Consider the following 57,671-nt stretch of genomic DNA (forward strand, 5'->3'; position numbering starts at 1 on the left):
TTTCTTTTGGAACTATTAAATCATACAACGAAGAATACTCGCTGAATTGTATTGTTTGTTGTTGTACTAACATCTAAAAAACACTTATAATTAGATTTAAATATAAGAAAAAAGGAGTAGAAATCCATAGATATCTACTCCTTTTTATGTGTCAATTTATTAGAAAGACTTTTTCAGTGCCCTCCGCAAACTGCTTAGCCATTTTTTTTTTTGTGGGCACGCCCAAAATATTATTTTACATTCTAGCCGGTACACTGATACCTAATAACTTGAAAGTATCTGCGATTGTATCGGCCACTCGTTTTGAAAGCTGAACTCTGAAGGCTTTTTTGTTTGCATCGGCCTCTCCCAAAATAGGCACGGCTTGGTAGAATGAGTTGTACTCACGAACCAAGTCATAGGTGAAATTGGCTATCAATGCTGGACTGTGATTGTTGGCAGCGTTTTGAATCACCTCTGGAAACAACTCCAATTGCTTGATTAATTCTTTTTCTTTTTCGTGCAATTCAACCACTGATGCATCTTGTGAATAGTCAAATGTTGCTTTGCGAATGATCGACTGTATACGTGCGTAGGTGTACTGTATGAAAGGCCCCGTGTTTCCTGCAAAATCTACTGATTCTTCGGGATTGAAGAGGATTCTTTTCTTTGGATCTACCTTTAAGATGTAATATTTTAAGGCACCTAAACCGATGGTTTGATACAAATTGGCTTTTTCTTCTTTCGAATACTCTTCTAATTTACCTAAATCTTCGGCGATTTTTTGAGCTGTAGCGGTCATTTCTTCCATCAAATCATCGGCATCTACAACTGTACCTTCACGAGATTTCATTTTTCCTGATGGCAAATCTACCATTCCGTATGACAAATGAAACAGATTTGCAGCCCAGTCAAATCCTAATTTTTTCAAAATTAAGAACAATACTTTAAAGTGATAATCTTGCTCATTACCTACGGTGTAGACCATTCCGCCTACGTCTGGCATGTCTTTTACACGCTGAATGGCGGTACCAATATCTTGGGTCATGTACACGGCTGTACCGTCTGAACGCAAGACAATTTTACGGTCCAAACCTTCGTCGGTCAAATCAATCCAAACCGATCCGTCTGGATCTTTTTCAAATATGCCTTTGTCTAATCCAATTTGAACTACGTCTTTACCCAACAAATAGGTATTGCTTTCGTAGTAAAAACTATCAAAGTCTACACCCATTGTTTTGTATGTGGTTGCAAAACCGTCATAAACCCATTGGTTCATTTTTTTCCAAAGTGCGATCACTGCTTCATCGCCCGCTTCCCATTTTAAAAGCATTTCTTGTGCTTCTAGAATAATTGGCGCTTGTTTTTTTGCTTCGTCTTCGGTTTTTCCTGCTGCCATTAGCTGGCTTATTTCTTCTTTGTAGGCTTTGTCAAACGCTACATAAAAATTACCAACTAGTTTGTCTCCTTTTAATCCTGTAGATTCTGGAGTAGACTCATTACCAAATTTTTGCCAAGCCAACATGGATTTGCAAATATGGATTCCTCTATCGTTGATGATTTGTGTTTTGTATACTTTTTTACCCGATGCTTTGATAATCTCTGCAACTGAGTATCCTAATAAATTGTTACGTACGTGTCCAAGATGCAAGGGTTTGTTGGTGTTTGGTGACGAATATTCGACCATTACCGCTGTATCGCCTTCTTTTGGAGATTGAAAGCCAAATTGCTCTACCGTTCTAATTTGGTTGAAAAAACCCAAATAATACGCGTCTGAAATCACAATATTCAAAAACCCAGAGACTACGTTAAACTTGCTAACGGCCTCGACATTTTCGACCAAATAGTTCCCTATTTTATTTCCTAATTCTACTGGATTACCCTTTACCACTTTTAATAATGGAAAAATAACCATCGTAATATCACCCTCAAACTCTTTGCGAGTGGATTGAAATTCGAATTTTTCAATGGCTACTCCAAACAACTCTTGAATGGCTTTTGTAATAAACGGACTAAGAATCTCTTGTAATGACATGTAAACTGTGTTTTAAAAGTGCGCAAAGATAGGTATTATGTAGCAAATTGAAAATCGCAACGCAAGATAAATTGTATTAACCAAAAGAATGCGCGATGTTACCCTATCATAAATTTTTAAAATAAAAAACAAAATAGTACTATGTAATACATGATACTATCTAAAAAACAATTACATTTGCTCCATCAACAACCAACATAAGAATCAAAACAGCATCACCATGAAAAAATTACACCTCTTTTTAATCTGTCAATTTGGACTCCTATTCTCCATCCAGGCCCAAACTAATACAAGTGAAATAGTCACTGAAGATAAAGTCACCGTCTCGGGAAAAGTGATTGACAAAGGAAGCAAACAAACCATTCCGTATGCCAATGTGTTAATCAAAGTAGCTGGCAAAATAATTGCAAGCGGAGTTACGACAGACAATGGAACTTTTGAAATTAAAAAAATTAGTACCAAAAGCTTTATGGTCGAAATCAATTTTATTGGTTACAAAAACTTCCAGAAAGAAGTACAAGTAAGTAGTGGACAAAAAACATATAACCTCAACACGATTATTCTCGAAGAAGATGCCATAGCCCTAAAGAGTGTAGAAATTATCAATGAAAAATCTACTATTGAGCAAAAGATTGATCGAAAAGTAGTCACCATCGGGAAAGATCTCTTGTCTATGGGAGCAACTGCCGGCGACATCATGAACAATATTCCGTCTGTGAGTGTGGACCCACAATCCAATGCTATAAGTATGAGAGGAAACTCGAATGTAAAAATCTTGATCGATGGTAAACCAACTACAATGGATGCTGCTCAGGTGCTAAAACAAATTCCGTCTACCTCAATCAAGCAAATCGAGTTGATTACCAACCCTTCTGCCAAATACAATCCTGAGGGAATGAGCGGAATCATCAATATTATTCTAAATAAAAATACGAAAGTCGGTTTTAACGGTAGTATTTCTAGTAGTTTCACAATGGGACGTACACCTAAAAGTAATCAAGCTTTCGATCTAAATTATCGTTCTGGGAAATTCAATTTCTACACTAATTATGGTTTCAACTACGGCCAAAACACCAACCGAGGAAGAATCGAGAGTTCAGAACTAGACAAAGAAAACATTCAGTTATTCAATTTCAACAGTAAATACACCTCTCACCTAGCCAAAATTGGTGTCGATTATTACATCAATGACAACAATACCTTATCTTTTTACACCAATCAAGGTGTTTACAAAACTGATAATTATGGACAAACAGTAGTTGATTACAAAAATAACACGACCAATATTGACCAACTGCAACTTTTTGATTCGAAAGACAAAAGCAACTCTCCTACTTATAATGTAGACTTTAAACATAAATTCAAAAAAGAAGGTCATACTATAGAATTGGAATCGAATATAAGCCAGTCCAACGAACCTGAATTTGCGCTGTATACCAATTTGAACCAAGTAGACAATAGTGTTCTCAACAGTTTTTCTAACGATATTGGTATTGACAGCAAAAACTACCTTACCAACCTAGATTACGTAAACACATTGACCGAAACTGTAAAACTAGAATTAGGATTGGAAAGTCGCATCGAGAAAACGTCTAACAATTTGTTATTGAACAACAACTACCAATCTGATTTTAAATACGATCGAAAAATTATGTCGGCCTACTTTACTATTGGTAAACAATGGAAAAAATGGAGCGCTCAAGCTGGAACACGTTTTGAGAATTATGAAGTAGATGCACTTTTTAAACAAGTAGCTACGGCAGATAGTCCTTTTACCAATAACTTATTCAATATGTATCCTTCGGCATTCTTGTCTTATACCATGTCTGACAAAAATACCTTTACCATTAATTATTCTCGTCGAATAGACAGACCAAGTATTGGACAAGTAAATCCAATACGCCAATGGAGTACTGCAACGATAGACTCACAAGGAAACCCCTTTTTGATTCCGCAATTTACGAATTCATTTGAACTAAATTACAGTCGAAAAATAGGATTAGGAACTATTAATTCAAGTGTTTTTTATCGAATAATCGAAGATGAGATTACCCGCGTACTGTACACGAATCCTATAAACGAAAACAAACAAATACTATCCTACGACAACTTCAACACCAATAATGCGTACGGTGTGGAAACATCAGCAAATTTAAATTTTAGAAAATGGTGGTCTGCAAACATAAGCCTAGACGCTTACATGAAAAAAGTACAGGGAACTGTAGAAACCACTCCTGGAAATTATGAATTTGTATCCCTGAACGCAACCAATTTTAATGCACGTATTAACAATACCTTCAAAGCTAGCAAAGAATTGCAGTTCACCTTATTTGGAATGTATCGTGGTCAAGATTTGAGTTTGCAGTTTAAAAACAATCCGATGTGGAAAATGGATTTCGGGACCAGTTATACCATCTTAAAAGGTAACGGAACCATAACAGCTCGTATGAGTGACATCTTCAATAGCATGAAATTCTCCTTCACAACCGATCGCCCATACACATCTGCAGGACGCTTTAAGTGGGAAAGTCAAACGGCTTACTTAGGATTTAATTACCGCTTTGGATCAGGAAAAAACAAGGCTGTACAAAGAAAACAAAGAGATTCTAATGAAGCTAGTAGCAGCGGTGGTTTCTAAAAATTATCTTGTGGTAACATAATTACGAACGGATATAAAGGTTTAATTTTCTTTTGCCCTTAGCAATCAAAAACAATTTCGAACGAATACATTTAAAAATGAATTAGTACTAAATCACGCGTTGGAAATAAAAAAGGCTTCAAATTACTTTGAAGCCTTTTGTGTATTTATAAAAAGTGAACTAAATTACCATTTGATAATCGCACTAGCCCATGTAAAACCACTACCGAAAGCGGCTAAAACAAGAGTGTCTCCTTCTTTTATTTTTCCTTGTTCCCAAGCTTCGGTTAATGCAATCGGAATAGAAGCTGCCGTTGTGTTTCCGTATTTTTGAATATTATTAAAAACTTGGTCATCATTCAGTTTAAACTTACCTTGAATGAATTGTGAAATTCTCAAATTGGCTTGATGCGGAATCAACATATCAATGTCTGAAACCGTCAAATTATTGGCCGCTAATCCTTCGTTGATTACTTCGCTAAAACGTACCACTGCATTTTTGAATACAAATTGACCATTCATGTATGGGTAGTAGCTTTCGTCATCTGGATCGTTGTCTGCAAGAATATCAGTTACCCAACGTCCGCCCATTCCTGGTGCTTTCAAAGATAACTCTTCGGCATGAACTCCCTCAGAATGTAAATGTGTAGATAGAATTCCTTTAGTCAAATCTTCTTCACGGCTTAGTACTGCTGCACCTGCACCATCACCAAAAATAACAGAAACAGATCGTCCTCTTGTAGTCATGTCCAATCCTGTAGAATGTACCTCAGACCCGATGACCAAAATGTTTTTGTACATTCCGGTTTTAATGTATTGATCTGCAACAGATAATGCATAAATAAAACCTGAACATTGGTTACGTACATCTAATGCTCCTACCGTACGTAAACCTAAATCACGTTGTACCAAAACTCCTGGTCCTGGAAAATAGTAATCTGGACTTAACGTAGCAAAAACAACAAAATCAATATCCTCTTTGGCTACACCTGCACGCTCAATAGCAATTTCGGCTGCTTTTACTCCCATTGTGGTAGTAGTATCTTCACCTTTTATAATGTGACGACGCTCTTGAATTCCAGTTCTTTCTTGAATCCAAGCATCGTTGGTGTCTATCGTTTTTGACAAATCGTCATTGGTGACGACATTTGGCGGGACATAGAATCCCAAGCCTGTTATTTTGGAGTGAAACATAATTACATTTATATTAGTTAGCTAACTACAAATTACTATTTTTTGATCAAATATTCATTTATTTTTCGAATAAAACAACCTTATGCAATCATTAAGCTAACTTCTTGATTGAATTCTAAGGCAACATCATGCTCAAAGAAAACGACTTTTCGATTATAAACTGCTTTAATCAAATAATAACTTCCTTTGAAATACGATTGCTTTACCACCACCTTCATCAGGCCGTTATCAACCAATTTGAGTTGATGAGGATATAGTAAAAGAGTTTTATCTTCATCGTCAATTATGACCAAATTAGACAATTGCACTTCGTTTACTTCTCCAAAAAGGGATGCTACATATTTATTGGCTGGTACATTGTACAAATCAACTGAGTTCCCCATTGTTACCATCTTACCATCAAATAAAACGATAGTTTGATCGGCAAAAGATAGCGCATCTGTACTGTCATGGGTAGCAACGATGCAGGTAACTCCTTTTCCTTTTAGGTAAGCAAATAAATTACGGCGTAAGGCATTTTTTCTAAAGTTATCAATATGACTAAAGGGTTCATCCAACAAAAGTATCTCTGGTTCTAATGCCAAGGCACGAGCCAAAGCCACACGTTGTTGTTGCCCTCCACTTAATAGTTTTGCTTTGACATCTGCAAATTCGGTCATTTCGACAATTTCTAACAGTTCTTGAATTCTAGCATTTTTTTGATCTTGATGCACATTAGATAAAAATTTACCCACATTTTCGGCAACAGTCACATAAGGCATCAAATCAAAATCTTGAGATAGATATTTGATAAAAGGCATACCAGGAACTAAATAAAATTTGGGACCTCGTATTTCGAAATCATTCCAAAAAAGATTGCCTTCATCCAAATCATATAACCCGTAAATTAACTTGAGTAAGGTACTTTTACCACAACCACTCTCTCCAATTATCGCTATATTTTCACCTTTATCTATAGCAAAATTAACGTTTTGAATTACTGGCTTATCTGTGTATGCAAAAGATATATTCTGAACTTTAAGCATTGTTTGTCGTTGTTATTTTTGAGTTTGCAAAGATAGATTACTTTAAGTAAAATACCTTATTTTAACAATTTTTAACCTTCGGATTATAGTCTTTATTAAACCTAGACCACTTATTAAAAAAGTCCAATCCTAAAAAAGGGTTTTAATACTATAAAAAAATTGGTACTTCATACGCTATTTTTCTTTTTTTTTAATAATTCCAACTTCCCAACCAAGGGTTATTTAGGAGATTTCAATTTTATTCTGACCAGAATTACCTTCAGTGTCTATGGGAGAGACATTTTTCTAAAAAATATAGGAAGTATTAAAAACGGATTTCCTCTCTTTGAAGGAAATTTGACAACAAGCACTATCTTTATTGGAAAGGAGGTACTATATTTACATCCAAACGCGATGGTATATGACGGTATTTTGCATGAGGGATAACTGTAAAAATCCTTTTTTAAGGTTTTTGTATCTCAAAAAAGAGGATAAGGTATAACCCGCCCGACACCATTAGCAATCGTTTTTTTTGGAGCGCAAACTCTAAAATATGAACTAATGATTTTTTATAGTATAATATGATGACCGAAAAAGAAAAAATGATTACGGGAGAACATTATTCAGCTGTTGATGCCACACTTATAAAAGACCGTCGACGTGCAAAGAATTTGTTGCATAGACTGAATATCACGGAGTACCGAATTACCAAAAAAGCTCGAGAAATTATTCAAGAATTGATCCCGAATACAGGTGATAAATTTTATATAGAGCCGCCTTTTCACTGTGATTATGGATACAACATTTATTGCGGAGAGAATGTTTATTTTAATGTAAATTGTGTGGTACTCGATTGCGCACCAATTACAATTGGCTCGAATGTGTTTTTTGCTCCTGGTGTGCATTTGTACACGGCTACTCACCCACTTGATGCCATATTGCGAAGAACACATGAAAGTGCTTTACCCATCACCATAGGCGACGATTGCTGGATTGGTGGAAACTCGGTGATTTGCCCTGGAATTACAATTGGAAAAGGGTGTGTAATCGGGGCTGGTTCTGTGGTTACCAAGGATATTCCGGAGAATACATTGGCCGTAGGAAATCCGGCTAAGGTAATTCGGAAATTAAATCAATAGCAATTTGTTTTTGTTTGCTATTTAAGGATTCTGTTCATAGAATACAATTGATTTTATTAATGAAACATTAATAAATGTTAATTTACAAACAAAACCTTTTTTGATTTTATAAATTTGCAAACGTAAAAAAAAATCAAAATCAGTTACTCGATGACTAAAACGGCTACGATTAAAAAAAATTATCATTATATCATTTTCAGAAAACTAGTACTTGTCTCTATTTTAATTGGCTTTTTGTCTTGTTTTTTGGGTATACTATTAAAGAATGCTACTGAATACTATGAAGGAATATTCTTTGAAAGAGCCAATGCTAACATTATTTTCTACTTAGTATTTCCATTCATGGGTTTTTCTACAATCTATTTTTTACGTCAATATTTATTCAAAAAGAAAGAGAACAAAGGTATTAAAGAAGTTTTTGAAAGTACCGATTCTAAATCCAAAAACCTTCCGAATTATAAAATTCCATCACATTTTATTAATGGTTTTTTGACAGTGATATTTGGTGGTTCTACAGGAATCGAAATTTCGACGGTAGTTGCAACTGCAACAATTGGTTCTGTGGCACAGCAAAAGAAAAACTTTTTTAGACAATATAAAACTGAGCTCATTTGTGCTGGTGTAGCTGCTGGTATTACAGCATTATTTGGTAGTCCAATTGCTGGGTTATTGTTTGCTTATGAGGTTATTTCAAAAAAGGTCTCTCAAGTCTTTATTTTAACGACTGGAATAGCAGTTGCGATCGCTTTTGGTTTACTTAACTTGATCAATGAGCCACCTTTATTTGCAATCAATATTAGTACTTGGCACCTCAAAGCCATCCCTTATTTTATTTTACTTGGAATTTTGGCTGGAATGAATGCAGTGTATCTTACCAAAAGTGTCCTTTTTATCAAAGGTCAATTTTTAAAAATAAATACTCATTTTTACAAAATTATCTTGGGTTCTGTTATTCTTAGTGCTTCTTTAATTTTATTCCCAGAATTATATGGTGAAGGATATCATTCGATAAAAGCCATCATTAATACTCCCACACAAATTTCACTCACGGTTTCGGTTGCATTGAGTCTTGTAGCATTATTGATTCTAAAACCTATTGTCACTTCTATAACATTAGCATCTGGTGGAGACGGTGGTGTTTTTGCCCCTAGCCTTTTCATTGGTGCTTTTTTGGGGTTGCTAACTGGTTTGTGTTTGAACCATTTTTTTAATAGCGAGGTAATTGTTTTAAACTTTATGGTCCTTGGAATGGCAGCTGTATTGAGTGCAAGTATCGACGCACCTTTCACAGCATTGTTTTTGACCTTGGGATTGACCAATAATTATGTGTTATTTGTTCCAATTCTGATTGTTTGCTTTGTGTCAAAATATACAGCTAAGATGATTTTCCCACATACTGTTTACACTTTTATCCCTAATACAACAAAATAAAATGCCAACGAAATATATTAAAAAAGGATATCAAAAAACCAAGTACATAATATATAAGGAGACTTTAATTGACTTCAGAGAACAATTTTGGTCCTTTATTGGATCCTTTGTTGGAATAGGAATTCTTGCATATTTACAATCTCAAACGCTTCCAGATTCGGATGTGTTATTTTTGATAGGATCCTTTGGCGCTTCATCTGTTTTGATTTATGGAATTATTCAAAGTCCGCTGGCGCAACCTCGTAATTTAATTGGAGGTCATGTTATCTCTGCAATTGTAGGAGTTACTGTTGCTAAATTTATACCTGATATTATTTGGTTAACGGCAGCCTTATCAGTTTCACTTTCGATAATATTGATGCAACTTACAAAAACATTACACCCACCAGGTGGAGCTACAGCGTTAATAGCAGTAACTGGATCATCACATATAAAAAGTTTAGGATATTGGTATGTAATTTCTCCTGTATTAAGTGGTGTATTAATTTTATTGTTTGTTGCTTTGATCGTAAACAATGTAACGGAGCATAGAAGTTACCCTTCAAACAACAGATTCCACAGGAACTACCACAATTTTCGAAAAAGAATTAATCAAAAGAAGTAAACATTGCAATTATGTCTGTTTTTAAAATTTATTAACAAAAGACGATTCGTAAAATGTATTCTAAAATTTAATTTTACCTTTGACCTCTCATTAAAACAACGATTATGGTTTACAAATTCAGAGTAATTCTAGATGCAGAAGAAGATATTTTCAGAGACATTGCCATCCTTGATGATGATACTTTAGAGGATTTACACAACGCAATTTTCAACTCCTTTGGATTTGATGGTTTGGAAGTTGCTTCGTTTTATACTTGTGACGAAACATGGAATCAAGAAGATGAGATTGCTCTTTTTGACACGGGAGATGTGCTTGGGGAACAAAAGACGATGAGCGACTACAAACTCTCTGACTTACTAGACGATGAGAATACAAAAATCATCTATGTATATGATTTTATCAACATGTGGACTTTTTTGGTCGAATTGGCTGCCATTGAAGAACAAGAAGCAGGTACTCATTATCCTGAAGCCTTATTCTCACACGGTGAAATGCCTGACGAAGCTATGGAGAAAAATTTTGAAGCTGATAACGCAGATGATTTTGCCAATGACTACGAAGACGGACTAGACGAAGATGATCTAGATATGTTTGGTGGTGATGATAGCTTCGAAGACTATGGCTCTGAGGATTTGTGGAATTAGTTTTATTAAGTTGCTAAGTTACTAAGAATCTGAGTTGCTAAGTTTTCACATATTATGTTTCATTTTTTTATAACTTGTAAGTTCAAAACTTATAAATTAATTAAAATGAGCAATTTTAGAAAGCTTTTGGTATGGCAAAAAGCCATGTCACTTACAACAAAGATTTATACTAGTACACAAAATTCCCCAAAGAAGAAATATTTGGGTTAACGTCGCAGTTAAGACGATGCACTGTTTCAATTCCAAGTAATATCGCTGAAGGTATTGGAAGAGATAGTAACCCCAATTAATTAGATTTATAAATATTTCCATAGGTTCTCTATTTGAGCTACAGACACAGCTTGAAATCGCTAAGAACATTTTATATTTAAATACCGAAGAATTTAACAAATTATATGAGGATAGCCGAGAAATAGAAAGAATGCTAATTGCGTTCCTTAAAAAATTAAAGGAAAACAAATAACATCTTAGAAACTTTACGACTTAGTATCTCAGAAACTACAAAAAAATGATCAACTTATTCAACACCCACATCGATACGCTTTCTATTCACAGAGTAGGAAATAAAAGTCGTAACGAAGCATTATTTTTATCAGAACAGCCTTTTAATCTTCAGGATGAAATCGTGCCGTTGATCAAGGAATTTTTCTTAAAACCTTTTAGAGAGAAAGAAGAAAACTACTATCAGTTTGCTCATGAAGTAGATTTAGATTATAATGACATGTACAAATTGGCTTGTGAGATTTTTGACAATCCTGCCAACATACATGAGGTTTCAAAAAAAATCACTACACATTTATTTGAACAATCCAATCATCCACATATTAAAAACGGTGAGGTTTATGTAACTTATTTGACAAATGTGAATATTGATAATACCCCTGTTGATGCTATCGGGATTTTCAAAAGTGAATTGCAAGCCGACTTTTTGCAGTTTGAAGAAAAAGATACGCACTTGGAAATGATTTTACAGCACGGTATCAATTTGAATAAATTGGACAAAGGTTGCATTATCTTTAATCATAAAAAAGAAGAAGGTTTCAAAATTTTAACCGTTGATAGCAATCGTTATGATGCGCGCTACTGGTTGGAGCACTTTTTGAATGTAGACGCTTTTGAAGATGAAAACTTTATCACCAAAAAATACTTGAAATTTTGTCAAGGATTTGCTAAAGATGTCGTTTTTCCGGCCGAGGATAAAAAAGAAGAAGTAATGTTTATGAACCGTTCTGTGAATTATTTTGCGAAAAATGATCAGTTTGATGAAACAAACTTCTTGAACGAAGTAATTGATAACCCCGAATTGATTCCAGAATTTAAGAATTATAAGGTTGACAAAGGTGAAAAATACAGTATTGAAGATGTTACTAGTTTCCCAATTGCCAATGCAGCAGTAAGTGATGCGCGTAAGTCTATCAAAAACGTAATTAACTTGGATACCAATATCCAGATTAAAATGGACTTTATCAACCCCGAAAGTGCAGAGAAATTTGTAGAAAAAGGTTGGGATGAGGAAAAACAAATGTATTACTATCTTGTTTACTTCAACAAAGAACAAAAATCATAAACTATTTCATTTAATACAAAAATATCCTTAATCATCTGTGTTAAGGATATTTTTACAGAATCATTGTTTTTGTATTAAAAAACAACTACTAAATAAATTTTAAAGTATTTAATCGGTAAAAAACAACGATTTAACGAAAAATTAATTACTTTTACATTTCCAAAAATCATACGGAGTTTAATATACGTTTGTTCTTTTTAAGTAGATGCAGGCCTGAAACTTTTCACTATAATTATTTTAACCTTTTAGATTCAAAAACAAAAATACCATCCTAAGAAAAATCGAAACTCCAGTTACCAACGTAATTGGGGTTTTTTTTTTACTTTTACACCTTCAAAAACAATTGCCTCTTACTACCTATTTCTGGTTATTATTTGACCCTAAAGAAAATAAAAATGAATCATCCTATATTTACTGAAAGTCCATTTAGCACTCATATCTCTTTTCACAAATTAATTGCGTCTTTAGAAGAAATTGCTTTAACCAATATCGATTACCGTTCCAATTACGCAAAAGCATTATTGGAAGAAGTGGAAAAAGTCCCCGAATTAAAAACCGGAATTGTAGATTATGAAACAATCAAAAAACATAAGGAGTTAATCAAAAACTTATTATCCGATTTATTTCCTACGGCATTATCCAAGAATGAAATTAAAGCAATTACAATTCCCTTTCAGAATTTAACCTTTAATTTTACCGATCGTTTTACTTCTATTTTAAAAAATGCAGGAACATCGTTTGATATGGCAATTCGTAATTATAGTGATGACCAACTCTACATCATGAGTTGCATTTTGATTCTCAACAGTCAGTACGGACAAAAATTGGATTACAACAAACCATTATTTTATGATATTCCAGATGCTAACGGAATTTTGAAACATTACCGTATTTTGTACAATGCCGATTTTATGGAAATCATACCTACTCCACAATCTGTGATATTGAACCAAGAGGACATTGATTTATTGATGGATAATTATGATGATATTGCTTTATGGAAAACTAAATTTCCTCCCAGCAGTTGGATTTTAAAAGGTTTCGGAATTATATCTCTATTTGATGCATCGGTCGAAAGTGCCATCTCTAACCTAAAAACTAGCTTACTGCGATCGGATGTACAAGAAAGTAGCAATGATGATGATATTCAAACCATCTTTAGAACCATTTTTAAAATTCCTGATTTAAAACTAGGCTTTGTTTTGTATAACGAAGAAGAAAATAAATTCACAACCCCCCCTTTTAGCAACAATACTGAAAAGAACAGCTATATCCTTCTCGAAAAAGAAGAAGAAAAATTATGTGAAAATTCTATCTTTGGATGTGCCTTAAGTGCTTTGATTACCGAAAAAAAACCTTTTATAATATCTGATGTTGATCGTTTCACCATCAATAATACTGCCTTCGCAAACCATTTGTCCAAACAAAACATCAAGAGTTGTATACTAGCCCCTGTGATTAATAATGATAAATTACTTGGAGTTATTGAACTAATTTCGTCACAACCAAAAATTTTGAATAGCATTAACGCCAACAATCTTGATTTGCTGTTACCATATGTAATTGAAACAATTGAACGCTATAACATCGATTTACAAAACCAAATCGAAGCCATTATTCAAAGAGAATATACTTCTATACATCCTAGTGTGTATTGGAAATTCAGAAAAGAAGCCCAGAAATATTTTCAGATTCAAGCCCCAAATAAAGATTACATATTTAAAGCTATTGTCTTCAAAGAGGTCTATCCTCTTTACGGACAAATTGATATTAAAAGTTCTTCGAATCATCGAAACGAAACGGTTAAAGAAGATTTAAGAAATCAGATTAATCAATTGATACAAATTTTAGACTATTTGACTACCAATAGTAAATTGGAATTACTAGAACAGCGTAAATTTGAATTATTTTCTTTTTCGAAAGAATTATTGATCGAATTAAAAGCTGATACGGAACAACAAATTCAACTGTATATTCAAAAAGAGATTCATCCTATTTTAATAAATTCTAAAAATGATACGAAACTACAAGTATTGATTAACAATTACTTTAATGAATTGGACGAGAAAACAGAACTCTTTTACCATGCGCGCCGGAAATTTGATGATGCCATGTCTATCATTAATAAAAAAATGGCATCGGTTTTAGACAAAGAACAAATTGAAGCGCAACAAAATTATCCACACTACTTTGAACGTTTTAAAACAGATGGAGTAGAACACAATTTATACATAGGACAAAGCATCAATCCAAATCTACCATTTGATATGATGTATCTCAACAATCTACGTTTATGGCAATTGCAAACTTTATGCAAGATGGAACTCGAACACCACCGATTGAAACCTTTATTGCCTTATGAATTGGAGGTTACCTCTTTGATTTTGGTCTTTAGTTCTCCATTATCCATTCGTTTTAGGATGGATGAGAAACGTTTTGACGTAGACGGTACTTATAATGCGCGCTATGAGGTAGTTAAAAAACGAATAGACAAAGCCAATATCAAAGGCACTTTGGAACGCATAACACAAAAAGAAAAAATAACCATCGTGTATTCGCATCAAAGTGAAGAAACCGAATATTTAAAATACATTCAGTATTTACAATTTAAGAAAATAATTGAACCCGAAATAGAAAAGTTTGATGTAGAAGAATTACAAGGTGTTTCTGGACTAAAAGCCATACGTATCAAAGTCCTCAATACCGATGTTAATCATAAAACCGATTACACGTACCAAGAATTATTGAATGAATTAAACTAAAACTGAATTAAATGCCAACACAAAAGCAATCACCGAAACAATAATTCCGATCATAAAAATGTTATAAGTAATTCTAAGTAATCTGTATTTTTTTTCGAGTACAATTCCCAAAAAGTACAAATCTTTAATCATGGAATTGTATAAATAATTACGGTCTTTCATCAATTCATTCACTGCCCACTGGTATTCATCAAGGGGCATTTTGTAAAAGTTACCAAAAAAAAGTAAATTAACCTTTTGAGCTTCGATATCTTCACGAGTAAAAGTTCCTGTAGTTACCTTTGGTCTAGTAGACAAAATAGCAAAAATTATCGATACCACACTAAACATCAACAAGATAAATGTTGGAATTATCAAATGCGCATTGTTAGGACTGTCTAATTTTGGAATAATAGAAGACAATGCTATCGAAATAATAATTGCATTTACGGATAGTAAAATATTGGCTTTACTATCTGCAATACCACTCAATCGAGTATGATTGCTCAATGTGATTCGGAAAAGCGTATCAATACCACGGTCTGGTTTTTCTTTTTTACTTTTTTTCTTTTTTACTTTTTTCACAACCATAGCTTGTTCCTCACCCATTTTCATCTTTTCTTTAATCATTTTAATATTCTGTTCTTTTATGGGTTGCCAGTATTCTAAGGCATATTTAGAATGATACTGATGTTTATTCTCCATAAAATAAAGATTCTCACGAGACCATTCTTGATTTGTAAAATCCTTTTGAATAGTAACTTTCCATTCTTCACGTAATTGCTCACAAATTTTATTGTATTCTACACTTCCAAAATGAGCATAATCAGCATCTCTGATTATTTTTTCCAAACTATTTTGAGGCTGATAATCATATACCGTTGCTTGGATGAGCATACTTACTTTGGCAATAAAGTCATGAGATTGATGCTTGTCCTTCAAAAAACCAGAAGCGATTAAAACACTTGATTCTTCATGATTCTGGCATCCTTTGGTATATCCCGTATCATGAAACCAAGCAGCAACCAAAAGCGCTTCTTTGTCCTCTGGGCTTATATTTTCCAGACCAATAATTGCACCAACTCCTGCTACCACGTCCTGAGTATGTCCTAAATTATGGTAGGTAAATGATTTAGAAAGTTTATCTTTGAGTAATTCTGAGACAAATGCTTCGGCTTGTTGGAGGAGATTCATAATAAAAAAATTATACGACTAAAATATGAAATTGTTTTTTGAAAAACGGCTGATTCTTATTTTTATATCTGCTCTTTTATGCGCTTGCGCTACAAAAAAAGAACAATATGGTTCTAAGGTAAATAATTCGAATGGTATAAACGAGAAAGATAGCTCAAAAATTGCCCATACCTTTTATTTAATTGGAGATGCCGGGAATACCAATACAGACATTTCGAACTCTATTCTATCACCTCTACAAGAAAAATTGAAGACAGCCGAAAAAAACTCTACTCTACTCTTCTTGGGTGACAATGTGTATCCCAAAGGTATACCGAGTAAGGAATCAAACCCCAATTACAAATCGGCCGAACAAAAATTATTCAACCAACTAAAAATCACTAAAGATTTCAAAGGGCAAACCATTTTCATCCCAGGAAACCACGATTGGTATAGCGGAATTGAAGGTTTAAAAAAGCAAGAAGATTTAGTTCAAGCCTACCTCAAAGACAAAAAAGCTTTCTCCCCCAGAAAAGGTTGTGCCATTGATGATGTTAAGATTAATGATGATGTGCTACTGATCACCGTGGATAGTGAATGGTATCTGGAAGACTGGAATAAATCACCAACAATAAATGATGATTGTGACATCAAAACTCGTGAAGCTTTTTTTGTTGCGCTAGAAGATCTTTTAAATAAAAATAAAGACAAGACTATTGTATTAGCCATGCACCATCCACTGATGAGCAACGGTAGTCATGGCGGACAATTTTCATGGAAGAAGCAAATTTTCCCATTAGAGCAAAAAATCCCATTACCTATTCTTGGATCGTTTCTTAATCTTATTCGAAAAACATCCGGCGTTAGTCCTCAAGATATCCAAAACAAACAATATTCTACATTTGCCAACAGAATCAAAACCTTACTTCAAGGTCAAGACAATGTTGTAGTCGTTTCTGGTCATGATCACAACTTACAATATATAGACCATCAAAATATCAAACAAATTGTGAGTGGAGCTGGTTCGAAAGAAGAAGCTGCAAAGACGCTATTCCCCAATGACTTTTCATATGGTAAAAAAGGGTATGCGGTTCTTACTATTTATAAAAATGGAAAAACAGCTGTTTCGTTTTACAACCAAAAAAAACTACTATTTCAACAGACCATTTTAGAATCCCCCCCTATATTGGTCCCGAAGTTCTCTACTACATTTGCTCCAACTATAGAAGCTTCTGTTTATACCCAAGCAAGAACACATAAATCTGGGCTCTATAATTTTATTTTTGGAAAACACTATAGACCCTATTATAGTATTCCAATTGAAACAAAAACGGTAAATCTGGATACGCTATACGGAGGATTGTGGCCAAAAAGAGCCGGTGGTGGTCATCAATCCAAATCACTACGACTTGTAGATGCAAACGGAAAAGAATATGCCATGCGCGCTTTAAAGAAAAGTGCATCTCGTTTTTTGCAATCGGTTGCTTTTAAGGATCAATACGTAGAAGAAGCATTTGAAAACACCTATGCCGAAGACTTTTTATTGGACTTTTATACCAGCTCACATCCTTACACATCACTTGCAGTTGGATATTTGGCCAAAAAAATAGGTGTAAGCCATACAAATCCTAAATTATTTTATGTACCGAAACAAAATGCTTTAGAGGAATTTAATACCAATTTTGGTAATGAACTGTATTTTATCGAGGAACATGTTTCAGAAGGTCAAAAAAACCTAGCCAGTTTTGACACTCCCGAAGATATTATCAGTACCGAAGAAGTTTTAGAAAAAATCCACAAAGACGAAAAATATCATATTGACGAACAAGCGTATATCAGAGCTAGGTTGTTTGATATGTTACTTGGTGATTGGGACAGGCATCATGACCAATGGCGTTGGGGAGAATACCATGACGGTGAAAAAATTGTATATAAAGCTATTCCACGTGATCGCGATCAAGCCTTTTCCAAATACGATGGTGCCTTGCTATCCATTTTGATGAATATACCAGATTTGCGTCATATGCAAACTTTCAAGAACAAAATAAAAAATGTAAAATGGTTTAATAGAGAACCTTATCCATTGGATTTAGCCGTTTTAAAAACAGCTACCGCAGACGATTGGATTGCACAAGCCGAATTTATTCAAGATAATTTATCTGACAAAGCCATTGATGAAGCATTTCGTTCTTTGCCAAAAGAAGTTCAAGACAGAACAATTAGTTCATTGGAATCCAAATTAAAAACTCGTAAAAAGGAACTAGTACACTATGCAATTGCATATGCCAAAACCTTAGAAAAAAGAGTATTGATTGTTGGTACCAATAAGAAAGACCAGTTTATCATCGAGAGAAAAAGTGGTAATAAGCTGCAAGTAACTGTTAACCGAATTAAAAAAGATGGACCTGAATTACTATACACTAAAATAATTTCTGGTAAAAAAACAAAACACCTATGGGTATATGGCTTAGATGATGACGATACCTTTGAAGTAAAAGGAAATGCAAAAACTACGGTCAGAATGATTTTGTTGGGTGGTCTTAATCATGACAACTATACTGTTGAAAATGGTACAGGAGTACGTATTATAGATTTTAATTCAAAAAAGAACACATTCGATGTAGCTATTGAAACCAAAAAACAATTAACCGATGACTATACGGTCAATAGTTATAACTACAATTTACCCAAATACAATGCTTTTTCGGGTTTACCAACTATCGGTTTTAACCCTGATGATGGAGTAAAATTGGGGATAATAGCCAATTATACAGTCAATAACTTCAAACAAAATCCATACTCGAGAAAACATATTTTGAAAGCCAATTATTATTTTGCAACAAGTGGTTATGAATTGTTATATTCTTTTAAAGCTCCAAAAATCTCAACAAAATGGGATTTCAACCTAGAAACTCGTTTTACTAGTCCAAACTTTGCTATTAACTTTTTTGGATATGGAAATCAGACAATCAATACTGAAGAACTGAATGGCATGAACTACAACAGAGTCAAAATTAGCATTGTTACTATTGCACCGCAATTCGAAAAAATTGGTGGCTTTGGTAGTCGTTTGCAAATACAACCCACTTTTGAAAATATTCAAGTACAAAAATCGGCAACACGCTACATTGCAACCCCAACTATTGTTGATCCTATTATTTTTACCAATCAACAATTTGCAGGTCTTACAGTAGGATACCATTATGAAAACTATGACAACCCCTCCTTACCTACTATGGGAATGGGATTTTCATTAATTGGATCATGGAAAACCAATCTAAGCGAAACTCGTAAAAACTTCCCAACGATAGAATCTAAGTTAAATTTTAACCATAAAATTGATGCATATGGTAAATGGGTCGTTGCCTCGATTGTGAAAGCAAAAGCTATTTTGAACAATAATTATGAGTTTTACCAAGGAGCTGTTTTGGGTGGAGACACCAGTTTACGAGGCTTTAGAAATCAACGCTTTTTGGGTAAAAGCTCTTTTTACCAAAGTAGTGATTTGCGCTATAACATCGGGAATATCAAAGAGAGTATTGTCCCTATGAGTTATGGTGTTTTAGCAGGTTTTGATTACGGTCGTATATGGTTGGATGGTGAGAATAGTTCTCAATGGCACCAAGCGGTAGGCGGCGGTTTGTGGCTTAACGGAATCAATACTCTAACGGCTAGATTGACCTACTTTAAGAGCAAAACAGAAGAAGCTCGAATTAGTTTTGGACTGGGGTTTGCATTTTAAAGACATAGAGCTTCCCCCCTGACTTTTTTACTTTTTCGTCTGCGATGAAAATGGTGGTATTGTCTTTGAAACAGATCGCTTCTTTTTGAGAAAAATGCTGTAAATCTATTTCAGTTTTTTTGCCAGATAGAAAATTGTCATCTTTAAAATTTTCAAAAACAATAATTTTACTGTGTGTCAAGATGGCTAACTTGTTTTGGTCTGGGCTTATTGCTGCACTTGTTATTACATAATTTTGATAATTTGGTCCCGTTTTAAACTCCCCTACTTTCTGGGCTAGGTGTTTTCCTGCTACATTGGGAACTTTATAAATAAAAGCCGTTCCGTCAAATTTGGAGGAGCGATTTTTGGTAAATAAGTAAAAGTTATTCTTAAAAAAAACGAAGCCTTCTACATCAAAAATTCGATTTTTCTTTTTGGGGGGAAAATCAGTTTGCTCTGGATACGCAAATTGAATGATAGCCGTTGGTTTGGTTTTGGCAGATGATAATTGGTCTTTATCGATTTTATAGATAGCCAAATTTTTTCGTTCGTTTTCATTGTTCCCAAAATCACCGATGTATAAATTCCCTTTAACGTCTTTGGTGATGTCCTCCCAATCATTGTTTTTGACCTCATTAATTTTGATGGTGTTTTTAATTTCCCCATTGGAATCCAACAGGTAGATTTCGTTTTTATTCCCGCTATCTTCAATGCAGGCCATTAAGTCTGAATTTTGGAGGGTTATTAAACCTGAAACTTCTTTTAATGATTTGGGAAAAGCATATTTTTCGACTAGATTATTTGACTTTTGTTGGCAAGCCAAGACAAAAAATACGACGATGATATTGAGATATTTTTTCATTATTATATGTTTTAATATTGATTTGGCTCGGGTGATTTTTGCCTCAAATATACTGAGATCAACTTAAAAAGTCTTTTTGATCCATTTGTAACGAAACTTACTTTGATATAATTATTTAAATCTCATGATGGACTCATGATGGTTTTGCGTGAGGGATAGAAGAGGAAAGCCCGCAAAAAAGTGTAGCGATAGCGAAACTTGTTGAGGACTTGCAACGTATAGCCCGACCCGCTTTTTTCAGCGGGTCACGCCCATAAGATGAATCAAGTGAGTATAAATTAAAACCCTGGCCTGAAGATATTGGTATTTTTATAATTTCTAGATACAAATCCAAAAGCGGCTTCTAATACATCTCCCATCGAGTTCGCATTTTTGAAATTGATATCGCTGGTGTACCGAAATAATTCTAGTTTTAATTTTTCGGTATGGGCATCGGGTGCTAAAAAGTCATTGCACATAATGTGTAATAACCTCCCCACTCGCTTGCGGGCAGAGTGAAGCCTTTTGGATAATGCAGCACGTTCTTCGTCTTTGTATTGTTCAATAGAGGAGTCTTGCAATTTTGCTTTTACCAATTGTACCATTGGTGCATTTTCTTTAAAAAACTGCGGTCTATAAATTTTAAAATTGCCCTCGTAACATTGTTGATCGAAGTCAATTGGACGAATACGATATACTACTTGGTCAAAATCATGAATAGGCAAAACCACATAATTGTATGCACGCATGTCTCCCAATAGTCGAATCATGCAGCGCTCATTGAATTTTACAAATTCTTTGGCGATTTGTGCTTTTTCAGTTTCTGTACATTTTTTCAATAATGTTTCCATAAATACGTCACCTGGTATTCCGATGATGTGCTCTTCGATTAAGGTGTCTTCATAGACCAAAAAATTAATTTTATCTGGTGAAAGAATATCTTCTAATTCTAGACCATAAAGGCGGGAAGCATCTGCTTTTTTGATGTAAAAGTGAACGTAATTATCGTTGAGTATGTTTCTTACTTTTACTCGAAAGGGTTTTGAGTTTCCAAAGGTACAATAGTCAATGGCATCAATATTAAGAAATTTAATGATTTCTAGATTTCCATCAGAGTGCAATAACGAGTAGATTTTCTTTAGATTCAAATCAATCTCATTGCGTTCAAATTCATTATAATAGACGCGTACCCATAGCGTATCATGGTCGTTTTTGTCATAAACAACAATGGAGCCCGAAAATCGGAGCAAATCATCATAACAAACAGAAACAGGCGATATGCGATCGTAACGATCTAAATATTCAAATAAAAACTCATTGATAGGATAGGAAGGCTTTTTAAACTGAACAGAAGAATCACTCATAATAGTAGGGCTTTAATGCAAATTTACATCAAATTTAGTTTCTTTAAGTTACTCTTTAATTTTTAAAATCAAATTAAAAAAAATCGCTTTTAATAATCTAACAAAGTTTTAACTAAAATAAAGACAGATTGTTATTATTTTTAATCACATAAATAAAAAACATCAATATTTTTAGCAAATGAAAAATACTTTATTAACGTTATTTGTATTTGTTACTCTCAATAGTTTTGCGCAGTTTAGTAAGACTCACTATATCCCACCATTGACCTCTGCCAGTGGAACAACTGTTACTCCAGAAGATCAGTATTTATATATTTCAACTCCAACAATTACTGATGTAATTGTTACCATAACTCCAATTGGTGGTACTCCAATTACAAAAATTGTTAATAATGCAAATCCAATCGTATATACTATAGGAACTGGTACGAATACCCAATTATGTACACCAAGTACAACTATTGGTAAACTAACAAACAAAGGTTACATTGTAGAAGCTCCGGATTTAATTTACACTAGTGTTCGAACAAACAATGGTGACAACAATCAATCCGGCGGGCTAGTTTCCAAGGGGAATAGTGCCTTAGGTAAAACATTTAGAATTGGAGCAATGCTTAACAAATATAACACTACGGGGTTACTGAATTTCGCTTCAATATTAGCTACTGAAAATGACACTCACATTACCATTACTCTTAACAGTACAGCTGTTGGAACCACTTTGACAGATGGGACTATATACAATAGTCCCATTTCTGTAACATTAAATAAAAACGAGAGTTATATTATGGCTATCGAAAATAATGGTACTAATTATAGAAGTAATCTCCTCATTGGAGGATTAATCACTACTGATAAAAATGTGGTGGTAAATTGTGGCTCTATCGGAGGAAGTAATTATCAGTCTACTGGAATAATAGGTGACGTTACTACAGGTATTAATGGAAGGGATGTTGGCTATGATCAAATTGTATCCTTTGAAAAAACAGGTAATGAATATATTTTCATCGAAGGATTAGGGAGTAACGCCTTAGAAAGAGTTTTACTCATTGCACAAGAAGACAATACTCAAATTTCAATAAATGGTTCCGCTAGTACAGTGACGATAAATGCTGGAGAATACTTTGTTTATGATGGACATGATTTTATTAATGGAAATCTATATGTTACATCTACTAATAATGTTTTTGCTTACCAAAGTATTGGTGGGGGAAAATCAGCAGCTAATCAAAATTTATGTTTTGTACCACCATTAAATTGTGCAACACCTAGCATCGTAGATAATATTCCTTTTATAAATAAAATTGGCACAACAAATTATACCGGAACTGTAAATATTGTGACTAAAACTGGAGCCGATGTATCTATTAACAATTCGGCAATTGTATCAAGTCCTAAAGCTATTAATGGAAATCCTAATTATGTTTATTACTCAGTAAGCGGATTATCCGGAAATACCTCTATACAATCAACTAAAGAAGTTTATGTATCCTATTACGGAACTAATAATGCTGCCACGTATGGTGGTTACTACTCAGGCTTTGACTTAAAACCAGAAATTGCATTAAACAATGTAGTATCAACCACTACAGGTTGCATGCCTAATATTCAATTAAAAATAACTTCAGACCCGCTAAATAATACTTTTCAATGGGTATTTAATGGCGTTGATATTCCAGGAGAAATTTCAAACACTTACATACCAAGCCTTTTAGAAAAAGGCCCCGGTTATTATCAAGTAAAAAAAAACATCACAAGTTGTAGCACAACAACTGTATCCGATGAAATCCCAGTAAGCGACTGCCCTGTAGACACTGATGGAGATGGCGTAAACAACAATATCGACATTGACAACGATAATGATGGGATAACCAATTGCACGGAATCTTATGGTGACAAAGCAATTGATATTTCAAATTTATCTGGAGGAACTATTGCTATTGGCAATTACAGCAATTCATATACCAGTTCTTCTTCATCAGTGGGAGCAGGAACAAATACCTTTACAGGGAACATTAATGGAAGTTTCACCACTAATATAGCTGCAGGAAATACAAATTCCATAAATTATCAATTAAAATTTAACACCCCCATTAGTCTTGGTTTAAAATATAATCCAATTGCTACTGCAACTGCTTCTTCGCTTTCAAATGAAGAATTTATTATTAAATCATCAACCAATAAAACAATAACTATTTTAAACCCCTCAAACCAATTATTGATAGATACCAATTATGACGGAATTTATGAAAGTGACGTCACCGAATTTTCTTCTTTCGACGTTCGATTTAGGTTAAATGGAACAGTGTTATTGCCTGCTTCTGGAACTGCTCCCGCTATAGACTTTAAACTTCAAACTAACCTTTCCGAAACTATCAGTTTTACCCATATCAATTTATCAGATACAGAAGCAAATTCGGCTAGTTTTAGCTTTTATGCCAGTTGCGTTCCAAAAGATTCTGATGCTGATGGAATAACAGATGACTTAGATTTAGATAGTGACAACGACGGAATACCAGACACGATTGAAGGGCAAGAAAATACATTTATCATATTATTTGTTGATGCAAATCATGATGGATTGAATGATGCTTTTGGAGCTGGTGGACTAACTCCTAAAGACACTGACAATGATGGAATTGCCGATTTTTTAGATTTAGATAGTGACAATGATGGAATTTATGATTTAGTAGAATCTGGAAGTAGTACACCAGATGCTGATACTAATGGAGTAGTTGATGGCAATTCGTTTGGCACGAACGGACTTGCCGATAGTTTAGAAACTAATCCTGACAATGGTATACTTAAATATTCCATTACAGATACGGATGCTGACGGAACAGCAAACTTTCGTGATCTAGATAGTGATAATGACCTTTGTTACGATGTAAAAGAAGCTGGTTTTTCAGATCCAAATGATGATGGTCTACTAGGCTCAAATGTGCCACCAACAGTTGACAATAAGGGATTGGTTACTAGCAAAACAGATGGCTATACTACACCACCCAATAACAATTATAAAATTGCCGCACCAATTATCATTACTAACCAACCAAATGCTCCAGCAACCTGCGAATTACAGCAAGCAATAATTCCAGTTGTAGCAAATGGAGATAGTTATCAATGGCAAGTAAGCACCAATGGCACTACATGGACTACGATTGCAAATGGTACCACTTACAGCAACGCAACCACAAACCAACTAAAAATAAATTCAGTGACAACTACTATGAATGGCTATAAATACAGAGTTTTTATTGATCGAATAGGAAATAGTTGTGGACTACTCTCTTCTGAAACTACGTTAACTGTTTATCCAATACCTACTGTAAACGACATTAGAATTGTCCAATGTGACGACGATACAGACGGCATTTCAATTTTTAATCTAACGGTTAAAAATGATGCTATTTCAGCAAATGCAGTAAATGAATCTATCCGTTATTATACTTCACAGTCGGGTGCAGATACAGGAACTACAACAGATTTAATTCCAGATCCGATACATTTTGCCAATACCACTCCTACACCAATGACCGTTTGGGCAAGAGTGGAAAACAGCAACAATTGTTTCAATACATCACAAATTCAACTGGATGTAGTAAATGCTCAAATACCATCAACTTTTAATAGAACAATTGAAATTTGTGACGACTTATTAGATACTGATGGCAACAACAACTCCAACAATAATGACCAAGATGGTATAGCAACATTCGACTTTAGCAGTGTCGAAAATGACTTAAAAATAATGTTTCCTGAAACGAATTATTCAGTATATTTTTATAAAAGCAAACAAGATGCTTTGGCAGAACTCAATCCCATACAAAATACCTCCAACTATAGAAATATTAGCTCTCCTAATGAACAACAAATATGGATACGAGTCGATTCAAATAGTGACAATTCTTGTTCTGGACTCGGATTCATTACCTTAAAAACAAACCCTTTACCTGTTATCAATACCAACTTAAATGGTAACGAAGACAAATTAATTTGCTCCAACATCCCCACTTTTTTTATTCAACTTGATGCAGGTATTCAAGATGGCTCTTCTACTTCAGATTACTTTTACAAATGGTTCAAAAACAACACAGAAATTCCAACAGAAACAAATTCTACGCTAGAGGTAAATGCAGAAGCCGATTATTCTGTCGAGGTAACATCCAAGATAACTGGATGTAGCAGAATCAGGAATATAAAAGTCACTCCATCAGATATTGCTACTATTTCATCTATTGAAATCAATGATTTAATAGACAACAATTCCATAACCATTATCGCCAAAGGATTAGGCGACTACGAATATAGTATTAATGATGAATTCAACTTCTTCCAAACCTCCAATACATTTAACAATGTAGCAGCAGGTATTCAGACTGTATATGTCAGAGACATCAATGGATGCGGAACGGTATCTCAAGTAATTTCAGTACTAGGAGCTCCTAAATTCTTTACCCCAAATGGAGATGGATACAATGACTACTGGAACATTCAAGGAATAAACAATGACTTTAATGCCAAATCTGTTATCTACATTTTTGACCGATACGGAAAACTACTTAAACAATTAAACCCATTAGATCAAGGCTGGGATGGGATTTACAACAACAATCCACTTCCTGCGGATGATTATTGGTACACAGTCAAATTTGAAGATGGCACAGAAGCCAAAGGTCATTTTAGTTTAAAAAGATAGAATTTAATGATGCGCGTGACCCGCAAAAAAGCGGGTCGGGCTTTACGTTCCAATCTTTTTAGGGGCAAAAAAAGCCCCAAAAAAGGATTTCCACTGCAATCCCTCACGCAAAACACAACCCATCATGTAAAATACAACAACTGAATTTGTTTTAGTATTAATTTTACTAGTAATACAGAACTAACTATGTCGCTTAATTGTCAAAATTTAAAAATATTACAATGTTTTTCCAGTATCAAAACAAATCCACAAAAAAAATTAGCACTACTATTGAACAAAAAAAAAGCCATTTCTTTCGAAATGGCTTTTTTAATATACTTGTGATAGTATTAGATTTTAAATCTTTTTCTATCAGTTTCAGTCAAATAAATTTTTCTCAAACGAATAGATTTTGGAGTAACCTCTACATATTCATCTTTTTGAATGTATTCTAAAGCTTCCTCTAGAGAGAAAATGATTGGCGGGATAATTCTCGCTTTCTCATCATTTCCAGAAGAACGAACGTTAGATTGTTTTTTCTCTTTCGTTACGTTTACACACATATCATCAGCACGAGAGTTTTCACCAATTACCTGACCTTCGTAAATTTCAGTATTTGGTTCAACAAAAAACTTACCACGATCTTGTAATTTATCGATAGAATAAGGAATAGCTTTACCTTTTTCCATAGAAATTAATGAACCTTTGTTACGTCCAGCAATTTCTCCTTTGTAAGGTTCGTATCCAATAAAACGGTGTGCCATAATAGCCTCACCAGCAGTTGCAGTAAGAAGTTGATTACGCAATCCGATAATTCCACGAGATGGAATATTAAATTTTACAATCATACGTTCTCCTTTTGTTTCCATACTTAACATTTCACCTTTACGCATAGTAACAAACTCTACCGCTCTACCCGAAAGTGTTTCTGGTAAATCGATTGTTAATTCCTCAATTGGCTCACATTTTTTACCATCAATTTCTTTGATGATAACTTGTGGTTGACCGATTTGTAACTCATACCCTTCTCTTCTCATTGTTTCAATAAGAACAGACAAGTGAAGTACACCACGACCAAAAACCATAAACTTATCAGCAGAGTCAGTTTCACCCATTTTCATGGCTAAATTTTTCTCAAGCTCTTTAGTTAATCTTTCTCTAATATGACGAGATGTTACAAATTTACCCTCTTTCCCAAAGAAAGGAGAATCATTAATTGTAAACAACATACTCATTGTAGGCTCATCAATAGCAATCGATTTTAATCCTTCAGGATTTTCAGCATCAGCGATAGTATCACCAATTTCAAAACCTTCAACACCAATGATTGCACAAATATCTCCTGCAATAACTTCTTGTACTTTTTTACGTCCAAGACCTTCAAAAGTATGTAATTCTTTGATACGAGATTTTGTTACAGTACCATCTCTTTTTACTAATGAGATTGGCATTCCTTCTTTCAATACACCTCTTTCAAGACGACCAATAGCGATACGACCTGTAAACGCAGAAAAGTCAAGAGACGTAATCAACATTTGAGGAGTTCCTTCTGATACTTTAGGAGCTGGTACATTTTCGATAACCATATCTAATAATGCCTCAACATTATCAGTTACATTTTCCCAATGGTCAGACATCCAGTTGTTCTTAGCAGAACCGTAAACCGCTGGGAAATCCAACTGCTCTTCAGTAGCCCCTAATTCGAACATTAAGTCAAAAACTTTTTCATGAACTTCTTCAGGAGTACAGTTTTCTTTATCAACTTTATTTATAACAACGCATGGTTTCAAACCAAGGTCTAATGCTTTTTGTAATACAAAACGCGTTTGAGGCATAGGGCCTTCAAATGCATCAACAAGCAAACAAACTCCATCCGCCATATTCAATACACGCTCTACCTCACCACCAAAATCGGCGTGACCAGGAGTATCAATAATGTTGATTTTTGTTCCTTTGTATTGTACTGAAACATTTTTAGAAGTAATAGTAATACCTCTTTCACGCTCTAAGTCGTTGTTATCAAGGATTAAGTCACCTGTGTTTTCGTTGTCACGAAATAACTGACAGTGATACATAATTTTATCAACCAAAGTTGTTTTACCGTGATCGACGTGGGCAATAATTGCAATGTTTCTAATAGATTCCATCTGTGATTTTTAATGGGTGCAAAGGTACACTTTATTTTGAAATAAAAAACAAATATCAAAGTAGTTTACACATTCTTAACTCTATATAACCATTAACTACCTACTTTAATCTTTTTTTTTCAATTAATTTATTTTTCATAACTTTATAAATCATATTTATTAATTACTTTTGGGTAATGAAAAACAAAATAAATCAAATAACCATTGTTTATCTTCTTATTGCACTATTTGCAGTAATTGTTTTTCATAAACTTTCTTTAAAGTTAGGATCAGTAGAAAATTATCCTATTTGCAACTTCGCAAAAGACATCCTATTAGTAACTATTACGGGATTAATTTTTAGATTTATTTTAAAAGATAATAATACTAAAAACAAGGCTATTTATGAGCGTTTAAAAAAGAGTATGTCCGATATTCGAGAATCTAATGAAAAATATGATATTGTAGCTAAAGCTACTAGTGATACTATTTGGGACTGGAACATAACTGAAGATAGCTTTTCTTGGAATAATGGTATCAAAAGCCTTTTTGGGTACGAAAATGATGAAGTAGGTAAAAAATCACTTTGGTGGTTTGAAAATATTCACCCGGAAGACAGTATTAAAATGTCTATCAAATTATATGCTTTTATTGAACAAAAAACAGAAAAGTGGCAAGACGAGTATCGCTTTAAATGCGCAGACAATACCTATAAATATGTACTAGATCGAGGTTTTCTAATTAAAGACGAAAATGGCAAACCTACTAGAATGATCGGAGCCGTTCAAGACATCACCAAAAGAAAAGAAGAAGAATTACGATTGAAATTACTAGAAACTGTAATTATACAAACAAAGGATTCAATTGTCATAACGGAAGCACATTTCAATAAAAACAAATTACCTAAAATAGTCTATGTAAATCCAGCTTTTACAACCATGACAGGATATTTGCCCGAAGAAATCCTAAATAAATCTCCGGACTTTCTTGCAGGAAAAAATACAGATTTAAAAATCGTGAAAAAAGTTATCTCTTCCATAAAAGAACAAAAAGAATCTTTAATTGAGATGATCAGTTATAAAAAAAATGGAGAAGCATTTTGGCTACACTTCTCTATGATTCCTATATTTAATTCCGATAAAGAACTCTTACACTGGGTCTCTATTCAAAGAGATGTATCCGAGGTAAAAAGACAAGAAAAGGAAAAAGAACAATTAATTCTAGAATTAACTAAAAACAATAAAGACTTAAAACACTTTTCATATATTACTTCTCATAATTTAAGAGCTCCAATATCAAATTTAACAGGACTTCTAAATCTAGTTGAAGATATCCCTATTCAAGATATTGAATTAAAAGAAATTCTTCATGGCTTCAATAAATCAACCAATTTATTAAGCGAAACCATTAATGATCTTACCAAGGTAATGATCATAAAAGACAACACTTCAATTGAAAAAGAATCTATATTATTGAAAGATGTATTTGAAAACGTTTTCAATCAGCTTTCTTTTCAAATTGAGAAACAAAGCCCAATTATAAAAATTGAATTTGATAAAGCGCCCTCTTTAATCATAAATAAATCTTACATTGAGAGCATATTATTAAATTTACTATCAAACGCTTTAAAATACCGATCATACAAACGCCCCCTAAAAATAACAATCATTGCAGAACAAGTAAATGACCTTATTACATTAACTTTTAAAGATAATGGAATCGGTATAGACCTAAATAGAAACAAAAATAAAGTCTTTGGACTTTACCAACGTTTTCACGATCTCCCCGACAGTAAAGGACTTGGTTTATACCTTGTTAAATCTCAGATTGAAGCGATGGGAGGTACCATAAGTATAAATAGTGAAGTCGACAAGGGCACAACTTTTACTTTAATTTTCAAAAATAAACAAAATGCTAAATAAAATTTTTTGTGTTGACGATGATCCTATTACGTTAATGCTATGCAAAAAGGTCATTTCCAAAATGGAATTTTCAAAAGAAACTGTTACAGCAAAAAATGGAGAAGAAGCACTCCAATATTACATTGACAGTAAGAAAGATGGAATTACAACAAACCTTCCGCAACTTATCTTCTTAGATTTAAACATGCCTGTTATGGGCGGATGGGAGTTTCTAGATAGTTTTTGTAAAGATGAATTTAGTGAATTTAATAATACTCCTATTGTTGTATTATCCTCTACTATTGACCCTGCAGACTTAGAGAAAACAAAAAAATACCCAATGGTTATTGATTTTCTTTCGAAACCAATATCTTTTGCTATGTTAGACTATTTATCTCAAAAACTCGTTTAAAGAAAATATATAAATAGCTATCCCACTATAAAATCCCTAGATCTCAATTATGTCAATATTTTTAAAACATAAAGGTATGGTATGTTGTTTACGAATTATTTAAAAAAAAATCGAAATTTCATCCCTCCATTTTCAATGCGGTACTATCCTCGATGACAGAATCCATTTCAATAGGTAACATAACGCTATAAGCTCCCCGAATGTGAGGTTTACCATGAACTAAAATGAAATTTTCGGTGAATAGAAAATCCTTTAATTTGCCCATAAATCCAACGGAGTTACTTGAAAAATAGTATTTTTTTTGGGTTAAAATATACAAAATTATATTATCACCTTTGAACAAATCCCACTTACCCGAAACACACCCTTTATGGCTGGCCTATTCTTTCAATTTAGCAATAGTATCTATTTGAGGAGTATTCAACACCAAACAAAGACGTTAGAATGGGCCAATATATCGTAATGTATTTTAAAACAAATGTATTTCTCTTTACTTAATCTTATTGGTGCATCATTCTGCGGCGAGCAAACATCTCACCTAACTCTTTTACAAGTGCCTTAAATTTCTCTTGCTGTTCTGGGGTTTTACAAATAGATTTCATTTTTCTAAAATGTTCGAAGTGAGCATTTTCAATTACTTTTTGATTTTCTGCCAATACAGTAATCAAGCTATCCTTCACGTTTTCATTCACTTCGGGTTGCGTTAATTGAGTAAACAAGCTCTCCTTAGTATTTTTTTGGACTTGATCCAAGCTATCAATTTTTGCTTTATGAATTTTAACTATGGCCTCAAACTGTACTTGTTGTTGGGTATCAAAATCAAGTTTTTTGATAATCATAGTACGCATTCCACCCCTAGAGCCGCCAAACATTCTAGACTTCATAACTCTTATAAACACTATCAACCCAATATTCAAAAGTACAAGGGCAATAACAGAGATTGTTAATATTTTTACTTTGTTCATAATTTATCTAAAATAAAATTGATTTGAATCTGACACAGAAGCCACTAGAGCAGTCTCTTCCATTTCGTGCTCTACTTGAAGGTCACTATAAATCACCTTAATATTGATCGATGCCAAAATCACGATTGAAGCAGCTGCAAGCCACATTACTTCTTTGCGTACTTTTTTCTTTGCGTTTAGCTTTTGTTGAATTTGAAAATACAAACCATCTGCAGGTGCAACTTCAACAATCTGTTTCGCCGTATCCATTACCCCCTCTATCCATTTATCTTTTTCCATTTTCCTAAAATTTCATTTTCATTAATCGTTCTTCCCTTTCGGTTTCTTCTTTTTTGTGTTTTTCTAATTCACTTTGAAGTCCCCTTGTCTATTAGACTATTTTTATATTTATTTCTTGCGGTACTCGTCAAATTTATTTCCTAATTTTTTCTTGAGGTTTTCTTTTGCTCGAAAAAGCAAGGACTCCACAGCCGAAACTGTTATCTCCATTATCACCGAAATTTCAGGATTAGTCAAGCCATCAATTTTAGATAAGATAAAAGCTGTTTTTTGTTTTTCGACTAGTTCATTAATCACTTCAAAAAGTAATTTGGATTTTTCTTTGTTTTCTAATAAAATTCCGGGGTGTTCAAAATTAGAAATATTTTGAATCTCATATTCGTTATCCGATCGTTTCCCAAAAATAAAGAAACGTTTTTGACTTTTTTTATGCTTTAAAAAATCCAAACTTTTATTTATTGCAATACGATATATCCAAGTTTTTAAACTCGACTGACTTTTAAAAGTGCCTATTGATTGATGCAATTGTACAAAAACATCTTGAGTAATTTCTTCGGCATCTTCAACATTTTGCACATAACTAAGCGCCACGTTGTACACGAGAGACTTGTGTTGTTTGTACATATCTTGAAAACTTGGGGCGTCAAAACTCATTTTGATCAGTAGTAATTGTATTTTATAAAAATCAAATATAATCGAAAATTGAGAAGTTTTTAGTTTTATAACTTTAGATTAATATTTTTACTATTTTGTTAACAGAGAATTCTATGGTGTGATTTATAATTGTAATGATTAAGGTTATGGGTGTAGAATGGAAATTTGCTTTATTGTGTTTATTTATTAATTCTAATAGTAAAACTATAAATTTATTTAATTATTTTTCCGTTTTCATTAAAACAAGTAATATAGATATGCAAGATAACGAACGAATTTTTAGTGATTTTGAGAATGTAGACAAATTTAAAAGAGAAGTTCTCAATCCAATTCTGCCAAAAGCTAAATTTTCTAGCTGCTTTATGCAATCAACTCCGGGAGTACCTGCAGATGATTTTAGTGGACAACTATCTCCGATACATTTACTAAAAGGAAGTGTTTATGAGTACAAAGGAGATAACAGCTTTATACATTACTCTTCGTTATTTGGTTTAAAAGCTATTTTAGAATCTGGTTTTTTAAGAATGTCTGAATTTGGAAATCTCATGGATAAAAAAGAATTGAATTTTGCTTCAACTATTTTTGAAGATAATAACTCATTATTCAGAATCGATGAAGATACAATTACAGTGTTAAAAGAAAATATATTTTGTTTATCCTTATGCGAGTCAAATGAAGAAACAAAAAGAAATGACTTTATGTGGGAAGTATACGGAGATAAAGGCAAAGGAGCGATTATAGAATTGAAGTTGACAAAAAAAGATCCCGAATTTTTCATACAAGGAAAAGTCCTTTATGGAAATGAAAAACTAAACTCCATTAGGGAAATCAAGAATCTTACTGAGAAATTTGCAGCAGAAAACAATAATTTCATTCCTAATAATTTTGCTGAATTTTTAATTGAACTACAAGCTTTTCATAAATCTAAAAGATATTCCATTGAGAATGAAGTGCGATTCTTAATGAAGGAAAATAAACAACAATATGATGAGCATAAACTGGAAACAATTTATAGAGACATTAATTCAAATCAAGAAGTGAAATATTTCAACAAATTATTTTTAAAAGGAAGACATCCTTATTTAAATTCTGACCAAACAAAAAACAATAGGAAAGTATTAGATGAATTTCCGCAAGTTGAAATTAAAAGAGTTATTCTGGGGTTTAATATCTCCATTGAAAACAAGGTTGATATTTATACTTTATTAAACAAAATAAAAGTGCAACACAACTACGATTTTGAAATTAGCCAAATTAACGATGATAAGGAAATCTTCCCAATGAGATAACTTTAAAAACTAATTACTTCAAACATAGTCCTGATCGAAACGGCATCCTTTTTGGCTTTTTTGGCAAAAAAGATAGAGTGTCCCGAAGCGTCGGAAGCAGGACAAATAGTAAATGAAACCACAAATTTTCTGCTCTTCAAAAAACTTTTTCTTAGAAACTAGAAACTTTGCATCTTAGCGACTTAAAAAGTATCTTTGCGGTCTTAAAATTAGCATAAAATGGCACTATCAGAACAAGAAATCATTCGAAGAGAGAAACTTCAAGCCCTACGCAACCTAGGAATCAATCCTTATCCTGCGAACCTTTTTCCTGTAAATCACACTTCGAAGCAGGTGAAAGAATCGTTTGAAGAAGGTAAGAAGGTCATTGTTGCTGGACGTTTGATGAGTGTACGTGATCAAGGTAAAGCGTGTTTTGCCGAGTTGCAAGACAGCGAAGGCCGTATTCAATTGTATGTGAACCGTGATGTTTTGTGTACGGGTGATGATAAAACGCTTTACAACCAAGTGTTTAAAAAATTGACCGATTTGGGTGATTTTATTGGTATTGAAGGGGAATTGTTTACTACCAAAGTAGGTGCGCAATGTATTCGCGTGGATGGTTTTACGTTTTTGAGTAAAACGTTACGTCCGTTGCCTTTGCCAAAAGTAGATGAGGACGGAAAAGTACACGATGCTTTTAACGACGCCGAATTGCGTTACCGCATGCGTTATGTGGATTTGACGGTGAACCAAAACGTAAAAGAAACTTTTGTAAAACGTACTAAGTTGTTTAATGCGATGCGTGGTTACTTTAACGACGCTGGATATTTGGAGGTTGAAACTCCCGTTTTACAATCCATCCCTGGTGGTGCTGCGGCGCGTCCGTTTATTACGCACCACAATTCGCTGGACATGCCGTTGTACATGCGTATTGCGAATGAGTTGTATTTAAAAAGATTAATTGTTGGTGGATTTGATGGAGTGTATGAGTTTTCGAAAAACTTCAGAAACGAAGGAATGGACCGTACGCACAATCCTGAATTTACCGCTATGGAAATATATGTAGCCTACAAAGACTACAACTGGATGATGGATTTTACAGAGAAATTGTTGGAGCATTGCGCTATTGGCGTAAATGGTACTAGCGAAGCGACTTTTGGTGAACACCAAATTAGTTTTAAAGCGCCGTATGCTCGTCTGACGATGACCGATTCTATCAAACATTTTACTGGTTTTGATATCTCTGGTAAAAACGAACAAGAATTATTCGATGCTGCTCGTGGTATGGGAATTGACGTTGATAACACCATGGGTAAAGGAAAATTGATAGATGAAATTTTTGGAGCAAAATGTGAAGGAAATTATATTCAGCCAACTTTCATCACCGATTATCCCAAAGAAATGTCACCGCTTTGTAAAGAGCACCGTGACAATCCTGAGTTGACAGAGCGTTTTGAATTGATGGTTTGTGGTAAAGAGGTTGCGAATGCGTACTCTGAACTAAATGACCCAATTGATCAAAGAGAGCGTTTTGAAGACCAAATGCGTCTGGCTGCAAAAGGTGATGATGAAGCAACAGGAATTATTGACGAGGATTTCCTAAGAGCATTGGAATACGGAATGCCGCCAACATCTGGATTGGGAATTGGAATGGACCGTTTGATGATGTTCTTGACTAATAATGCTTCGATTCAGGAAGTATTGTTGTTTCCACAAATGAGACCAGAGAAAAAACAAGTGCAACTAGAGGAAGATGAGAAATTGATTGTTTCTATTTTGCAAGCCAATGAAAACCAAATGGAATTTGGTTTACTGAAAATCAAATCGGAATTGAGCGGTAAAAAATGGGACAAAGCCATGAAAAACCTATCAGCTTTAGGAATGACAGAAGTTGTTGTTGAAGGTGATGTGAAGGCTTGTAGATTGAAGGAGTAAAAATTTTTAAAAATATTCATTTAATCAGTTTGATACTAACATTGATAACTGGTTGTGATTGTAGTTTGTACGTAAAATTGGGCTTAGGCATTTTGTATGATTGTATTATAACTTGTTACTTTAAAAACTCAAACCTTATGATAAAAATAAAAAATGGCGTGTTTAAAACTTTGACTGCGTGAGCACAATTTTATTACAAATTACATCATAATGAATAGCTCAAAGTTTAGGGTTCGAATCCCTACTCACGCGCAATAGAAAAGGAACTTCGTAATGGAGTTCCTTTTTTGGAATTAAATCTTAATTATTTTCATATTTTTGAAGAATGGAAAGAGCAAAACTTATTGTTAAAAATTTTGGACCTCTAAAGGATATAGATATTGAAGTTAGAGAAATGGTTACTTTTATTGGAGCTCAAGCTTCGGGTAAAAGTACATTAGCTAAATTGCTTTCTATATTGGAAGATGAAGAATTTAGAAGCAATCATAATTTAGACTTCAAGTCAGAGTTAAAAAAATATAACATTTTAAGTTATTTAAATAACAACACTTATATAAAATATGACGTATTAAATATTAAGATAAGTAAATTTAGTTTTGAATACAAAAATGATGATTATTCAAAAAATTCTATTCTACAAATACTTTCTGCAATAAAAAAAGGAAAAATCCAAGAAGATAAAATTGCAGAAGGTACAGAAGCATTAAAAGAACTAATAGCATTATATATCAATACTTATGATCTAATTGGAAAAGTTGAATTCTATGAAATATTTACTACCCATATACAAAAAGTAAAATTTGAAGTTGATTTTTTTGAAAAGCGAATTAATAAAATTGAACTTCAGAAAAATGATATTGAATTATTAATCGAAATTTCAGAAAAAGAGAAAATACTTGAAAATTACTTTACACTTTTAAATCAAATTGTAAATTGTTTTCCTAGTATATTTCAATTTGATTCAATATATATTCCTTCAGAACGAAATTTTCTTCATTTAATAGCTGAAAATGCTCTAGGACTGATTAATAATAATATTCAAATACCTAAACATATATTAAACGCTGGTCAGGAATACGAAAAAGCAATCCAAACTGTAAAAGAATTACCCCTTAGTATTATTGATAAAAATTACACATACAAAAGAGAAGGAAAAACTTCTTACATCTATCACAATGAAACTGAAAAAGTTGATTTATTAGAATCTGCGTCGGGATTACAAAGTATAATTCCAATTTTACTTTTAGTTGAGTATTCGAAATCATTGAAAGAAAAATATAATTTCAATTTCGTGGTTGAAGAACCTGAACTTAATTTGTACCCAAAAGCACAACACGAATTAATCAAGTATTTGGTGAAAAACTGTTTATTTGAAAGAAAGAATTTAATTCTTACCACGCATAGTCCGTTTGTTTTGGCATCTATCAATAATTTGTTATTGGCTTTTGATAAAGGTAAAATGAATCCAAAAGAAGTCAATAAAATTATCAAGAAAGAATCTTGGCTTGACCCAAAAAATTTCATTGCTTATGAATTGAAAAACGGTAAAGCAAAGAAAATAATGGATGATAAATTAGGGCAAATCAAGGAGAATATGATTGATGGTGTATCGGATGCTTTTGCTGATGAATTTGATAAATTGTTGGATTTATGAGTCATGAAGAACTATTAGCAAATTTTCCTAATCTAGAAAAAGGTATTTGTTACAAAATATTAGAAGAAGCAACTTATTATTTGGAAGAAGTTAAGGAGTCAACTGTTACTTTCAAAACTGAAACTGACTACTGGAATCTTTGCATAGAAAATAACTTATTAAAGACAATTTTATTATTAGAAAATGAATTCTCAATAATGAAAAATGAAACTTCAAAAAAATGTGATTGGGTTTTATATGAAGATAAAAAAATATTTTTTGTTGAATCAAAAGATGTCAAACCACGAAGTAGAAACAAGGAAAGGAAAGATGCCGTAAAACAATTGATAGCCACTATAGAGTATTATAATTCTAAAATTGATTTAAGTACTTTTACAATTTCATCTCAGATTTGCTTCAAATCTAACTCTCGCACTATTAAAACTGGGGATCAAGCTAGAAAAGTATTATTTAAAAAATACAATTCTGATTTTAATGAAAGTAATTTCATTTCTTTTGAATAATGTGGAAAGGAACTTCTTGTTGAAGTTCCTTTTTTTACTTTAAACAATGAGCCAACCCTTTCAAAAACCCTAATTAAAACCTAACCAAATCACAAACTCTTCTTAATGAGCGAAGTTTATTAGACATTCTGTCGTCTAACTAGTAAATGAAAAATATTCAATTATGAAAAAATTATTTACAACAGCCCTGATTGCTCTTATTACAATCACTGGCTTCGCACAAGAAAAGCAAAATGCTCAATGTAGAAACGAACATCATGGTATGGAGAATTTTACTCCTGAACAGCGCCAAGAGCTGATGCTAAAAAAAATGACACTGGAGCTTGATTTGAATGCATCGCAACAAAAAGAAATGAGTAAAATCGTTGGAGAGCAGATGGCAAAAAGAGAGGCCTTTATGAAAGACCATAAGGCTAAAACAGAAAAACCTAGCAATGACGAAATGTTTGCCATGAAAAGTAAAATGCTAGACGAACAAATTGCAATGAAAGCAAGAGTTAAAAAAATCTTGTCTACAGAACAATTTTCGAAATGGGAAAAGATAAGCCACCATCACCACAATGGGATGAAAAAGCACCATTCTGATAAAAGAAAAGGAGATAAAGATAAGGAAGCAGAAACAAAATAATTTTCTTGCACTCAAAAAAAGGGTTTGACACATTTGGATGTCATTCCCTTTTTTTAATTTACACTAGGTCAAAAGTCCCGCTTTGTTTACAAATTCTCTTCCTTCTAATAGATCCGTTACATTTTGCAACGTTGTCAATGCAATTTGCGTCAATGCTTCATTGGTAAAAAAAGCTTGATGTGCCGTTACTAATACATTTGGAAAACTCATTAATCGCTGGATATCATCGTCCTGAATAATATCTTCTGACAAATCTTTAAAAAACAATTTTTCTTCTTGCTCATAAACATCGATTCCGAGATAGCTAATTTTAGCATCTTTCAAAGCATCAATTACATCTGGTGTATCAATCAAAGCTCCCCTGCTAGTATTAATGATCATGACGTTTTTTTTCATTATCGAAAGCGATGTCGCATTAATAATATGTTTTGTTTTTTCAGTTAAAGGACAGTGTAAAGAAAGTACATCTGCTGATTTAAAGATTGTATCTAGAGGTTCATATTGTACCCCGATTTTTTCTAATTCCTCGTCTTTGGTAATATCAAAAGCTAGGACTTTACAACCAAAACCCAATACAATTTTAGCAAATGCTTTACCAATATTTCCGGTACCAATTACACCTATAGTTTTTCCGTGAAGATCAAATCCTAATAAGCCGTTGAGAGAAAAATTTTGTTCCCTAACACGATTATAGGCTTTGTGCGTTTTTCTATTTAAAGTCAAAATCATTGCCATAGCATGTTCTGCAACCGCTTCAGGCGAATAGGAAGGAACGCGACAAACTCGAATCCCTACTTTTTTGGCTGCAGTCAAGTCAACATTGTTAAAGCCTGCACAACGCAAGGCAATAATCGAGACCCCTTTGTTTGCAAGTGCGGCTATCACACCTGCATCAAGTATATCATTTACAAACACGCATATAATAGGACTGTCCTGAATTAACTCTACTGTATGATGATTTAACTGCATTTCAAAAAAATCTAACTCATACTTATAATCGGAATTGTATTTTTCGAAGAAAAATTTATCATAAGGTTGAGTCGAAAAAAAAGAAATCTTTGTCGGAATCATAGATCATTGTTTTATTAATTGTGAAAATAACTATTTTAAAGAAACACTACTATTAATTAAATTAGCACAATAAAAATTATTTATATTTTTGTAATTAATTTATTCTCTAAACTAAATAACACACCAATGAGATAAAAGTAATTAAAAATTAACGTAGTATGTCTATTTTTCAAAGTAAAAGAATAGCATAAAAACACCACTATACGAATGAAAAATCTATTTCTATACTAATAAATAGGATAAATTACAAGTTACTTTGGGTAAAATTCTTTTATTATTACAGATGAAACACTTATAATTTTATACTTACAGACCTAAACTATTTTAACCAACCAAACAACTTTCAATTCATACTATAAATTCAAAATTATGAAGCTATCATTACACGTAAAAACATTCATTATTATCTGTTGCTTATTTCTATCTACGAGAATTGAAGCGCAAAACAATTTTTATCAGGGTACACTTGATCAAACCTCTTGGGACAACTTAATTACTCAAATTAGTACCAAAAGAGCCTTTTTATCAAATCAAATTACACAACTTCAAACTGCAAACTTGGAGGCACGTTATGCTCAAGGAACTATAGTTACAGCAGATGAATTCGTAGTCTACGCTAGCCGAGATCGTGATAATGCAGGCGTTTTACAAACGAAATATACAGGGAGTGGTTACACTGGTTTCAATAATCAGTTTACAGCGCAATTAACACGTCAAGGAATGACTGCTTCTACTTTTTCTAGTTTTGATCCCTTTCAAATACTAAATGATTGTGTGAAAATTTTGGATAATGCTATAGCCGAAGCGACCAAACAATTGGACGGTAGCATTATGTTGCCAGCAGTTCAAGATTTTTCGAGCTCGGGAGACCCAACACTTTCAAATACTTCTAGCTATTATAAAAAAGGAGGAAGAACCATTTTTCCAAGTACAATGTGGAGTATGCAATCCGATCCTAATTTGATGCAAACCCTTGGCTATTTGAGTTCAAGTTTTTTATCTCCTCAAACGACAAATGCTCCAAATGCTACCTTTGCGCCTAATCAACTTTCGAGTCAAACTAATATGGTTTCGACAAATGTTTCCAAAGGACAAAGTCCAGTACAAGTTCAAATTACTCATAACCCACTAGCTGGATGGATGACAACTGCTTCCAACGATAGTAGTTCTCCTTTCTACAAAATTGCAGATTACAGACGTGCCTTTGCAGCCTATGACATTGACTACCCCATTATTGCTGACAATACTGATCCAAACAACTGGAACAAGAACATGTTACAATCTTATATCCCAGGTATTAAGAGTGCAGCAGGAAGTAGTCCTCTTATTTATGTTTTATCGAATGAGCCACACTGGGACTTAATTTCAACTTCAAAAAATGATGATGCTTCAAAAGGATTATCACCTTATACTCGAACTGCATTTGTTGAATATTTAAAAGTAGCCTATAACAATAACATCGCCACATTAAATACAGTTTACAATCCATTTAATAGCAATGCTAATTACAGTAGTTTTGACGATCTGAAGAATCTTCCAGCACAAACCTCTTCAACTTCACCTTTAGCACTTTTTACAGATATTCAACAAGCAACGTTGCAAGGAACTCCTATTTGGTATGATTGGTTACGTTTCAACCAGAACAGAGCTACTAAATGGCATTTAAACCTAAAAAAATACACCTTAGAATCTGATCCAACTGCTAAGGTTTCAATTAAAATAATTGGTAATGAAGTAGAGTCTCCAGATAGAGATAGCGGAATCGACCTAGAAGCTTCTGGGGATTTAATGGACATCATTAGTTTTGATAGCCAAATTACTCCTAGTACTACACATGGAAGAAATGCTCGTTTTTACAGAGATTGGTGGCTAGGACGCTACATTACAGAATGGAGAGAACAATCGATAAATATTGACTTCTTCAAATCTTTATACCCAAATAAACCAATATTTGATTCAGAGTGGCATGGTATATCTAGTAACGCTTGGTATAATTTTGCTCTTGACAAAGGTTTCGTACATTCTGGTTTATGGCACGGATTTACAAATGGTTTAGGAGTTGTGAATGCATGGTGGTGGTATCGTGAGGATGGAACTAATGGTACAATAAAAGGTGACCTTGAAGGAAAAACAAATACAGTAGGTAATACCATGTCTTCTCCACAGCACCAACCAATAGCTTTTGAAGATTTTGGCCGTACAATGAAAGAGGTAAATGCCTTGAGTGAAACAGTAGCTAGTTTATCTCCTCTTAAAAGAGATTTCCTAATATACTACAGTAATGAAGCTGCCCTACAAGACTTTACGTATATCCAGCAAATGGGACAAATTTACGAAGCCTTGAAACTTATGAATGTTAAGGTTGGTTTCACTACCGAAAATAAAATTCAAAATCTTGGATACACACCAAAAGCAATCATAATCCCACCTACTTTATTTATAAAAAACACGAGTATTGATGCTTTGAATACTTACAAATCTAATAATTCATCTGTTGCCATCTTGGAAATCAAACGTTCAGGAACTACAAATTTTGTAAATGACGAAAAAGGAACACCAAACACCTCCAGAAATATCGGTTTTACTACAGCAAATTTCACATACAACGGTGCCTTTAGCTATCTTCCAACAAATGCGACGCCAAACAGTGCGCAAATAGCAACCAATTCTGCAAATGCAAACACAATTCTTACAACACTAATTACAAATCTAAGATCAACCTTAACTATCCCTACCCCAACTATTGATTTTAAAATTCAAGAAGTAGGAAGCAGTACTGAAGCTTTTGGTGTACTCGCATCACAAGGAAATACTCCTGATGGAAAAGCAGTCGTATCTCTTATAAACTTAAGTTTGACAGACAAACAAATAAAATTACCTACATCGAGCGTTGCATATAGTAATATGATTGATGGAACCACGTTAGGCGAAACATTTATAATGAAGCCTTATGATGTATTACTGGTCAAAACAGGAATCACATTGGCTACCAAAATTTTTAGTGATAATGTTTTTAAACCTTATAAAATTTACCCAAATCCTGCCAAGGATGTGATTACTATCGAAAACACTATTGGTGGATATTATAGTATTTACAATACATTAGGTCAAAAAGTAAAGGAAAGAACAACAGAAAATCTTTCAATCACAATTCCATTAAATGATTTGAATACTGGGGTATATTTTATCTCTATACCTAATACTGAAAACAAAAATGTTTTTGAGAAAATAATTATTTCGAAATAATTACAAATTCACTATATTTTTATTACAAATAAGGAACTTCATCACGAAGTTCCTTTTTTTTTGAGTCATTTGTTTGCCTATTATTTTTAGGTTGACTCCACTTTAACGAATAATTCAATCCACTAAAAACTATTAAAAATAACACCAAGTAAGCGATAAAGACAGGAATTAAAATTTCTCAATAATAATCTAATACCTAGTTAAATGAAGCATACAGCAACCAAATTTGAATGTATGGTATTCCGTTTATTTGGGTTAGCTATACTTTTGACTGGTTCGAATAGTACTCATAAGCTTTTATATTAAATTTGACTTCACTGTGATACTCCACTTTTTTTTGCAGCTTTCACATAGATAATATTGTCCTTGTAAAAAAAATCTAAATTTTACAAAGAGTATAGCGGCGGTCCTACAATTACATCTCCTGTTTTGGCATCAAGATAACCTTCATCATAAGGGCAATGAATAATTCCTGTTCCTGGCTTGTAAAATATAGAACAAGAAAAATATGTACATTTTTTGTTCATAGGCTTTGAATTTACCTGTTTTTAGACGAATAAAATATAAGGAACCATACCTCCTTCGATTACAAAACCACGAGTTCCTCCTGAAAGTACATCGCCTTTTTTGCATATAAAATGTTCTCCCGCAACTTCTTCATTTGATGTTAAATAAACTTTGGCAGCAACTAATCTACTTCCTGTCATTAATCCTTCAAAGAATAAGATCAATAATTATGTAAAATCACGACGACTTATTTTTGTTGCTTGTTATTTTTCATTTGAAAAATCTTTCTTCCAATTATCTTCTTTTGAAATGGTTCTATTAAAAAAAAGCTATAAAATAAATTTATAGCCCTTTGAATCTGAGGAAAAATTAGTAATTATTTTATTTACTGACTAAATAAACATGTGGTGTATTTGCGTGAAGGATGGTAGCGGCATCCTTTTTTGGGGCTTTTTCTGCCCCAAAAAAGATATAGCGAACAGCCTGACCCGCAGTTTTTACGAAGGGGCACGCCCAAATAATGCTATTTTACTTAAAAGAAAAAAGTTTTGGACTTATAGAGACCATCAACCAAGCCCAATTGTTGGTGTTGGCTGGATTTGCCACACCATTAATGTGTTCCAATGTACTGGAGCCAAACATTTGAGAATAGCCCCCAGACAACATAATGTCTTTTTGAAGGGCATAATTTGCTGTAAAATCTACTTCTGTTCCTAAGTAATTGTCCATTTTATTACTTGCACCATCTAAAACTGTATTAGCGGCATTGAAAACATGTGGAATCAAATTGAACTGCCATTTGTTTGAAGAATAGTTAAGTTTCAAAAATACATCTTGCAAGCCTACGCTATTTACATAATTTTTGACATAGAAATAATCCATGTATCCGTTGAAAGCGTGATTGGTCCCAAATAAAGGCGTAAAAGATTTGAATCCCGCTCTGCTATCATCTTGACCTTTTCCAGAAAGGTATTCATAACCAAAACCTACTTTGAAGTTGGTAGTTGCAGCATACATCAAATTGGCAGCGGCTGTCCAAGCATTTACATTTTGACCGACACTTTTACCCGTTTGCGCATAAACTCCCAAATTGGTATCCCATTTTTCGTCTTTGAAAACCAAATAAGTCCCAAATGTTTGTTTGTAATCCACCTCCAAATCAGTAGGTGTTTTGGCGTATTGATAGCCTGTATTCAAGAACAAGAAACTTGCACTTATTTTGTCCAATTGTGTGTGATACCAAGCATATTGCATGGCTTTGTAATTCATAGTATAAGGAGTCGTTGGAGCAATATTATTCTCTGCTGCAGCATTCTGGGCAAATCCTAAATCCAATTGGTTCGTTTTTTTATGATACGAAAACACAATTGCATCATGACTTTGACCTTGTTGCGCCCAATCAATTTCGCCTAGAATACGTTGATTATCATACGAAATCACTTGGCGCCCTAGACGCACATTCCAATCTGGATTAAAATCATATTGTCCCCATGCTTCAAATATGGCTACTCCATTTTTATCGGCTAGCGTCGTTGTAGCTACATCTCCCCAAGTACGAACATTTTGAAGGCTTAATTTGGTTTTCAATTTATCTTGCTTAAAATTCATATTCAAACGAGAACGTTGCGAAACAAATGAAGTTGGGCTTTCGCCATTGGCGATTAATTTACTAAATCCGTTGCGGTACTCATAACGTGGACGCAATTGCAAACTAGCGTCAAATTCTTGGGCAATAGCTCCTACACCGGTCATTGTTATTAATGACAAACTGATGATTTTTAGTAATTTCATTATTTTAATTTATTTTTTAAAGATTCAACAATAATTATTTTTAAAAGTTGAATTGCCTGCAACTTTAACTGGAGCTATAAAATTAGACTTTAACAGTGTGACTTTGACTACAAAATGTATAATTTTGGCTAAATTTTATACACTACATTGTTTTTTTTACTTCAGCTGAAGTTGGAGCCAATTGAAACTACTATTCTTTATGAATGGTACCCTTTTTTTTAAATGTTTTTTTGCTTCTTCAATAATCTTCTACACACTCTAGCTGAAGCTGGAGGCAATTGAAACTATTATTATCATGAATGTTACCTTTCATCTAATTTATTTTTTTAGTATCCTCAATGATATTCTGTACTGTATTATCTGAATTCACCCCTAAAACTTCTAGCTGAAAGGTAAGTTCTCCCACGACATCAAAAATACTAATAATATTGAATTGATAAAAATATAAAAGAGCATTTTTCTTATAATTCACTACCAATACTGCTGTAAATTCTCTAGTATTATCTTCAATATAACGTAAGAATCCCCCATTGTTTTCCTTTCATTTTATTAGCGATTGCTAACTCTTTTAAGTGTTCTGGAGTATTAGTTTTTGTGTCAATACTAATTAAAACCAACTTTATATCCTTTTTTCATACCCCCGGCAATCGAGATTCTATATTTCGCATATCGGCCACCAAACGAGTACAAGCTGCTTTGCAAGAACTATAAATCATGACCATGACCAATACTTTTCCTATCAACATTTTCATTTCGCTTTCCTGTCCTTTTTGGTTGGTTCATTTAGAGGTTAAATTATAAATCGCCAAGGCAGAGGTAGGTTTCTCTTTTACTTTAACTAACTTTTTTTTTTACAAATATCTGATCTCTTTACTAATTAGAGTCTTAAGAATAATTTAAAAACAGCTCATAAGTACTACTATTCAACTAAAAAAGGAGCCGAATTTCAACCATTTAAACACGACCATCACCAAGGATTAATGCTATGCAGTAAAATACGCACTGGAATAAAAATGAAGTTTCACTAAAATGCATTAAAGAATACACCAATTGGTTTTTTGAAAATCACTTAAAAACCCATTTTGAATTAGAAGAAAAATAAATTTTCTCGCTTTTGGATGATAAAAATTCTCTGATTCAATACATTTCTTTTGAACTAAACCGCCTTAAAAGTTTGTTTGAGGTAACAACTTAAATAGAAGGGAATCTAATTTTATTTAGAGAGAAATGGACTCACATATTTATTTTAAAAAAAGTATATTGTTTGCAGAAATTCAAAAAGAAACTAGTGGTCATAACTAGTAAAAACAGAAGAAATACATTCAAAATTATCATTTACCAAAAATGAAGAAAATATTTTTTGGTTATAAAATCATACTTTTGAACGATTAAAGTTCTTCAAAAAACACCGTTCAAATAAAAATCAATTATGAAAAAGCATTCCTTTGTAATTTGTTTTGCCAATTTTTTTATTGCCTCATTAATGGGATTGCTCCTGAGATGGATGTATGTTTCCCCAATCGAAGGCATAAATTTTCAGTTTTTGATGCATGGTCATTCTCATGTAGCCATGTTAGGTTGGGTTTATATGATGTTGTATTGTTTAATCATTTATAATTTTGTTCCAAAAGAAGTACAACAAAAACGAATTTATAATCGCTTATTTTGGATTACGGAAGTTGCTGTCATTGGAATGATGCTCGATTTTCCTGCCCAAGGTTATGCTTTTATCTCTATCCTTTTCTCTACTGTTCATATTTTTTGCAGTTATTATTTTGCTCGAATGATATGGAGAGAAGCAAAACCCACAACTTTCCCCGAAAAAAAAATGCTGCGTACCGCTTTACTTTTTATGGTTTTCTCTACTTTCGGAGTTTGGTGTCTAGGACCAACGGTGGGATTACTAGGCAAATCAAGTGCTTTTTACCAAATATGTATTCAGTATTTTTTACATTTTCAATTTAATGGTTGGTTTTTATTTGCTGTTTTAGCCTTGTTTTTCAAACAAATAAAATTAAAAATTGACGAGAAAAAATTCCGCTTGTTCTACAACTTATTCGTTATTGCAACAGTCATGACTTTGGCTTTGCCAGTAAGTTGGTTTTTTACAAATCCTGTTTTTTATTGGATAAATGTTGTTGCTGTAGTAATACAATTGCTTGCTGCGATTCTTTTTATTAAAAACACTAGATCACAATTACAAGTTTTTTTTGGTACTTTAACTTCTGTAGAAAAAATAGTTTATGGATTTGCTCTATTTTCGTTAGTATTAAAAATCGGAATTCAATTGGTTGTTTTAGTACCTGAATTAGCACAAATTTCGCATCAAATTAGGGATTTTGTCATTGGATATATTCACCTGACAATGCTTGGAATTATCACTGGATTTCTGTTTGGCTTTGCTTTGCAGAATAAATTTTTAGATATTCAAAATGTTTTTCATAAATGGGGAGTTATGATTGTCTTGATAGGTTTTATAACTACCGAGATCTTATTATTTCTGCAAGGATTCTATTTTTATTATGACATGGGATTACTTCCTTATTATTATCTCAGTTTATTTATTGGTAGTGTACCTTTAGCAATGGGACTTTTGATAATAACGAGTAATTTACAAAGTCAAGTAAAATATACTTTAAAAGTAGTAGCGAAATCACCTCACTAATATAAATGTAACTGGAGTGGATATAATTTCAATTGATAAATTATCACAAAATTTAAATGTCAAAAAACATTTATAAAATTTAGAATTATTTTTTTTTTAAAAATAAACAAAAAAATTTTTCTAAAACTTGTAAGTAGGCATTAGAGCCATACTGTTTTAAGGCTTCTGAATCCTCTCAAAACAATAGAGTGACATTGTGTGACAACACCAAAAAAATTGGGTCCCCAGAAGCTTTTACAGCCAAGATTATTAAGATTTTATCTAAGGGTAAAATCATCGACTCTATAAAAGGTATTGGTGGTGGTTTTAAAATTCAGAAGGACAAAATGAAAGACATAAAATCATCTCAAATTGTAACTTCACAGAATGGAGATAATGTTTTACCGATTGTGGTTTTGGATTAAGCAATTGTTCGGAAACACATCTATGTCCAATACATGATAAATCTAAATTCATAAGAGAAGAATTTAGAGTCACGCTGCAAGATACCAATATTGAAGAATTGGCATTAGAGGTTAAGTCGGGGGATATTTTTTTGAGATACTAATTTTATTTTAAAAAGATTCTTTTAAGAAGCATTAAACCCAAAAAAAATACTTTATTAAATAAATATTTTCGTGAGAATTTAACCAATTTAGTTTTAATAAACAGCCCCGCTCCTCTTTTTTTTGGTGGATAAGTTCAAAACAAATAGATTTATAGACAAATCAGTCTTAAAATTTCAGTAAAAAAACAAACAAAATATTTTTTATACTTATATTTACTACTTTAATACCCTTTGAAATATATGTATATTTGCAACACATTTATATTTACCTTAGGAAATCATAAAAAATAACAAAATAGATTAGGAATGAAAGATCTTAAAGAAAAAATATTGGCCTTGAAAAAAGAGAAGAATGCGGTTATTTTGGCCCATTATTATCAAGAATCCGATATTCAAGATGTAGCCGATTATGTTGGCGATAGTTTAGGACTGTCTCAAGAAGCGGTGAAAGCAGAAGCTGATATCATTGTTTTTGCAGGAGTACACTTTATGGCCGAAACTGCCAAGATTTTAAATCCGTCGAAAAAAGTTATTTTACCAGATGCAAATGCGGGATGTTCTCTAGCCGATGGTTGCCCTCCTGATGAATTCAAAAAATTTACAGAGGCACATCCAGATCACTTGGTTATCACATATGTTAACTGTTCTGCTGAAGTGAAAGCCTTAACTGACATCGTAGTAACCTCATCAAATGCGGTGAAAATTGTAAACTCGATTCCGAAAGACAAACCCATTATTTTTGCCCCAGATAAAAATTTGGGTAAATATGTGATGGAAGTTACCGGTCGTGAGATGTTACTTTGGGATGGTTCCTGTGTGGTTCACGAAGCATTTTCGTTAGAGAAATTATTAGATCTTTACAAAGAGCATCCAGACGCTAAAATTATAGCGCATCCAGAATCGGAAACTCATATTTTGCAAACTGCAAAATATATTGGTTCTACTGCAGGAATGATTGATTTTGTAAAAACAGACTCTAACCATAAATACATCGTTGCTACTGAAGCTGGAATTTTGCACAAAATGCAACAAGAAGTTCCTCATAAAATTTTAATTCCTGCACCAGCAAAAGAAGACAATACTTGTGCGTGTAGCGAATGTGGATACATGAAAATGAATACTTTACAAAAACTATACAACTGCTTATTGAACGAATCGCCAGAAGTTACTGTTCCGGAGGATATTATTGCAAAAGCGTTGATTCCTATTGAACGAATGCTGGAATTATCTAAATAATGATCAAAACCAATTACTTAATTGTAGGATCTGGCGTTGCAGGTCTAACTTTAGCTTTAAAAATAGCACACCAATTTCCGCAGAAGACAGTTACGATTGTAACCAAAGCTACTGCGGACGAGTCCAACACGAAATACGCACAAGGCGGAATAGCAATAGTAACGGATAAAATTGGAGACTCCTATAACAAACACATTGAAGACACGATTATATGCGGTGACGGTTTATGCGATCCCGCTGTAGTAGAAATGGTGATCAATGAAGGTCCAAAGCGCCTAAAAGAACTTATAGAATGGGGTGCGATGTTTGACAAAAATATCGAAGGAACTCTAGATCTAGGTAAAGAAGGTGGTCACTCTGAAAACCGAGTAGTACATCACAAAGACCAAACAGGTAAGGAAATTGAACGTGCTATATTAAGCCAAGTTCAATTAAAAACTAATATCGACGTACTACCTCATCATTTTTCAATTGATTTAATCACAGAAAATAGCCGCTGTTTGGGCGCACATGTATTGAATCAAAAAACCAAAGAGATCATTACTTTTCGTTCTGATTTTACTGTTTTGGCAACTGGAGGAATTGGCCATTTATATGGCCATACGACCAACCCAGTTATAGCAACTGGTGACGGAATAGCAATGGCCTATCGAGTGGGTGCAGAAATTAAGGACATGGAATTCATTCAATTTCATCCGACATCGATGTATAAAAAATCTGACGGACCTTCTTTTTTGATCTCAGAAGCTGTACGTGGATTTGGAGCTCATTTGCGAACAAAAAAAGGGCATCTATTCATGCCCGATTATGATGCTAGAGGCGACCTTGCGTCAAGAGATATTGTCTCTCAAAGTATTGAGAAAGAGCTAGCCAAATCAGACGATGAATGTGTTTACTTAGATTGTACACATTTAGACATGCCTGCTTTCATCAAGCACTTTCCTATGATTTATGACCGCTGCAAACTTGCAGGTATTGACCTTGCTAAGGATTGGATTCCGGTGGTTCCTGCACAACATTACATTTGTGGAGGTATTGCTGTTGATCAATCAGGTAAAACATCGGTACAGAATCTTTTTGCCTGTGGCGAATGTTCAAGAACTGGTTTGCATGGTGCCAATAGACTCGCATCAAATTCTTTACTGGAAGCTTTAGTGTACTCAGACAATATTTATGATTACTGGAGTGAAAACACTTTTCCGTCCACTCAATTTGAAGGTAAGGTTGAAGACTGGGGAGCAAACAACAAACCGAGAATCGATGCTGATTTTGTAACAAAAACTAAGGAAGACTTACAACTATTAATGCGTCAAAATGCAGGTATTGTTCGTAATGACTATGATCTGAAATTGGCTCAAAAAAAACTAGACCTTTTAGAAAATGAAATAAAAAAAGCTACCGAAGACTACCAAGTTAATGCTAATCTATGGGAGTTATATAACCTCGTTATAATTGGAAAAATAATTGTAGAACAATCTATTGCCCGTAATGATAATCGTGGTGGTTTTGTTAAAATTGAAAAAATAGTTTAATATTCGAAAGAGAGAATTTCAAAAGTTCTCTCTTTTTTTTTATGTAGCTTTCGTTTCAATCAAATTGACATTACTTAAAAAAGCTTTCGCAAAATTCAATTTTACATACTATCTTTGTTTCGTGAAAATAGTATCCCTCCTATTAGCGTTCTTTATTTTGGCTTTATCAAGTCATGGGTGCTGCGATGACGACAATTGCGACACTAAAAAAACTAAAAGCAATACCGAAAAGCAACATAAGGACAACAGTGATAACTCATGTTCTCCTTTCTTTAATTGTGGCTCTTGCATTGGTTTTACTTTCCCAAATCCTACCTTTTATAATCTTGAACAACACTTTACTTTAATCGAAACCAATTTGGATTCTACTTTTATTCCGCAACTTCGGTCGCAATTTAACTCTGCTATTTGGCAACCTCCAAAACTTAGTTAACTCTTAATAGGTGCGTTAGCACTACTTATTTTACGGAAGTAATACTTACTTCCACAAATTACTCCAAGAGATTAACTAAATTTTCAATAATGAAAAAAATTATCCTGTTGTTGATTATTGCAATCAACTTTACAGCTGTTTTTGCGCAAAATAATTTTAAAGCAGTCCTAAAAGACAACAAAACAAATGAACTACTAATTGGTGTAAACGCCCAGATTCAAAATAGTACCTTAGGCGGTATGACTGATGGTAATGGAGTTCTCGAAATTGCCAAGATTCCTAACGGAGAACAATCCTTTATATTTACAGCTGTAGGCTATGAAGACAAAATTATACAATTCACTTTTCCTTTAGATTCTACTGAGACACCAACTATATTACTTGAAAGTAAAGGTGAAGATTTAGACGATGTAGTCATTACCACTACACGTAGTAGTCGTACGATTGCCAACACACCTACCCGCGTAGAAACAATCGCTGGTGAAGAATTAGATGAAAAAGGAAATATGAAACCCGGAGACATTAGAATGTTATTAAACGAAAGTACCGGTATACAAACCCAACAGACATCAGCAACAAGTTACAATTCCTCCATTAGAATTCAGGGATTAGATGGTAAATACACTCAGATTATACGTGATGGATTTCCATTATACTCTGGATTTTCGGGTGGATTAGGTTTGATGCAAATCGCTCCTTTAGATTTAAAACAAGTCGAAGTGATTAAAGGTGCTTCATCAACTCTTTATGGTGGCGGAGCTATTGCGGGTTTGGTCAATTTGGTCTCGAAAACTCCTACTGATAAGCGAGAATTGAACTTTATTCTCAACGGAACATCTGCTTTAGGATTGGATGCCAGTGGATTTTATTCGCAGAAATTTAAAAAAATAGGAACTACCATTTTTGCTTCCTATAATCACGGAACTCCTTATGATCCGGCAAATATTGGATTAACTGCCATTCCGAAATTCAATCGCTTTACGTTGAACCCTAAATTATATTTATATCTAAACGAAAAAACGAACTTGCATGTTGGTTTTAACAGCACGATAGAAAACCGAATTGGTGGTGATATTGAATACATCAAAGGGAATGGCGATGCGAATCATTCTTATTTCGAAAAGAACAAAACCAATCGATTTAGTACCCAATTGGCTTTCGACCGAATTATTAATAAGCAATCTAAATTTTCATTTAAAAATAGTTTTAGTTTTTATGACCGTAGCATTGTTATACCAAATTACAGTTTTTCAGGTAAACAATTTTCTTCTTTTGTAGAAGCAAACTACAACCATAATACCAAAGAAACAGAATGGATTGGAGGGCTTAATCTTTGGACAGACCAATTTACCCAGGACAAAATTGAAGCCACAAAAGCGGTAGATTACAAATATACCACTGTTGGCGCTTTTGTTCAAAACACATGGAATCCTAACGAAAAAATCGCGTTTGAAACAGGATTGCGTATGGATTACCAAAATAAATACGGTGTTTTTCTACTACCTCGATTATCGGCTTTGTACACCATTAGCCCGAAATTGAGTGCCCGTCTTGGTGGAGGGTTAGGTTATAAAACTCCAACCGTTTTTACGGAAGATGCAGAAAGAATTCAGTTTCGAAATGTCCTACCCGTCGAAACTGCCAATACCAAAGCGGAAAAATCTATCGGAGGAAATTTTGATTTGAACTACAAAACATACCTAACAGACCAATTAGCTTTAACCATAAATAGTTTATTTTTCTATACAAGAGTAAATAACCCACTGGTTTTGACTGCTATCAGTGACAAAAATTACGAATTCAAGCAACCAAAAGGAAATATTGATACTAAAGGAATCGAAACCAACATTAAGCTATCTTACCAAGATTTCAAGCTATTCATTGGGTACACTTTGGCTGATGTAAATGAACATTATAACGGAATCACAACTACGTACCCACTTGTAGCCAAGCACCGTTTGAATAATGTATTAATGTATGAGATTGAAGAAAAACTAAAGATTGGTTTGGAAGCCTATTATTTCAGTCCACAAAAATTAAACGATGGCGCAACTGGAAGACAATATTGGTTGGGTGGCTTCATGATTGAAAAGCTATGGGAAAACTTTTCAATTTTTCTCAATTTCGAAAATTTAGGTGATACTCGACAAACTAAGTTCGATACCATCTATACAGGACCTATTACCAATCCCACTTTTAGAGACATCTATGCTCCAGTTGATGGATTTGTTGTTAATGGTGGAGTTAAGATTAAATTGTAGAAAAGTATAAATATTTTATTAGATTTTTGCACCACAAATTCCGCAAACTCGAGATATGTCTTCGGTATATTTTCATATCTAGAATTATGCACAAACAAAATTATTTGTGCGAATTTGTGTAATTTGCGGTGTAAATTTAATAGAGATAAATACCATTTATCCTCCAATCTTAATCATACTTCTATTTTTTGAAAATAAATCTGGATTTTGAAATTTGGCATCATCATCCATTCCGCCTCGCATGGCGTGTTTGGATTGTATGTTTTGAGCAATTAAAGGTTCTATAGACTTTCCTGATCTCAAGGTTTCAAGCAGCGAAGTTTCGGTATTCGAAAACAGACAATTTTTTAATTTTCCATCTGCCGTTAGCCTAATACGGTTGCACGAGCTACAAAACGGATTGGTTACCGAACTAATCACAGAAAAACTCCCTTTGTAACCTTTAATTTTATGATTTTTGGCGGTATCATTTGGTTTATCTACCAGTCTTTCGACCTTAGTTATCCCATATTTATCATGGGTTTGATTCATTATTTCTGCATAAGAAACCAATTTATCTTTGTTCCATTTATTCCCGTCAAAAGGCATGAATTCAATAAAGCGAATCATGATATTACGGTCTTTGGTCAATTCTATAAAATCCAAAATTTCATTATCATTAAATCCTTTCATTACCACTACATTCAATCGCAGTTTGAAATCATGTTTATCCAACAACTCTAAATTTTCCCAAAACTGTTCAAAATAATTGCGACGGGTAATAAGGTTAAATTTTTCTTTTTTCAAACTATCGATACTCACATTCAGACCTATAATTCCAGCCTCTTTGAAGGTCTCTATAAAATCATGTACCAAAATCCCATTGGTCGTAATTGTCAATTCTACGCCCAATTTCCCCAGTCGAGAAATAACACTCTTGGCGTCTTTCCTAACCAAAGGTTCACCACCAGTCAACCTAATTTTGGTAACACCCAAATTGACAAACGTTTGTGCAATGGTTATAATCTCATCGGAAGTCATCAAGTGTGGTTTTGGCGTCAACGAAATTCCTTCTGCAGGCATGCAATACGTACACCTCAAATTACAATGTTCAGTAATCGAAATGCGCAAATAGTTGTGCTCGCGACCGTGTGTGTCCTGCATGAATTTGTTAGGCACCATGATTGAATCCGTTAAGTATTTTAAATAAATGTAAAATTGAAGGAAAAACAGCATCCATAGACTCACTCGCTCCAGCCGTCGAGCCAGGTAGCGCCATAATCAACGTATTCCCTTTAAATCCAACTACAGAACGAGACAGCATCGCATAAGGCGTACGGTCTTGTCCATAGGCACGAATTGCTTCTTCGATCCCAGGAATACGACGGTCAAGCATCGGAATAACCGCTTCGGGAGTGATGTCACGGTTGGACAAACCGGTACCTCCTGTCATGATAATCAGGTCGATATTGCTTTCGCATAAATCGGTAATCGTGGATTGAATATCCAGAATTTCGTCTGGAATTACCGTATATCTAGACACTTTCAAACCTAAGTTTTTTACTTTATCCGAAATCACTTTCCCTGCTCTATCTTCTTTTTTTCCGCTTGCAACACTGTCCGAACACACAATTACAGACACCGCCAAATCGGGTACATCATTCTTTCCGAAATCTGACTTCCCTCCTTTTTTGTGCAGTAGTTTAATGCTCGAAATTTCCACTTGCTTGTCAATCGGTTTCAGCATATCGTACATCGTCAACGCGACAATCGATGCACCGTGCATAGCTTCCACTTCAACACCTGTTCTATATATTGCTTTAACCGTTACTTTTACTAAAATAGAATCTTCCATAAATTCGTATTCAATACCCGTAAACTCAATTGGCATCGGATGACAATCCGGAATCGAATTCGAGGTATTCTTCACTGCAAAAAGGCCTGCCGTTCTTGCTACTTCAAGGACATCGCCTTTGGGAACTGTTTTATTTAGAATCGCTTCCATAGTGGCTTTTGCGCCCACTTTTACAACTGCTTGAGCCGTGGCCGTACGTTGTGTAATAATTTTATGTGTAATGTCTACCATTTATTTGCTTTTAGCTATTGGCTCTTGCCTTTTAGCACTGTTGTAAAAATATTATTTTGGGCGTGTCCCTACGGGTCGGGCTTTTCGTTCCAATCTTTTTTGGGGCAAAAAAAGCCCAAAAAAAGGATTTGCTCTTCAATCCCTCACGCGAATTTGATTTCAATTCAAGTTTAGTTTAAATTAAAAATTTCTTACTACTCTTATTCCTTTTCTCTAAACTCTAACCTCTTTTTTAACCTCTAACCTTTAGCTTCCTTACTTGTTTTCCTTCCAACTATAACTCTCATCTTCAAAAACCTCTTTTCCAAAAATAGCCACACTCTTTTTTATTTCTTCGACCAAAAACTCCAAAGCTTCATACACTACTTTGCGTCTTGGTGCCGAAACAAAAACGAACAAACAAATTTCGCCCGCTTTTACCGTGCCTAAGCTATGGTAAATGTGCATGCACGTAAGCTCATATTTAGCGAAAGCAGCTTCTCTAATTTCGTAAAAAGATTGCTCTGCCATTTCTTCATAAGCTGTGTACTCAATTGCGGCAACGGTTTTCCCGTCAATAACATCGGCACGAACTTGCCCTAAAAAGATGTTGTGTGCACCTATTGACGTTTTAGTTTGGTGTTTCGCAATCGAATTCCCAATAAAATCGGATGTTATTTGCCCTTTAATAAAAGAACTTTTCTTTGGTTTATCTGATGACATAATTTTTATATTTTTTTCCTCAATTGGGATTATTTTCTTTTTTACTTTCAATTTATCATATATATATTCAATACCTGCCCGAGCTTTTGCAAAAGAAAAGACCTCACTGTACGCACTTCGACAAGCTCAGCGGGACAGAGTTGTGGTAAATTCAAATATTTCAATTACCACGTATTATATGCAAGTCCAATTTTCCACAATGTCCGTCTGAGTTTAGCTGACCCAAAGTTTTTGCCGAAGGAAAGACCTTACTGAAACCATTTCGACAAGCTCAGTGTGACAGAGTTGTGGTAAATTCAAATATTTCAATTACCACATATTATAAGCAAGTCCCGTTTCTCCTCAATGTCCGTCTGAGCTTAGCTTGTCCTGAGCTTTTGCCGAAGGAAAGACTACACGCAAAGCACTTCGACAAGCTCAGTGTGACAGTAGGTAATTAATTTCGTTTGTTTTAAATCTCACAACTTATTATTTATATTTTTCTAAAGACTGAATCCCTTTTTCTAAATGAAAAACCGATTCAAATCCTTG

Annotated in this window: 45 protein-coding genes (1 of these 45 running past the window's edge); 25 read left to right on the top strand and 20 right to left on the bottom strand. The window is 33.7% G+C overall.

Annotated features, from left to right (window positions below; genetic code table 11):
* Nucleotides 1–235: 235 nt before the first annotated feature.
* Nucleotides 236–2,014 carry an arginine--tRNA ligase gene (gene argS / locus M2326_RS08755; RefSeq protein WP_264619186.1) on the bottom strand — a complete coding sequence of 593 codons (1,779 nt, stop codon included), beginning with the start codon at nt 2,012–2,014 and terminating at the stop codon, nt 236–238.
* Between the two features lie 220 nt (nt 2,015–2,234).
* Between argS and M2326_RS08760 the strand changes: the two genes are divergently transcribed.
* The gene (locus M2326_RS08760; RefSeq protein WP_264619187.1) at nt 2,235–4,652 is read left to right on the top strand and encodes a TonB-dependent receptor; all 2,418 of its coding nucleotides are present in this window, start codon (nt 2,235–2,237) and stop codon (nt 4,650–4,652) included.
* Between the two features lie 186 nt (nt 4,653–4,838).
* On the opposite strand, the gene M2326_RS08765 is transcribed toward M2326_RS08760, so the two are convergent.
* Nucleotides 4,839–5,846: a 3-oxoacyl-ACP synthase III family protein gene (locus tag M2326_RS08765; protein ID WP_264619188.1), complete on the bottom strand. Its 1,008-nt coding sequence runs from the start codon at nt 5,844–5,846 to the stop codon at nt 4,839–4,841.
* A gap of 80 nt (nt 5,847–5,926) precedes the next feature.
* A complete protein-coding gene (locus tag M2326_RS08770) occupies nt 5,927–6,871 on the bottom strand; it encodes an ABC transporter ATP-binding protein (protein ID WP_264619189.1) in 945 nt (314 codons plus the stop codon).
* 560 nt (nt 6,872–7,431) lie between these two features.
* Between M2326_RS08770 and M2326_RS08775 the strand changes: the two genes are divergently transcribed.
* The 8 genes from M2326_RS08775 (at nt 7,432) to M2326_RS08805 (ending at nt 14,997) form a co-directional block, all read left to right on the top strand.
* On the top strand, nt 7,432–7,989 hold the full coding sequence (locus M2326_RS08775) for a sugar O-acetyltransferase (RefSeq protein WP_264619190.1): 558 nt from the start codon (nt 7,432–7,434) through the stop codon (nt 7,987–7,989).
* 150 nt (nt 7,990–8,139) lie between these two features.
* Entirely contained in the window at nt 8,140–9,420 is a 1,281-nt protein-coding gene (locus M2326_RS08780; protein WP_264619191.1) for a chloride channel protein, read from the top strand.
* Nucleotide 9,421: 1 nt separating this feature from the next.
* Entirely contained in the window at nt 9,422–10,024 is a 603-nt protein-coding gene (locus M2326_RS08785) for an HPP family protein (RefSeq protein WP_264619192.1), read from the top strand.
* A 104-nt stretch (nt 10,025–10,128) separates the two neighbouring features.
* Nucleotides 10,129–10,668, top strand: coding sequence for a plasmid pRiA4b ORF-3 family protein (locus M2326_RS08790; protein WP_264619193.1), 540 nt, complete (start codon nt 10,129–10,131; stop codon nt 10,666–10,668).
* Between the two features lie 197 nt (nt 10,669–10,865).
* On the top strand, nt 10,866–10,958 hold the full coding sequence (locus M2326_RS17540; protein ID WP_319800832.1) for a four helix bundle protein: 93 nt from the start codon (nt 10,866–10,868) through the stop codon (nt 10,956–10,958).
* A 56-nt stretch (nt 10,959–11,014) separates the two neighbouring features.
* Nucleotides 11,015–11,131: a four helix bundle protein gene (locus M2326_RS17545; RefSeq protein WP_319800833.1), complete on the top strand. Its 117-nt coding sequence runs from the start codon at nt 11,015–11,017 to the stop codon at nt 11,129–11,131.
* Nucleotides 11,132–11,176: 45 nt separating this feature from the next.
* A complete protein-coding gene (locus M2326_RS08800) occupies nt 11,177–12,235 on the top strand; it encodes a nucleoid-associated protein (RefSeq protein ID WP_264619194.1) in 1,059 nt (352 codons plus the stop codon).
* A 395-nt stretch (nt 12,236–12,630) separates the two neighbouring features.
* A complete protein-coding gene (locus tag M2326_RS08805) occupies nt 12,631–14,997 on the top strand; it encodes a GAF domain-containing protein (protein WP_264619195.1) in 2,367 nt (788 codons plus the stop codon).
* On the opposite strand, the gene M2326_RS08810 is transcribed toward M2326_RS08805, so the two are convergent.
* Nucleotides 14,989–16,170 carry a Pycsar system effector family protein gene (locus tag M2326_RS08810; RefSeq protein WP_264619196.1) on the bottom strand — a complete coding sequence of 394 codons (1,182 nt, stop codon included), beginning with the start codon at nt 16,168–16,170 and terminating at the stop codon, nt 14,989–14,991. The genes M2326_RS08805 and M2326_RS08810 overlap by 9 nt on opposite strands.
* Before the next feature lie 25 nt (nt 16,171–16,195).
* Between M2326_RS08810 and M2326_RS08815 the strand changes: the two genes are divergently transcribed.
* Nucleotides 16,196–19,891 (top strand): metallophosphoesterase, encoded by a 3,696-nt coding sequence (locus M2326_RS08815; protein WP_264619197.1) that lies wholly within the window; start codon nt 16,196–16,198, stop codon nt 19,889–19,891.
* Here M2326_RS08815 and M2326_RS08820 read toward each other — a convergent pair.
* Complete coding sequence (locus M2326_RS08820) at nt 19,863–20,735, bottom strand: hypothetical protein (RefSeq protein ID WP_264619198.1); 873 nt, start codon at nt 20,733–20,735, stop codon at nt 19,863–19,865. The two genes, M2326_RS08815 and M2326_RS08820, sit on opposite strands and share 29 nt — an antisense overlap.
* 278 nt (nt 20,736–21,013) lie before the next feature.
* A complete protein-coding gene (locus M2326_RS08825) occupies nt 21,014–22,078 on the bottom strand; it encodes a hypothetical protein (RefSeq protein WP_264619199.1) in 1,065 nt (354 codons plus the stop codon).
* A gap of 178 nt (nt 22,079–22,256) precedes the next feature.
* On the opposite strand from M2326_RS08825, the gene M2326_RS08830 reads away from it, so the two are divergent.
* A complete protein-coding gene (locus M2326_RS08830) occupies nt 22,257–26,777 on the top strand; it encodes a T9SS type B sorting domain-containing protein (RefSeq protein ID WP_264619200.1) in 4,521 nt (1,506 codons plus the stop codon).
* Between the two features lie 329 nt (nt 26,778–27,106).
* Here the strand turns inward: M2326_RS08830 and typA are convergent, their stop codons facing one another.
* A complete protein-coding gene (gene typA, locus M2326_RS08835; RefSeq protein WP_264619201.1) occupies nt 27,107–28,903 on the bottom strand; it encodes a translational GTPase TypA in 1,797 nt (598 codons plus the stop codon).
* Nucleotides 28,904–29,079: 176 nt separating this feature from the next.
* Between typA and M2326_RS08840 the strand changes: the two genes are divergently transcribed.
* Entirely contained in the window at nt 29,080–30,804 is a 1,725-nt protein-coding gene (locus M2326_RS08840) for a PAS domain-containing protein (RefSeq protein ID WP_264619202.1), read from the top strand.
* Complete coding sequence (locus M2326_RS08845; protein ID WP_264619203.1) at nt 30,794–31,195, top strand: response regulator; 402 nt, start codon at nt 30,794–30,796, stop codon at nt 31,193–31,195. Before M2326_RS08840 ends, M2326_RS08845 begins: the two co-directional genes overlap by 11 nt.
* Nucleotides 31,196–31,695: 500 nt before the next feature.
* On the opposite strand, the gene M2326_RS08850 is transcribed toward M2326_RS08845, so the two are convergent.
* From M2326_RS08850 to M2326_RS08860, 3 genes are all read right to left on the bottom strand, one after another.
* A complete protein-coding gene (locus M2326_RS08850) occupies nt 31,696–32,160 on the bottom strand; it encodes a Spy/CpxP family protein refolding chaperone (protein WP_264619204.1) in 465 nt (154 codons plus the stop codon).
* A 3-nt stretch (nt 32,161–32,163) separates the two neighbouring features.
* Nucleotides 32,164–32,439: a hypothetical protein gene (locus tag M2326_RS08855; protein ID WP_264619205.1), complete on the bottom strand. Its 276-nt coding sequence runs from the start codon at nt 32,437–32,439 to the stop codon at nt 32,164–32,166.
* Between the two features lie 108 nt (nt 32,440–32,547).
* Nucleotides 32,548–33,093, bottom strand: coding sequence for an RNA polymerase sigma factor (locus M2326_RS08860; protein ID WP_264619206.1), 546 nt, complete (start codon nt 33,091–33,093; stop codon nt 32,548–32,550).
* 146 nt (nt 33,094–33,239) lie between these two features.
* On the opposite strand from M2326_RS08860, the gene M2326_RS08865 reads away from it, so the two are divergent.
* A complete protein-coding gene (locus tag M2326_RS08865; RefSeq protein ID WP_264619207.1) occupies nt 33,240–34,382 on the top strand; it encodes a DUF2971 domain-containing protein in 1,143 nt (380 codons plus the stop codon).
* A 2-nt stretch (nt 34,383–34,384) separates the two neighbouring features.
* Here the strand turns inward: M2326_RS08865 and M2326_RS08870 are convergent, their stop codons facing one another.
* Nucleotides 34,385–34,522, bottom strand: coding sequence for a hypothetical protein (locus M2326_RS08870; RefSeq protein ID WP_264619208.1), 138 nt, complete (start codon nt 34,520–34,522; stop codon nt 34,385–34,387).
* A 79-nt stretch (nt 34,523–34,601) separates the two neighbouring features.
* Between M2326_RS08870 and lysS the strand changes: the two genes are divergently transcribed.
* From lysS to M2326_RS08890, 4 genes are all read left to right on the top strand, one after another.
* A complete protein-coding gene (gene lysS, locus M2326_RS08875; RefSeq protein WP_264619209.1) occupies nt 34,602–36,299 on the top strand; it encodes a lysine--tRNA ligase in 1,698 nt (565 codons plus the stop codon).
* 325 nt (nt 36,300–36,624) lie between these two features.
* Nucleotides 36,625–37,953 carry an ATP-binding protein gene (locus M2326_RS08880; RefSeq protein ID WP_264619210.1) on the top strand — a complete coding sequence of 443 codons (1,329 nt, stop codon included), beginning with the start codon at nt 36,625–36,627 and terminating at the stop codon, nt 37,951–37,953.
* The gene (locus tag M2326_RS08885; RefSeq protein ID WP_264619211.1) at nt 37,950–38,456 is read left to right on the top strand and encodes a hypothetical protein; all 507 of its coding nucleotides are present in this window, start codon (nt 37,950–37,952) and stop codon (nt 38,454–38,456) included. The genes M2326_RS08880 and M2326_RS08885 overlap by 4 nt, the downstream gene beginning before the upstream one ends.
* Before the next feature lie 163 nt (nt 38,457–38,619).
* Nucleotides 38,620–39,084 carry a hypothetical protein gene (locus tag M2326_RS08890; RefSeq protein WP_264619212.1) on the top strand — a complete coding sequence of 155 codons (465 nt, stop codon included), beginning with the start codon at nt 38,620–38,622 and terminating at the stop codon, nt 39,082–39,084.
* A gap of 63 nt (nt 39,085–39,147) precedes the next feature.
* Here the strand turns inward: M2326_RS08890 and M2326_RS08895 are convergent, their stop codons facing one another.
* Nucleotides 39,148–40,155, bottom strand: a complete 1,008-nt coding sequence (locus M2326_RS08895; RefSeq protein ID WP_264619213.1) for a 2-hydroxyacid dehydrogenase — start codon at nt 40,153–40,155, stop codon at nt 39,148–39,150.
* 369 nt (nt 40,156–40,524) lie between these two features.
* Between M2326_RS08895 and M2326_RS08900 the strand changes: the two genes are divergently transcribed.
* Complete coding sequence (locus M2326_RS08900) at nt 40,525–43,401, top strand: T9SS type A sorting domain-containing protein (protein ID WP_264619214.1); 2,877 nt, start codon at nt 40,525–40,527, stop codon at nt 43,399–43,401.
* A 386-nt stretch (nt 43,402–43,787) separates the two neighbouring features.
* Here the strand turns inward: M2326_RS08900 and M2326_RS08905 are convergent, their stop codons facing one another.
* The 4 genes from M2326_RS08905 to M2326_RS17595 form a co-directional block, all read right to left on the bottom strand.
* Nucleotides 43,788–43,928, bottom strand: coding sequence for a hypothetical protein (locus tag M2326_RS08905; RefSeq protein WP_264619215.1), 141 nt, complete (start codon nt 43,926–43,928; stop codon nt 43,788–43,790).
* Between the two features lie 21 nt (nt 43,929–43,949).
* Nucleotides 43,950–44,132 carry a hypothetical protein gene (locus tag M2326_RS08910; RefSeq protein ID WP_264619216.1) on the bottom strand — a complete coding sequence of 61 codons (183 nt, stop codon included), beginning with the start codon at nt 44,130–44,132 and terminating at the stop codon, nt 43,950–43,952.
* A gap of 304 nt (nt 44,133–44,436) precedes the next feature.
* Complete coding sequence (locus tag M2326_RS08915; RefSeq protein ID WP_264619217.1) at nt 44,437–45,699, bottom strand: alginate export family protein; 1,263 nt, start codon at nt 45,697–45,699, stop codon at nt 44,437–44,439.
* 632 nt (nt 45,700–46,331) lie between these two features.
* Nucleotides 46,332–46,451 carry a hypothetical protein gene (locus tag M2326_RS17595; RefSeq protein ID WP_413603266.1) on the bottom strand — a complete coding sequence of 40 codons (120 nt, stop codon included), beginning with the start codon at nt 46,449–46,451 and terminating at the stop codon, nt 46,332–46,334.
* A 677-nt stretch (nt 46,452–47,128) separates the two neighbouring features.
* On the opposite strand from M2326_RS17595, the gene M2326_RS08920 reads away from it, so the two are divergent.
* The 6 genes from M2326_RS08920 (at nt 47,129) to M2326_RS08945 (ending at nt 54,373) form a co-directional block, all read left to right on the top strand.
* Complete coding sequence (locus M2326_RS08920) at nt 47,129–48,364, top strand: hypothetical protein (protein ID WP_264619218.1); 1,236 nt, start codon at nt 47,129–47,131, stop codon at nt 48,362–48,364.
* A gap of 188 nt (nt 48,365–48,552) precedes the next feature.
* Complete coding sequence (locus M2326_RS08925; protein WP_264619219.1) at nt 48,553–48,768, top strand: hypothetical protein; 216 nt, start codon at nt 48,553–48,555, stop codon at nt 48,766–48,768.
* Between the two features lie 449 nt (nt 48,769–49,217).
* A complete protein-coding gene (nadA, locus tag M2326_RS08930) occupies nt 49,218–50,147 on the top strand; it encodes a quinolinate synthase NadA (protein WP_264619220.1) in 930 nt (309 codons plus the stop codon).
* On the top strand, nt 50,147–51,679 hold the full coding sequence (nadB, locus tag M2326_RS08935) for an L-aspartate oxidase (protein WP_264619221.1): 1,533 nt from the start codon (nt 50,147–50,149) through the stop codon (nt 51,677–51,679). Before nadA ends, nadB begins: the two co-directional genes overlap by 1 nt.
* A gap of 121 nt (nt 51,680–51,800) precedes the next feature.
* A complete protein-coding gene (locus M2326_RS08940; RefSeq protein ID WP_264619222.1) occupies nt 51,801–52,112 on the top strand; it encodes a hypothetical protein in 312 nt (103 codons plus the stop codon).
* Between the two features lie 89 nt (nt 52,113–52,201).
* Nucleotides 52,202–54,373, top strand: a complete 2,172-nt coding sequence (locus M2326_RS08945; RefSeq protein WP_264619223.1) for a TonB-dependent receptor — start codon at nt 52,202–52,204, stop codon at nt 54,371–54,373.
* A 156-nt stretch (nt 54,374–54,529) separates the two neighbouring features.
* Here M2326_RS08945 and moaA read toward each other — a convergent pair whose 3' ends face one another.
* From moaA to M2326_RS08965, 4 genes are all read right to left on the bottom strand, one after another.
* A complete protein-coding gene (moaA, locus tag M2326_RS08950; RefSeq protein ID WP_264619224.1) occupies nt 54,530–55,534 on the bottom strand; it encodes a GTP 3',8-cyclase MoaA in 1,005 nt (334 codons plus the stop codon).
* Nucleotides 55,524–56,438 carry a bifunctional molybdenum cofactor biosynthesis protein MoaC/MoaB gene (gene moaCB / locus M2326_RS08955; RefSeq protein WP_264619225.1) on the bottom strand — a complete coding sequence of 305 codons (915 nt, stop codon included), beginning with the start codon at nt 56,436–56,438 and terminating at the stop codon, nt 55,524–55,526. The genes moaA and moaCB overlap by 11 nt, the downstream gene beginning before the upstream one ends.
* Nucleotides 56,439–56,693: 255 nt before the next feature.
* Complete coding sequence (locus M2326_RS08960) at nt 56,694–57,140, bottom strand: molybdenum cofactor biosynthesis protein MoaE (RefSeq protein WP_264619226.1); 447 nt, start codon at nt 57,138–57,140, stop codon at nt 56,694–56,696.
* Nucleotides 57,141–57,608: 468 nt separating this feature from the next.
* Nucleotides 57,609–57,671, bottom strand: partial view of a HesA/MoeB/ThiF family protein gene (locus tag M2326_RS08965; protein ID WP_264619227.1) — the 3' end only. It continues 990 nt past the right edge of the window; 63 of the gene's 1,053 nt are visible here — the last part of the coding sequence; its start codon lies beyond the right edge, outside the window; the stop codon is at nt 57,609–57,611.

Source organism: Flavobacterium psychraerolatum (assembly GCF_025960985.1).
Classification (GTDB): domain Bacteria; phylum Bacteroidota; class Bacteroidia; order Flavobacteriales; family Flavobacteriaceae; genus Flavobacterium.

What these genes read in the sequence shown, in the direction of transcription:
- argS (WP_264619186.1), bottom strand. Translation starts at nt 2,014, where the DNA reads ATGTCATTACAAGAGATTCTTAGTCCGTTTATTACAAAAGCCATTCAA.
- M2326_RS08760 (WP_264619187.1), top strand. Translation starts at nt 2,235, where the DNA reads ATGAAAAAATTACACCTCTTTTTAATCTGTCAATTTGGACTCCTATTC.
- M2326_RS08765 (WP_264619188.1), bottom strand. Translation starts at nt 5,846, where the DNA reads ATGTTTCACTCCAAAATAACAGGCTTGGGATTCTATGTCCCGCCAAAT.
- M2326_RS08770 (WP_264619189.1), bottom strand. Translation starts at nt 6,871, where the DNA reads ATGCTTAAAGTTCAGAATATATCTTTTGCATACACAGATAAGCCAGTA.
- M2326_RS08775 (WP_264619190.1), top strand. Translation starts at nt 7,432, where the DNA reads ATGATGACCGAAAAAGAAAAAATGATTACGGGAGAACATTATTCAGCT.
- M2326_RS08780 (WP_264619191.1), top strand. Translation starts at nt 8,140, where the DNA reads ATGACTAAAACGGCTACGATTAAAAAAAATTATCATTATATCATTTTC.
- M2326_RS08785 (WP_264619192.1), top strand. Translation starts at nt 9,422, where the DNA reads ATGCCAACGAAATATATTAAAAAAGGATATCAAAAAACCAAGTACATA.
- M2326_RS08790 (WP_264619193.1), top strand. Translation starts at nt 10,129, where the DNA reads ATGGTTTACAAATTCAGAGTAATTCTAGATGCAGAAGAAGATATTTTC.
- M2326_RS08800 (WP_264619194.1), top strand. Translation starts at nt 11,177, where the DNA reads ATGATCAACTTATTCAACACCCACATCGATACGCTTTCTATTCACAGA.
- M2326_RS08805 (WP_264619195.1), top strand. Translation starts at nt 12,631, where the DNA reads ATGAATCATCCTATATTTACTGAAAGTCCATTTAGCACTCATATCTCT.
- M2326_RS08810 (WP_264619196.1), bottom strand. Translation starts at nt 16,170, where the DNA reads ATGAATCTCCTCCAACAAGCCGAAGCATTTGTCTCAGAATTACTCAAA.
- M2326_RS08815 (WP_264619197.1), top strand. Translation starts at nt 16,196, where the DNA reads ATGAAATTGTTTTTTGAAAAACGGCTGATTCTTATTTTTATATCTGCT.
- M2326_RS08820 (WP_264619198.1), bottom strand. Translation starts at nt 20,735, where the DNA reads ATGAAAAAATATCTCAATATCATCGTCGTATTTTTTGTCTTGGCTTGC.
- M2326_RS08825 (WP_264619199.1), bottom strand. Translation starts at nt 22,078, where the DNA reads ATGAGTGATTCTTCTGTTCAGTTTAAAAAGCCTTCCTATCCTATCAAT.
- M2326_RS08830 (WP_264619200.1), top strand. Translation starts at nt 22,257, where the DNA reads ATGAAAAATACTTTATTAACGTTATTTGTATTTGTTACTCTCAATAGT.
- typA (WP_264619201.1), bottom strand. Translation starts at nt 28,903, where the DNA reads ATGGAATCTATTAGAAACATTGCAATTATTGCCCACGTCGATCACGGT.
- M2326_RS08840 (WP_264619202.1), top strand. Translation starts at nt 29,080, where the DNA reads ATGAAAAACAAAATAAATCAAATAACCATTGTTTATCTTCTTATTGCA.
- M2326_RS08845 (WP_264619203.1), top strand. Translation starts at nt 30,794, where the DNA reads ATGCTAAATAAAATTTTTTGTGTTGACGATGATCCTATTACGTTAATG.
- M2326_RS08850 (WP_264619204.1), bottom strand. Translation starts at nt 32,160, where the DNA reads ATGAACAAAGTAAAAATATTAACAATCTCTGTTATTGCCCTTGTACTT.
- M2326_RS08855 (WP_264619205.1), bottom strand. Translation starts at nt 32,439, where the DNA reads ATGGAAAAAGATAAATGGATAGAGGGGGTAATGGATACGGCGAAACAG.
- M2326_RS08860 (WP_264619206.1), bottom strand. Translation starts at nt 33,093, where the DNA reads ATGAGTTTTGACGCCCCAAGTTTTCAAGATATGTACAAACAACACAAG.
- M2326_RS08865 (WP_264619207.1), top strand. Translation starts at nt 33,240, where the DNA reads ATGGGTGTAGAATGGAAATTTGCTTTATTGTGTTTATTTATTAATTCT.
- lysS (WP_264619209.1), top strand. Translation starts at nt 34,602, where the DNA reads ATGGCACTATCAGAACAAGAAATCATTCGAAGAGAGAAACTTCAAGCC.
- M2326_RS08880 (WP_264619210.1), top strand. Translation starts at nt 36,625, where the DNA reads ATGGAAAGAGCAAAACTTATTGTTAAAAATTTTGGACCTCTAAAGGAT.
- M2326_RS08885 (WP_264619211.1), top strand. Translation starts at nt 37,950, where the DNA reads ATGAGTCATGAAGAACTATTAGCAAATTTTCCTAATCTAGAAAAAGGT.
- M2326_RS08890 (WP_264619212.1), top strand. Translation starts at nt 38,620, where the DNA reads ATGAAAAAATTATTTACAACAGCCCTGATTGCTCTTATTACAATCACT.
- M2326_RS08895 (WP_264619213.1), bottom strand. Translation starts at nt 40,155, where the DNA reads ATGATTCCGACAAAGATTTCTTTTTTTTCGACTCAACCTTATGATAAA.
- M2326_RS08900 (WP_264619214.1), top strand. Translation starts at nt 40,525, where the DNA reads ATGAAGCTATCATTACACGTAAAAACATTCATTATTATCTGTTGCTTA.
- M2326_RS08905 (WP_264619215.1), bottom strand. Translation starts at nt 43,928, where the DNA reads ATGAACAAAAAATGTACATATTTTTCTTGTTCTATATTTTACAAGCCA.
- M2326_RS08915 (WP_264619217.1), bottom strand. Translation starts at nt 45,699, where the DNA reads ATGAAATTACTAAAAATCATCAGTTTGTCATTAATAACAATGACCGGT.
- M2326_RS17595 (WP_413603266.1), bottom strand. Translation starts at nt 46,451, where the DNA reads ATGAAAATGTTGATAGGAAAAGTATTGGTCATGGTCATGATTTATAGT.
- M2326_RS08920 (WP_264619218.1), top strand. Translation starts at nt 47,129, where the DNA reads ATGAAAAAGCATTCCTTTGTAATTTGTTTTGCCAATTTTTTTATTGCC.
- nadA (WP_264619220.1), top strand. Translation starts at nt 49,218, where the DNA reads ATGAAAGATCTTAAAGAAAAAATATTGGCCTTGAAAAAAGAGAAGAAT.
- nadB (WP_264619221.1), top strand. Translation starts at nt 50,147, where the DNA reads ATGATCAAAACCAATTACTTAATTGTAGGATCTGGCGTTGCAGGTCTA.
- M2326_RS08945 (WP_264619223.1), top strand. Translation starts at nt 52,202, where the DNA reads ATGAAAAAAATTATCCTGTTGTTGATTATTGCAATCAACTTTACAGCT.
- moaA (WP_264619224.1), bottom strand. Translation starts at nt 55,534, where the DNA reads ATGGTGCCTAACAAATTCATGCAGGACACACACGGTCGCGAGCACAAC.
- moaCB (WP_264619225.1), bottom strand. Translation starts at nt 56,438, where the DNA reads ATGGTAGACATTACACATAAAATTATTACACAACGTACGGCCACGGCT.
- M2326_RS08960 (WP_264619226.1), bottom strand. Translation starts at nt 57,140, where the DNA reads ATGTCATCAGATAAACCAAAGAAAAGTTCTTTTATTAAAGGGCAAATA.